47 protein-coding genes are annotated in these 50,365 nt (G+C 43.2%); 12 read left to right on the forward strand and 35 right to left on the reverse strand.

Annotated elements, in window-relative coordinates; all coding sequences use genetic code 11:
- Positions 1 to 253: 253 nt before the first annotated feature.
- Entirely contained in the window at positions 254 to 517 is a 264-nt protein-coding gene (gene rpsT / locus QZV86_RS03990) for a 30S ribosomal protein S20 (protein WP_295624266.1), read from the reverse strand.
- Positions 518 to 1,173: 656 nt separating this feature from the next.
- Between rpsT and QZV86_RS03995 the strand changes: the two genes are divergently transcribed.
- Positions 1,174 to 1,638: a hypothetical protein gene (locus QZV86_RS03995; RefSeq protein WP_295624268.1), complete on the forward strand. Its 465-nt coding sequence runs from the start codon at positions 1,174 to 1,176 to the stop codon at positions 1,636 to 1,638.
- Positions 1,639 to 1,650: 12 nt separating this feature from the next.
- Here the strand turns inward: QZV86_RS03995 and QZV86_RS04000 are convergent, their stop codons facing one another.
- The 10 genes from QZV86_RS04000 to QZV86_RS04045 form a co-directional block, all read right to left on the reverse strand.
- Positions 1,651 to 2,082, reverse strand: a complete 432-nt coding sequence (locus tag QZV86_RS04000) for a GNAT family N-acetyltransferase (RefSeq protein ID WP_366925685.1) — start codon at positions 2,080 to 2,082, stop codon at positions 1,651 to 1,653.
- A gap of 32 nt (positions 2,083 to 2,114) precedes the next feature.
- On the reverse strand, positions 2,115 to 3,419 hold the full coding sequence (locus QZV86_RS04005) for an adenylosuccinate synthase (RefSeq protein WP_295624272.1): 1,305 nt from the start codon (positions 3,417 to 3,419) through the stop codon (positions 2,115 to 2,117).
- A gap of 43 nt (positions 3,420 to 3,462) precedes the next feature.
- A complete protein-coding gene (locus QZV86_RS04010) occupies positions 3,463 to 4,614 on the reverse strand; it encodes an ATP phosphoribosyltransferase regulatory subunit (protein ID WP_295624274.1) in 1,152 nt (383 codons plus the stop codon).
- A 41-nt stretch (positions 4,615 to 4,655) separates the two neighbouring features.
- Complete coding sequence (locus QZV86_RS04015; RefSeq protein WP_295624276.1) at positions 4,656 to 4,841, reverse strand: DUF2065 domain-containing protein; 186 nt, start codon at positions 4,839 to 4,841, stop codon at positions 4,656 to 4,658.
- 238 nt (positions 4,842 to 5,079) lie between these two features.
- On the reverse strand, positions 5,080 to 5,955 hold the full coding sequence (hflC, locus tag QZV86_RS04020) for a protease modulator HflC (RefSeq protein ID WP_293008116.1): 876 nt from the start codon (positions 5,953 to 5,955) through the stop codon (positions 5,080 to 5,082).
- Complete coding sequence (gene hflK, locus QZV86_RS04025; protein WP_295624358.1) at positions 5,956 to 7,134, reverse strand: FtsH protease activity modulator HflK; 1,179 nt, start codon at positions 7,132 to 7,134, stop codon at positions 5,956 to 5,958.
- On the reverse strand, positions 7,121 to 8,326 hold the full coding sequence (gene hflX / locus QZV86_RS04030) for a GTPase HflX (protein WP_295624279.1): 1,206 nt from the start codon (positions 8,324 to 8,326) through the stop codon (positions 7,121 to 7,123). Before hflX ends, hflK begins: the two co-directional genes overlap by 14 nt.
- A gap of 17 nt (positions 8,327 to 8,343) precedes the next feature.
- Positions 8,344 to 8,589 carry an RNA chaperone Hfq gene (hfq, locus tag QZV86_RS04035; RefSeq protein WP_295624281.1) on the reverse strand — a complete coding sequence of 82 codons (246 nt, stop codon included), beginning with the start codon at positions 8,587 to 8,589 and terminating at the stop codon, positions 8,344 to 8,346.
- Positions 8,590 to 8,817: 228 nt separating this feature from the next.
- Positions 8,818 to 9,810: a cytochrome-c peroxidase gene (locus QZV86_RS04040; protein WP_295624283.1), complete on the reverse strand. Its 993-nt coding sequence runs from the start codon at positions 9,808 to 9,810 to the stop codon at positions 8,818 to 8,820.
- 180 nt (positions 9,811 to 9,990) lie between these two features.
- Positions 9,991 to 10,551, reverse strand: a complete 561-nt coding sequence (locus tag QZV86_RS04045; RefSeq protein WP_295624286.1) for an RNA pyrophosphohydrolase — start codon at positions 10,549 to 10,551, stop codon at positions 9,991 to 9,993.
- Between the two features lie 206 nt (positions 10,552 to 10,757).
- Between QZV86_RS04045 and QZV86_RS04050 the strand changes: the two genes are divergently transcribed.
- Positions 10,758 to 12,467, forward strand: a complete 1,710-nt coding sequence (locus QZV86_RS04050) for a proline--tRNA ligase (RefSeq protein WP_295624288.1) — start codon at positions 10,758 to 10,760, stop codon at positions 12,465 to 12,467.
- Positions 12,455 to 13,045, forward strand: a complete 591-nt coding sequence (locus QZV86_RS04055; RefSeq protein WP_295624290.1) for a lytic transglycosylase domain-containing protein — start codon at positions 12,455 to 12,457, stop codon at positions 13,043 to 13,045. Before QZV86_RS04050 ends, QZV86_RS04055 begins: the two co-directional genes overlap by 13 nt.
- Positions 13,046 to 13,108: 63 nt before the next feature.
- Here QZV86_RS04055 and QZV86_RS04060 read toward each other — a convergent pair whose 3' ends face one another.
- From QZV86_RS04060 to QZV86_RS04100, 9 genes are all read right to left on the reverse strand, one after another.
- On the reverse strand, positions 13,109 to 13,585 hold the full coding sequence (locus QZV86_RS04060) for a TlpA disulfide reductase family protein (RefSeq protein ID WP_295624292.1): 477 nt from the start codon (positions 13,583 to 13,585) through the stop codon (positions 13,109 to 13,111).
- A 44-nt stretch (positions 13,586 to 13,629) separates the two neighbouring features.
- A complete protein-coding gene (locus QZV86_RS04065; protein ID WP_295624294.1) occupies positions 13,630 to 15,162 on the reverse strand; it encodes a 2-isopropylmalate synthase in 1,533 nt (510 codons plus the stop codon).
- A 228-nt stretch (positions 15,163 to 15,390) separates the two neighbouring features.
- Positions 15,391 to 16,164, reverse strand: a complete 774-nt coding sequence (gene pssA, locus QZV86_RS04070; protein WP_295624296.1) for a CDP-diacylglycerol--serine O-phosphatidyltransferase — start codon at positions 16,162 to 16,164, stop codon at positions 15,391 to 15,393.
- A 156-nt stretch (positions 16,165 to 16,320) separates the two neighbouring features.
- Positions 16,321 to 16,971, reverse strand: coding sequence for a phosphatidylserine decarboxylase (locus QZV86_RS04075; protein ID WP_295624298.1), 651 nt, complete (start codon positions 16,969 to 16,971; stop codon positions 16,321 to 16,323).
- 64 nt (positions 16,972 to 17,035) lie between these two features.
- Positions 17,036 to 18,052 carry a ketol-acid reductoisomerase gene (ilvC, locus tag QZV86_RS04080; RefSeq protein ID WP_295624300.1) on the reverse strand — a complete coding sequence of 339 codons (1,017 nt, stop codon included), beginning with the start codon at positions 18,050 to 18,052 and terminating at the stop codon, positions 17,036 to 17,038.
- A 118-nt stretch (positions 18,053 to 18,170) separates the two neighbouring features.
- A complete protein-coding gene (ilvN, locus tag QZV86_RS04085) occupies positions 18,171 to 18,662 on the reverse strand; it encodes an acetolactate synthase small subunit (protein ID WP_295624302.1) in 492 nt (163 codons plus the stop codon).
- An 8-nt stretch (positions 18,663 to 18,670) separates the two neighbouring features.
- Entirely contained in the window at positions 18,671 to 20,374 is a 1,704-nt protein-coding gene (locus QZV86_RS04090; RefSeq protein ID WP_295624305.1) for an acetolactate synthase 3 catalytic subunit, read from the reverse strand.
- A gap of 62 nt (positions 20,375 to 20,436) precedes the next feature.
- The gene (tldD, locus tag QZV86_RS04095; protein ID WP_295624307.1) at positions 20,437 to 21,909 is read right to left on the reverse strand and encodes a metalloprotease TldD; all 1,473 of its coding nucleotides are present in this window, start codon (positions 21,907 to 21,909) and stop codon (positions 20,437 to 20,439) included.
- Positions 21,910 to 21,981: 72 nt separating this feature from the next.
- Positions 21,982 to 22,812, reverse strand: coding sequence for a carbon-nitrogen hydrolase family protein (locus tag QZV86_RS04100; protein WP_295624309.1), 831 nt, complete (start codon positions 22,810 to 22,812; stop codon positions 21,982 to 21,984).
- A gap of 272 nt (positions 22,813 to 23,084) precedes the next feature.
- Here QZV86_RS04100 and glnE point away from each other — a divergent pair, with 272 nt between their 5' ends.
- The 3 genes from glnE to QZV86_RS04115 all read left to right on the forward strand — a co-directional run bounded on the left by glnE (position 23,085) and on the right by QZV86_RS04115 (position 27,043).
- Entirely contained in the window at positions 23,085 to 25,874 is a 2,790-nt protein-coding gene (gene glnE, locus QZV86_RS04105) for a bifunctional [glutamate--ammonia ligase]-adenylyl-L-tyrosine phosphorylase/[glutamate--ammonia-ligase] adenylyltransferase (protein WP_295624311.1), read from the forward strand.
- Between the two features lie 147 nt (positions 25,875 to 26,021).
- The gene (locus QZV86_RS04110; protein ID WP_295624313.1) at positions 26,022 to 26,480 is read left to right on the forward strand and encodes a prepilin-type N-terminal cleavage/methylation domain-containing protein; all 459 of its coding nucleotides are present in this window, start codon (positions 26,022 to 26,024) and stop codon (positions 26,478 to 26,480) included.
- A 302-nt stretch (positions 26,481 to 26,782) separates the two neighbouring features.
- Entirely contained in the window at positions 26,783 to 27,043 is a 261-nt protein-coding gene (locus tag QZV86_RS04115; protein WP_295624315.1) for a hypothetical protein, read from the forward strand.
- A 23-nt stretch (positions 27,044 to 27,066) separates the two neighbouring features.
- Here QZV86_RS04115 and QZV86_RS04120 read toward each other — a convergent pair whose 3' ends face one another.
- From QZV86_RS04120 to QZV86_RS04145, 6 genes are read right to left on the reverse strand one after another with little or no spacing between them, the layout of a single operon-like run.
- A complete protein-coding gene (locus QZV86_RS04120; RefSeq protein WP_295624317.1) occupies positions 27,067 to 29,448 on the reverse strand; it encodes a GspE/PulE family protein in 2,382 nt (793 codons plus the stop codon).
- An 11-nt stretch (positions 29,449 to 29,459) separates the two neighbouring features.
- On the reverse strand, positions 29,460 to 30,224 hold the full coding sequence (locus tag QZV86_RS04125; protein ID WP_295624319.1) for a 3',5'-cyclic-nucleotide phosphodiesterase: 765 nt from the start codon (positions 30,222 to 30,224) through the stop codon (positions 29,460 to 29,462).
- A gap of 20 nt (positions 30,225 to 30,244) precedes the next feature.
- A complete protein-coding gene (locus QZV86_RS04130; RefSeq protein ID WP_295624321.1) occupies positions 30,245 to 30,670 on the reverse strand; it encodes a universal stress protein in 426 nt (141 codons plus the stop codon).
- 30 nt (positions 30,671 to 30,700) lie between these two features.
- Positions 30,701 to 31,423 (reverse strand): TerC family protein, encoded by a 723-nt coding sequence (locus tag QZV86_RS04135; RefSeq protein WP_295624323.1) that lies wholly within the window; start codon positions 31,421 to 31,423, stop codon positions 30,701 to 30,703.
- A 43-nt stretch (positions 31,424 to 31,466) separates the two neighbouring features.
- Positions 31,467 to 32,651, reverse strand: a complete 1,185-nt coding sequence (locus tag QZV86_RS04140; protein ID WP_295624325.1) for a patatin-like phospholipase family protein — start codon at positions 32,649 to 32,651, stop codon at positions 31,467 to 31,469.
- The gene (locus QZV86_RS04145) at positions 32,644 to 32,901 is read right to left on the reverse strand and encodes a hypothetical protein (protein ID WP_295624327.1); all 258 of its coding nucleotides are present in this window, start codon (positions 32,899 to 32,901) and stop codon (positions 32,644 to 32,646) included. The genes QZV86_RS04140 and QZV86_RS04145 overlap by 8 nt, the downstream gene beginning before the upstream one ends.
- A gap of 160 nt (positions 32,902 to 33,061) precedes the next feature.
- Here QZV86_RS04145 and pip point away from each other — a divergent pair, with 160 nt between their 5' ends.
- On the forward strand, positions 33,062 to 34,024 hold the full coding sequence (pip, locus tag QZV86_RS04150; RefSeq protein WP_295624330.1) for a prolyl aminopeptidase: 963 nt from the start codon (positions 33,062 to 33,064) through the stop codon (positions 34,022 to 34,024).
- 44 nt (positions 34,025 to 34,068) lie between these two features.
- Here the strand turns inward: pip and QZV86_RS04155 are convergent, their stop codons facing one another.
- Positions 34,069 to 34,785: a phosphoadenylyl-sulfate reductase gene (locus QZV86_RS04155; protein ID WP_295624332.1), complete on the reverse strand. Its 717-nt coding sequence runs from the start codon at positions 34,783 to 34,785 to the stop codon at positions 34,069 to 34,071.
- Positions 34,786 to 35,201: 416 nt separating this feature from the next.
- Here QZV86_RS04155 and QZV86_RS04160 point away from each other — a divergent pair, with 416 nt between their 5' ends.
- The 4 genes from QZV86_RS04160 (at position 35,202) to QZV86_RS04175 (ending at position 37,689) form a co-directional block, all read left to right on the forward strand.
- On the forward strand, positions 35,202 to 35,717 hold the full coding sequence (locus QZV86_RS04160; RefSeq protein ID WP_295624333.1) for a hypothetical protein: 516 nt from the start codon (positions 35,202 to 35,204) through the stop codon (positions 35,715 to 35,717).
- Positions 35,718 to 36,073: 356 nt separating this feature from the next.
- Positions 36,074 to 36,619, forward strand: coding sequence for a RimK/LysX family protein (locus QZV86_RS04165; RefSeq protein ID WP_295624336.1), 546 nt, complete (start codon positions 36,074 to 36,076; stop codon positions 36,617 to 36,619).
- Between the two features lie 300 nt (positions 36,620 to 36,919).
- Positions 36,920 to 37,468: a transcription elongation factor GreB gene (greB, locus tag QZV86_RS04170; protein ID WP_295624338.1), complete on the forward strand. Its 549-nt coding sequence runs from the start codon at positions 36,920 to 36,922 to the stop codon at positions 37,466 to 37,468.
- Complete coding sequence (locus tag QZV86_RS04175) at positions 37,465 to 37,689, forward strand: hypothetical protein (RefSeq protein ID WP_295624340.1); 225 nt, start codon at positions 37,465 to 37,467, stop codon at positions 37,687 to 37,689. The genes greB and QZV86_RS04175 overlap by 4 nt, the downstream gene beginning before the upstream one ends.
- Here the strand turns inward: QZV86_RS04175 and pstB are convergent.
- The 8 genes from pstB to QZV86_RS04215 all read right to left on the reverse strand — a co-directional run bounded on the left by pstB (position 37,670) and on the right by QZV86_RS04215 (position 47,978).
- On the reverse strand, positions 37,670 to 38,449 hold the full coding sequence (gene pstB, locus QZV86_RS04180; RefSeq protein ID WP_295624360.1) for a phosphate ABC transporter ATP-binding protein PstB: 780 nt from the start codon (positions 38,447 to 38,449) through the stop codon (positions 37,670 to 37,672). The two genes, QZV86_RS04175 and pstB, sit on opposite strands and share 20 nt — an antisense overlap.
- Before the next feature lie 162 nt (positions 38,450 to 38,611).
- The gene (gene pstA / locus QZV86_RS04185; RefSeq protein ID WP_295624342.1) at positions 38,612 to 39,457 is read right to left on the reverse strand and encodes a phosphate ABC transporter permease PstA; all 846 of its coding nucleotides are present in this window, start codon (positions 39,455 to 39,457) and stop codon (positions 38,612 to 38,614) included.
- 8 nt (positions 39,458 to 39,465) lie between these two features.
- Complete coding sequence (gene pstC, locus QZV86_RS04190; protein ID WP_295624344.1) at positions 39,466 to 40,428, reverse strand: phosphate ABC transporter permease subunit PstC; 963 nt, start codon at positions 40,426 to 40,428, stop codon at positions 39,466 to 39,468.
- A 49-nt stretch (positions 40,429 to 40,477) separates the two neighbouring features.
- On the reverse strand, positions 40,478 to 41,530 hold the full coding sequence (gene pstS / locus QZV86_RS04195; protein ID WP_295624346.1) for a phosphate ABC transporter substrate-binding protein PstS: 1,053 nt from the start codon (positions 41,528 to 41,530) through the stop codon (positions 40,478 to 40,480).
- A gap of 310 nt (positions 41,531 to 41,840) precedes the next feature.
- On the reverse strand, positions 41,841 to 42,104 hold the full coding sequence (locus QZV86_RS04200) for a hypothetical protein (protein WP_295624348.1): 264 nt from the start codon (positions 42,102 to 42,104) through the stop codon (positions 41,841 to 41,843).
- A 31-nt stretch (positions 42,105 to 42,135) separates the two neighbouring features.
- A complete protein-coding gene (locus QZV86_RS04205; RefSeq protein ID WP_295624350.1) occupies positions 42,136 to 43,461 on the reverse strand; it encodes an alkaline phosphatase PhoX in 1,326 nt (441 codons plus the stop codon).
- A gap of 338 nt (positions 43,462 to 43,799) precedes the next feature.
- Positions 43,800 to 45,413 (reverse strand): hypothetical protein, encoded by a 1,614-nt coding sequence (locus tag QZV86_RS04210; protein ID WP_295624352.1) that lies wholly within the window; start codon positions 45,411 to 45,413, stop codon positions 43,800 to 43,802.
- A 282-nt stretch (positions 45,414 to 45,695) separates the two neighbouring features.
- Complete coding sequence (locus tag QZV86_RS04215) at positions 45,696 to 47,978, reverse strand: esterase-like activity of phytase family protein (RefSeq protein ID WP_295624354.1); 2,283 nt, start codon at positions 47,976 to 47,978, stop codon at positions 45,696 to 45,698.
- Positions 47,979 to 48,332: 354 nt separating this feature from the next.
- Here QZV86_RS04215 and QZV86_RS04220 point away from each other — a divergent pair.
- On the forward strand, positions 48,333 to 50,365 hold a 2,033-nt coding region (locus QZV86_RS04220; RefSeq protein WP_295624356.1), incomplete at its 3' end, for a PhoX family phosphatase.

Consider the following 50,365-nt stretch of genomic DNA (forward strand, 5'->3'; position numbering starts at 1 on the left):
ATTATCCCAGCCCATCCCTTGGCTCTCATCTCTCTCTCCTTTGATTTTCCATAATCGTTCCCACCTCTCTCTTATACTTCCTTATTCTTATTCTCTCCTTCAGAATTATTCTTCGTAATCCCTCAGACAGCTCTTCTTATAGCCTCAACCACCAACTCAACTTCTCAATCTTCCATAGACTACTGAGTCCATTTCTTACTGTCAAGCTGTTCGCTTTTTCTTTTTTTATGAAAAAATGAATTTTTGATACCAGCTAATTCATCATTTTAATTGCGGAAGATAATCGACTTTTATAACGCGCAGCCTTATTTTTGTGAATAATACCTTTTCCAGTAATTGAATCAATAGTACCTAAAGAACTGCTAAATGCATTGTGAGCCAGATTTTTGTCTCCCGCCTCTATCGCTTTTCTTACAAATTTAATAGCAGTACGCAATTTAGACCGCAAACTAACATTATATTCCCTGCGCTTGACAGCTTGCCTTGCACGCTTTCTTGCTTGTGCACTATTAGCCATAAGAACCCTTAGCTCCTTCAAAGAAAAAAGGACTAGATACTACTTTCTTTTTTTTTATATTGCAACTCACAATTTCTTTTATTTGCTTATTTGGTATTGGATATTGGCGGCTTACAATAAAACCTAGATGGGAATTCCGAATTCCGCTGTGTATTCCTTATAACATCCCCACCTTCGTTGACACATACCATAATCGACATATCCAAATTGGGAAAATATTCATTAGATCCAGGTTGCGCCGAAGTTGGTGGTACTTTTTCTCTTATCCTAGCGCATAACTCAGGTCCATCCGGCTTTAGCAAATCATCCTGCATTGCAGGTAATGGGCAAAGATTACAAGGATCTCCCGGGCACAAGCATCCAGTACAACTAGCAAACACCGTTGGTGCCAAAAAACTCAATCCAAGAGTACAAGTAAGAATCACACCAATTTTTAATGCTGAAAACATGATTATCTTTATTCTCCCGCTTAATTAGTACTTTAATTCACAAACCAATTCTGACAAAGTAAAAATCTTATCAAATTGAAATAACTAGATAGCAGATCCGGTAAAATATGAAAATATAAAATTTATTTCAAAACCTCAAGAAAATGATTTTACAGCCATTTATATAGAAAAAGGTTCGATAACTCTAATGGCAATAACAAAAAAGAATTGTCACTTCCTGATATACTTCACTATAAAGCACTTCACTACAAGTTGCGAGAAATTGAATTTGAGCGATTAATTACCTTGAAAGCCATGAAAATTAACTCAAACCTAAAAATATCTAATCTATTGGGCAAATGTACTATTCTCTTGTTCATATTTACTCTCTACACCTCAGTCTCCTCATATGCCAAAGCAGAAAATATTGAAAGCCTGCAAAAGAATGCAAGCGTTACCTATGAAAAAATGATGAAAGCAAAACAAGATGCTGATACTTCCACTAAAGATTTAGCTTTTGCTGAAAAAAAATTGACTGCAGCAAAGCAAAAATTAGCGGAAGCCGAACGAGTGACTGAATCGGCAAGGAAAAAATTGGAGCAAACTGAAATTTCAATGGAGCAAGCAGTCAATCAGTGGAAACAAGCTTCGGATGCGTTAGCGAATGAGTGGGGCAAAACTGAAGTAAGATAGGAAGAGGTAATTTTACTCTAAAAAAGAAATCATTTTAACATGAGGAATCCCAGCTTCAATAAATGCTTCCCCAGAAACTTGAAACCCAAACTTTTCATAAAATTTTACCGCAGTAATTTGCGCATTAAGCATTGCTTTTTGTATATGATGATTTCTTAATTCATCTAATATTCTTTTCAGAATCGCACTACCGTATCCTTTCCCTCGCCATTCTTTCAATACAGCCATTCTCCCGATATGTCCATCTGGCAGTAACCTTGCAGTTCCTACCGGCTTTCCCTGCATATTAAACACAAGCAAGTGCATACTGGTGACATCAAACTCATCCCATTCTAACTCTACTGGAACCCGCTGTTCATGAATAAAAACTGTTGTTCGAATACTTCGCACAGCAGGAGCCTCTTCCTCCCAATTTACAATGCGTACATGATAATCTTGGCACATAATTTCATTTTGATACGATTGAAAAGAAATTTTCAAGAGGTCAATTCAAATGGATGCCGCAATAAAATAGTATCCTCTCTATCAGGTCCAGTAGAAATCATATCAATAGGCGTCTCACACACCTCTTCCAATCTTTTTAAATAATTCTGTGCGGCTTTAGGTAGCTGATGAAATTCCTTAATGCCAGCTGTATTTTCTGCCCAGCCGGGCATTTCCTCATAAACCGGCTCGCAAGAATCTAAATCATCCGCGCCAATTGGAAGAATATTACTTTTGTTACCATCGCTCAGTCTGTATCCGATACCTAAATTAAGGCTTTCCACCCCATCCAAAACGTCAAGCTTAGTAATGCATAACCCCGTGACTCCGTTTATTTGAATAGAGCGCTTTAGCGCAACTGCATCAAACCAGCCACAACGACGCGGGCGACCTGTTGTTGATCCAAACTCATGGCCACGTGTAGCCAAATGCTTGCCTATTTCGTCATCCAATTCAGTTGGAAAAGGGCCAGATCCAACTCTTGTTGTATAGGCCTTAGTAATACCCAGTACGTACTGCAACATTTGTGGTCCAACCCCGCTACCCGGACCCGCCGCACCCGCCACGCAGTTACTCGATGTTACAAATGGATATGTGCCATGATCGATATCTAATAATGTACCTTGTGCGCCCTCAAATAATAGATTATCACCAGCTTGATGTGCTTCAAACAAAAGTTGAGGAACATCCGCTATCATTGGCTTAATTCGTTCTGATTGTGCTAATGCATCATCCATTATTCTTTGAAAGTCGATAACCGATGCGTGAAAGTAATTTTTTAGCACAAAATTATGATAATCCAGCATCTCTCCCAATTTAGCTGCAAAGCGTTCTCGATGAAACAAATCTTGTAATCGAATTGCACGGCGAGCAATTTTATCTTCGTAAGCAGGTCCGATACCACGACCCGTAGTACCAATTTTTCCCACACCTCTAGCGGCTTCACGCGCATTATCTAGCGCTATGTGACAAGGTAAAATGAGTGGACAAGCCTCACTAATCCGCAGACGCTCGGTAACATCAATACCGTTTTGCTCTAGCATATCGATCTCACTCAACAATGCTTCTGGTGAAATTACCACGCCATTTCCAATATAACAAACAACATCATCTCGCAGAATACCCGAAGGAATCAAATGCAATACAGTTTTACAATTACCTATAACTAATGTATGACCAGCATTATGTCCGCCTTGGAAGCGCACAACACCCTGCGCATGGTCCGTTAACCAGTCAACAATCTTGCCTTTTCCTTCATCTCCCCACTGAGTCCCAATGACAACCACATTTTTACTCATTTTTCATATTCTCTAAAATATCCATGGAGTTAAGTTTAATGAATTAAATCTCTTTAACTATCCATTTTCCATCATGCAGCACTAATTGTCTGTCGCAAGCCAGAAATTCATTCTTTTGTCCTGGCAACTCCATGACAACAATATGCCCTGCTTTACGTAATTGCTGAATCATATCTTCCAATTCCTTATTCTTCTTTTCAGAAGGCGCCCGTATCCCTTTTGGATATTTTTTAGGTTTCACTAATCTAGATAATTCTCTTAGATCCATACTAAAACCCGTCGCCGGTCGTGCTCGCCCAAAAATTTTCCCTATCTCATCATAGCGCCCACCAAGTGCGATAGCGTTTGAACATCCTTTCGCGTATGCAGCAAATACCATTCCGGTATGATAGTGATATCCGCGCAAATCAGCCAAATCGAATGCAACTCTATCTACCACTAGCTTCAGCTCTTTCTCAACTGCACTAAGTTCATTCAGTGCAGTCCTAATTATCGGATAATCTGGCAACCACTTCATCGCATCGGTCAAAATATTTTTATCACCATAAAGCTCAGGTAAGAGTAGCAACGCGTCGCGAGTATTTTTTTTCAGCTTTATACACAATTCCTGTAAAGTTGAAATATCTTTTGCTTGTAGAACCGAGAATAATTCGTTCTCAAGTTCTCGCGATATTCCAGCGCCTTTTATTAGTCCACGAAAAACTGCCACATGTCCAAGATCCAGGTGAATTTCACTGATACTGGAAACTGACAAACATTGCAGCATAAGGCATTGGACTTCTAAATCACTTTCCAATCCTGAATGACCGTATAGCTCAGCACCAATTTGCAAGGGCTCACGCGTTTGTGTTATTCCAGAGGGGATCGTATGCAGCACACTATTGACATAACATAGACGTGCTATGCCGTCAAAATTCAATAAATGCGCATCAATTCTTGCCACTTGAGGTGTCATATCAGCACGCAACCCCATCATTCGTCCACTCAGCTGGTCGACAACTTTGAACATTTGTAAATCCATATCGCTGCCGCTGCCAGACAATAATGACTCTACATATTCTAATAAAGGTGGCATAACCTGTTGGTAACCATGCGTCAACAGTAGATCAAGGATCTGCCGACGCGTTACTTCGATATGTAACGCCTCTACCGGTAATATATCTTCAACATATTCAGGAAGCAACCAATTATGCATGTTTAGACTGACGAAGCGCCAGCGGGAAATAAAAAATGATGTTAGGTTATGATAATAAGCAGTATTAATCCGATTAACATCGAAGTTAAACCTATGAAGCGCACCTGATTATCATTAATTTCAGTAAGTCTCCTGAATGCTTCTCTCCAGGTATTCGGAGATAAAAAAGGCAACATCCCTTCCAGAATTAGCATTAATGCAACTGCATTCAGAAAATTTTCCCACATCTACGATAACTCCTGCTTAATCAGGTATTCACATTGTCTTAGATAAAAGTACAAAAAATTAAGAGGTTCTGTCGTAAAATCGAGCATGAAAAACAACTTCGATTTTCAGAACCTCTCCATAAGCATCCACAATATTAAATCGCACAACATCATTCGATAAGAATATGCGCTGGGATACTAATTATTGCGCTTGTCAATGATAAAATAGAGCGTTAATTCATATCAGGCGCAGATATGATTACTTATTAACTGCAGGATTTTTAAGATACTTAAAGAACTCAGAAGTAGGCTCAAGAACCATCATATCTCCCTTATTCTTGAATGACTGCTTATAGGCATCAATACTACGCCAGAAAGCATAAAATTCCGAATCTTTCTGAAACGCATCAGCATAGATTGCTGCTGCCTGACTATCGCCATCACCCATTGTTTTCTGTGCCTCCCGATAAGCCTCAGCCAATATAATTTCTCGTTGTTTATCCGCGTCAGCACGTATCTTTTCCGATTCAGCAGCACCGGTTGAACGTAATTCGTTTGCCACACGTTTTCGTTCCGCCTCCATTCGTCTGTATACCGACTCACTAACTTCTTGCGGTAGATCCACACGTTTCAAACGCACATCAACAACTTCTACTCCAATAGACCTAGCATCATGGTCTGCTTTCTGACGCATAATTTCCATAATCACATCACGTTCACCTGAAACTACATCATGAACCGTGCGATTACCAAATTCGTCACGCAAACTTGCGTTGATAGTTTGAGCTAGCCGTGTCTGAGCTAATCCTTCATCCCCTCTCACGCTGATATAATACTGTTTCACATCCACAATACGCCATTTCACAAACAAATCCACCAAAACATTCTTTTTCTCAGAAGTAATAAAACGCTCCGGTTCTTCGGTATCCATTGTTAGTATACGTTTCTCAAAGAAGCGTACATTTTGCGCAATAGGAATTTTGAAATATAAGCCTGGCTCAGTTTTAACATCGATCACTTCCCCAAGTTGAAATAAGATGGCCTGTTGGCGTTCATCAACAATATAAATTGCTGAACTACCCAGAAAAAAAATTGCAATAATAATGCCTGAAAATACTGATGTAAAACTTTTCATCTATCTTATCTCCCGTTCGCGACTACGAAAAGATTCTCGTGCCCGTAAACTACTATCAGATGTTGTTTCTTGCGCCATTTGTGGCACTGGCACTGGTGAAACTGAAGTTGATCCACTCATATTAATGAGTTTATCGAGCGGCAAATACAAAAGATTGTTACCGTTCTTTTGATCAACAATAATCTTACTTGTATTAGATAATACCTGCTGCATCATATCCAGATATAAACGTTCGCGTGTTACATTTGGTGCCTTACTATATTCAGCAAGAATTTGCTCAAAACGACTAGCATCACCCTCAGAGCTTACAATTACACGTTGCTTATAACCTTCCGATTCTTGAATTAATCGAGCTGCATTACCTGCTGCCCTTGGTATGACATCATTCGCATACGCCTGTCCTTCGTTTTTTTGTCGTTCTCTATCTTGACCCGCTTTTACCGCATCATCAAATGCTGCTTGAACCTGTTCCGGCGGTTGTGCATTTTGCATTGTCACTCTACTAATCAAAATACCAATTTCATATCGATCAAGAATTCTTTGCATCAATTGTGTTGCATTAGCTGCCACTTGCTCACGTCCCTCATAAAGGACAAAATCCATTTTACTTTTACCTATGACTTCCCTGATTGCAGTTTCGGCTGCTTGAAGTACCGCTTCTTCTGGCCCTCTATTATTAAATAGAAACTTCTCCGGATCATTTAATATGTACTGCACTGCAAACTGAATATCGATGATATTTTCATCGTCGGTTAGCATTAATGCCTCGCGAAGCACCTTGCTTCTTACATTGTTCCGATAGCCAATTTCAACCGTCCGAACTTGACTAACATTCACAACTTCCACTTTCTCAACTGGATAGGGCAAATGCCAGCGCAACCCTGCCTGTGATGTATCAACATATTGACCAAATCGTAGTACAACACCTCTATGGCCTTCATCTACTATATAAAAACCACTACCCAGCCAAACCACAATCAACAAACCAAGAATCAATACAATGCTCCCACTACTTTGTGGCTTAGGCCCTTGAGCGCGTGATCCATCATCACCTCCCCCACCTTTTTTTTGTCCAAACATATTATTGATTTTTTTATTGAAATTCCGCAACACATCATCCAAGTCTGGTGGACCAGAATCGCCTTTATTTTTTCCCCATTGTGGATCATTTAATCCCATAATCATTCCTGTTTGTTCGTTCAAAAAAATCTTGCACTGAAGCACAATCTCGAAACTCATTAGTTATTTCCGTTGATTCTTCATTCATTTTTTTGTAGCTTTCCAAGATTACTTCTGCCAACGCCTGCCTTACAAACTTTAATCCCTCACCTGTTTTTGCGCTTAAACGAATGCGTGATATTCTACCATATTCATCACGCACGCAACCTGCACTGCGCGTAGTCGTGTCAATTAAATCAATTTTGTTGAGAATCAAGATTTGCGGAATAGTATCCGCATCAATTTCTTTTAATATTTTGTTAACTTCGTTAATTTGCTCATCACGATTGGAATTACTGGCATCTATCACATGAAGCAGTAAATCAGCCTGCACAGTTTCTTCAAGTGTTGCACGAAATGCGGCCACAAGCGTATGCGGCAATTCTCGAATGAACCCTACCGTATCTGAAATGACTACTGCACTACCTTCTTTAATAAATAATTTGCGCGTTGTTGTATCTAGTGTAGCGAATAGCTGATCAGCAGCATACGATTGCGCGCGAGTCAATTTGTTAAAGAAAGTTGATTTACCTGCATTGGTATAACCAACAATAGATATTGCCAACGACTTTGCTCGTTGCCTAGATCGTCTTTGAACATTTCGTTGACGCTGCAGATCCGAAAGTTTCCCTTTAAGTAATTTAACCCGTTTTTTAATTAATCTCCGATCCGTTTCCAACTGAGTCTCTCCTGGTCCACGCAAACCAATACCACCTTTTTGCCTTTCAAGGTGAGTCCAACCACGTACAAGACGTGTTACAAGATATTCGAGCTGAGCTAATTCAACTTGTAACTTTCCTTCATGACTTTGTGCACGCTGTGCAAAAATATCAAGAATCAGATTAGTACGATCAATAACATTACAATTTAAACGCAAAGATAGGTTTCGTTGCTGAGCTGGAGACAAATCATGATTAAATATCACCAATTCAGCCCCTGTCTGAAGCATCACTTGTATGATTTCTTCGACTTTACCTCTTCCGATATATGTTGTGGAATCAGGACGGGAACGTCTTCCCTCCACGACCGCCAGAACATCGAGATTATCACTGGCGGCTAACTGCTGTAACTCTTGCAAGCTATCTTGATGAGTACCACTACCAAAATCGACACCAACCAGAATTGCTGTATTAGATGTTATTAATTTATTCATGCCCAATAGGCATAATATCAGGCATCACGTGTTTCCGCCTTTTCAACAGGAATAGTAACAGCTCTTGCAGGTACCACTGTAGAGATTGCATGTTTGTACACCATTTGCGTAACCGAGTTTTTCAACAGCACTACATATTGATCGAATGAATCAATTTGTCCTTGTAACTTAATACCATTCACTAAATATATTGACACTGGAATATGCTCTTTTCGCAATATATTTAAAAATGGATCTTGCAGTAACTGTCCCTTGTTACCCATAGGTAACTCCCTCTTCTAATTATTCGTTATCGGAATAGTAACTCTACTTTATTTTTAAATGTAAATCTATATCAGATTATACTCACTCAGTATTCAGTAGAAACGTTATATCAAATTAATCGCCAACCAGAAACTTCTATTCCACATTGAAGTCATTCAGATTATTGTCATAATCTGAATGACAAGCCCGCTTTTAACCCGTAACGGTAACACAGAAGATTTCAACAATTAAAACGGTACAGGTCTGGGTGTACTATTATTTGATGGTGGAAGGATAGGCAATTTAATATCAGGTTGCTCACCCGTTAGTGTTTTCAAGAAGGCAACGATATTATCAATTTCTTTCTTATTAAGGTCTCGATCTAATTGCACTTTACCCATTATCTTTACCGCATCTTCTAATGTATTTACAGCACCATCATGAAAGTAAGGATAAGTTAATTCTATATTACGCAAAATTGGCACTTTATAAACATTCAAATCAGTATCTTTTCCAGTAACTGCTTTTCGGCCTTCCGCCTTACTTTTTGTTTCATAAGGGTGATGAACACCAAACTTCTGATACAGTGCGCCTCCTACAGCTTTCCCGTTGTGACAACCAACACAACCACTACTCTTGAATAACGCATATCCCTCAAGCTCTTGCTGATTTAAGGCTTCCTTGTCTCCTTCCAGCCATTTATCAAAACGGGATCCCGGGGTAACCAGCGTATCTTCAAAAGCCGCAATTGCCGTGGTTATTCGATCAATATCAACCTGATCTGATCCAAATGCTTTCTTGAAATAAGTACGATATTGAGGAATAGATTGTATTACATCAACAGCTATTTTATGAGTCGAGCCCATTTCTCCCGGATTAGCAATTGGACCACCAGCTTGCTCTTTCAAATCTTTAGCCCGCCCATCCCAAAACTGTGCCAAATTCATACTAGAATTTAATACAGTTGGCGCATTAATTGGTCCTTGATGCCACTTATGACCGATAGAACTCGGAAGATTATCTGTTCCACCCATACTTAAATTATGACAAGAGTTGCAAGAAATAAATCCAGACATAGATAAACGTGGATCAAAAAATAACATTTTCCCCAGCTCAACCATATTAGCATTCTCAATTTTTGCAGGTTTAATGGGCTGGATAGGCTCATTGGCTGAAGTATTAATCGAAACGGCAAGCATGCCCATCGATAAAAGTGATGCAACCAGCGTATGCATCTTCATCGGTACTCTCCCTAATTTAATTAATAATAAGCGACTGTAGTGGCGCAGTCGATTACGCCTGATAAAACACTCAAAAATGGGAAATTTATTAGAATAATGAAAAAAACCATTCACTTATATTCTCTCAACTTCATAAGAAATAAGAGTTAATGTCTCCAAACATACTTAATAAGCTTATTCTTATTCGTTTATTTCCAGTTGATCAGTCAGAGCTTTCTCTCCTGCTCCAGCTAAAGTATTCACATCATAATCAACATGTTGACAAGGATCTGTTTTTAGTAAACGCGACAACTCTGTCAATGCCCGTTTATAAACTTTACGCTTAAATTCCACAACCGAGTCTAATTCAACCCAATATTGATTCCAACGCCATGCATCAAATTCCGGATGAGTACTTCGTCGTAATGAAACATCACTATCACGCCCGACCAAACGCAGCAGATACCAAATTTGCTTCTGTCCCTTATAGTTGCCACGCCATTCACGCCTAATCCATCGATCAGGCACTTCATATCTCAACCAATCACGCGTACGTCCAACAATTTCAACATGATTTGGACGCAATCCTATTTCTTCGGTCAACTCACGATACATAGCCTGCTCCGGACTCTCTCCCGATTTAATGCCTCCCTGTGGGAATTGCCAAGAATTCTGCCTAATACGCTTACCCCAAAAAACCTCGTTTCTGGAATTCAAGAGAATAATACCAACGTTGGGGCGATATCCATTACGGTCAATCATATGAATTGTTCATTTGACCCATCAAATAGGTAGATTTTTTCATACTTTACGATAGATTGAAAGTACTCCTAAAATAAAAATTCATGTCCTTTCATGTCTCTGCTTACATAAAATAGATCGCACCGCCATAATCTATGGACCGCACCACACTATGAACAAGTATTTCAAGGTAAAATTATTATTTTATTATCATAATGGAATAGCACATGCGCGTCTCGCAATTTTTTATTTCAACACTCAAAGAAGCACCCGCGGAGGCCGAGCTAATTAGCCACAAACTTATGTTACGTGCCGGACTCATTAAGCGCCTTGGTAGTGGCCTATACACATGGATGCCTCTAGGTTTAAGAGTATTAAGAAAAATCGAAAACGTTGTACGTGAAGAAATGAATAACAGTGGTGCCGTAGAAGTTCTAATGCCTGCTATACAACCTGCAGAATTATGGCAAGAAACCGGAAGATGGGATGTGTTCGGACCACAAATGCTAAAAATCAAAGATCGTCATGAACACGATTTCTGCTTTGGCCCAACACACGAAGAAATCATCACCGATATTGTGCGTAGGGAAATCAAAAGCTATCGCCAACTACCACTCAATTTCTATCAGATACAAACCAAATTTCGTGATGAAATTAGGCCCCGCTTTGGGGTAATGCGCGCACGCGAGTTTGTCATGAAAGATGCATACTCATTTCATACGAATGAAGATAGCCTAATGCAAGCCTACCAGCTCATGCATGAAACTTACAGTCGTATTTTTACTCGTCTTGGATTGCAATTTCGCGCAGTCTCAGCTGACACGGGCGCTATAGGTGGTAGCGGTTCACATGAGTTTCACGTTTTAGCGGATTCTGGCGAGGATGCAATTGCATTCTGTCCTGACTCAGATTATGCCGCCAATATTGAATTAGCTAGCTCACCAACACTCCACCAAAATCGCAACGAACCCGATGGCAGCATGCAAAAAATTGCAACACCAGCCAAAAGAACTTGCATCGAAGTTGCAGATTTTTTAAAAATTCCATTGAACAAAACCATAAAAACACTTGCTGTAAGAGCTAATGACCGAATATTTTTATTATTATTACGTGGCGATCACCAACTAAACGAATTAAAAGTAAGGAAAATACCCTTTTTATCTGAATTTCAGTTTGCGAGTGAAGAAGATATCCTTAATGAAACTGGCACGGTACCCGGATATATTGGCCCAGTCGGGTTAAATACTTGCGTGATTGCAGATCAAGCAGTCATGAATATGAGTAATTTTGTTTGCGGCGCAAATGAAGAAGGCTTTCATCTGATGCATGTCAATTTTGATCGCGATCTCAAGCTACCAGAACATGTCTTTGATATTAGGAGCGTAATTTCTGGTGACGCATCTCCTGATGGAAAAGGCATCTTAGAAATTTGCCGAGGAATCGAGGTAGGGCATATTTTCCAATTACGTACGAAATATTCTAAAATTATGAAAGCAAGTTATTTAGATGAATCTGGATGTTCTCAATATATGGAGATGGGTTGTTATGGCATTGGCATCTCTCGTATCGTTGCTGCAGCCATTGAGCAAAATCATGATGAGCGCGGTATTATTTTTCCGACGGCAATGGCCCCATTTCAGTTAGCGATAATTCCGATTGGTTTGCAGAAAATCCCTTCCGTAAAAGAAATTGCAGAGAAACTTCATCAACAATTTACTGATGCACACATAGAAACACTTCTAGACGATCGAGATGAACGTCCTGGTGTTATGTTCGCTGATATGGAACTAATGGGTATTCCGCACCGGATTGTGATTGGAGAACGCGGACTCAAACAATCCACTATTGAGTATCAAGGCCGCAAAGACCAATCGTCCCAAGCAATTCCTATTGATAAAATTTTCTCATTCATCACTACAAAACTATGCACAGATTAGCCTTTGCAATACTCTTATTACTCTTTTCCAGTTTCACTTATGCCAATAATTCACGTTATGCGCAGCTCGCTGCTAGTACGCAGACAATCATTCTGCACGAAACGAGTGATCAAGCTGCTTCATACACAGAATATGCCGCTATAGCTGAAAATGTTGTCTGGCTCTTCAATATGAGTCGTCGCTTAGAAAAACACATACCTGATCTAATCGAACGAGAGGATTTTTTAAGAACAGTTTATTATGAAGCAACACGAGCGGGACTGGATCCCCAACTTGTACTAAGCGTCATTCAAGTTGAAAGTGGTTTTAAAAAATACGCCATTTCTCATGCAGGCGCGCGCGGCTATATGCAAATCATGCCATTTTGGATCGGCGTCATCGGTCGTCAAGATCACAACCTTTTTCATTTACGTATGAATTTACGCTACGGATGCACCATTCTTCGCCATTACCTGGATAAAGAGAACGGAGATTATTTTCGCGCACTCGGAAGATATAACGGCAGTTTAGGTCAAGCTTCTTACCCACAACTGGTATTTAATAAATGGCAGACTACTTGGCATTACACATCGTCGTAATCGAATAATTTATTAATCGACAAAACTATCAGCAATGAAAGAACAATTTCCCTCCCCCCAGAATCAGTTCGGATACGTATTATTTTTTTCTGTTGATTTTGACTCAATAAATTTTTCGATGCTCTCGCGTGAAATAATGCCCAGCTGCCGTGCAGCGGGATTACCGTCAGGATCATAAAAATACGTGCTGGGCAATAATGAAATCTCATCCAACTGCGAAGCAATTTCCCGATCGCCCAATACAATGGGATAGTTAATTGACAGTGAGCGCACAAAATTCATGATTTCTTGCGGGTCACTATCCATCGCAACGCCGATCACCATGATATCTTTGCGATCCTCGTAAAGTGAGATCAAATCAGGGATTTCTTTAAGACAGGGCGGACACCAGGTTGCCCAAAAATTAACCAGCACCCAGCGTCCCTTATAGTCTTCAAGCTTATGAAGCTCACCTGCTGCATCTTTAAATTGAAATGCCTGTACCTGAAAACTTAACAATAATACTACTGTACAAACTGATATCCTTTGTTTATATCTCATCGTATAGAAAAGTTTCCATTCAAGTTATCGTCAACCCTGCGCAACTAAACCTGAGGATGCGCCCGCTCCAGTTTGCTGCATAGTTTATTTAATGCACTCAGATATGCTTTAGCAGAAGCCACAACAATATCGGTATCTGCGCCATGCCCATTAACAATACGGTCGGATTTTTGTAACCGCACGGTTACCTCGCCTTGTGCATCGGTACCGCTGGTAATATTGTTAACGGAGTACAACTGCAGCTTTGCCTCACTCGAAAGCAATTTTTCAATCGCACGAAAAGTGGCATCTACGGGACCGCTTCCTTCAGAATCAGCGCTCATTTCATTTCCATTATCAGAAATTACCACACGTGCGTAAGGAATTTCACCCGTTTCACTATGTACAATCAATGAGATTAACCGGAAGCATTCATGCAGCACTAACTCTTCATCTGAAACCAATGCATGCAGATCCTCATCGAATATCTCATGTTTCTTATCCGCCAATTCCTTGAAGCGCATAAAAGTATTGTTGAGCATTTCTTCAGACTCCAATTCAATACCGAGTTCCATCAATCGATTTCGAAAAGCATTACGTCCCGAATGTTTTCCCAGCAATAATTTGTTTGCACCCCAGCCTACATCTTCCGCACGCATGATTTCATAGGTTTCGCGGTGTTTCAATACGCCATCCTGATGAATACCCGACTCATGTGCAAAAGCATTTGCACCCACTATCGCTTTATTGGGTTGCACCGGAAAACCGGTAATACCGGAAACCAGTTTACTTGCCGAAACAATATGTGTTGTATCGATTCTTGTATCACAAGGAAAATAATCCTGGCGAGTACGGACAGCCATCACGATTTCTTCTAAAGCGGCATTACCTGCTCTTTCTCCTAACCCATTGATAGTACATTCAACTTGGCGCGCACCATTCATCACCGCTGTCAATGAATTAGCCACAGCCATTCCTAGATCATTGTGACAATGAACCGAGAAAATTGCCTTATCTGAATTCGGAATGCGTTCACGCAAATTTCGAATAAGCGTACCGAATTGATCCGGCATGGTATAACCAACCGTATCAGGGATATTCAATGTGGTTGCTCCTGCGTCAATCACAGCTTCAAGTATATGACACAGAAAGTCTAGCTCTGAGCGACCAGCATCTTCCGGAGAGAATTCAACATTATCGGTATACTGGCGCGCCCATTTCACAGCTTTCACGGCTTGAGCAATTACCTGATCAGGTGACATTCGCAACTTTTTCTTCATATGAACCGGAGATGTTGCAATAAAAGTATGAATACGCGCTGATTGAGCACCTTTTAGCGCCTCACCCGTGCGCTGAATATCAGTTTCAATTGCACGCGCTAACCCACACACCACACTCTCCTTGACTGAATCAGCCACTGCTTTGACAGCTTCAAAATCTCCATTTGATGCTGCCGGAAAACCAGCTTCGATAACATCCACACCCATGCGCTCCAATTGCCAAGCAATACGCACCTTCTCCTCTTTAGTCATGGATGCACCCGGACTTTGTTCACCATCACGCAACGTCGTGTCAAAAATAATCAAATGCTCTTGCATTATGCTCTCCACATGAAGAAGAAATCTTAAAATAAGATAAAATTCGTTTTTCGAATTTTATAGTGAAGAAAGGAAAGTAGGGATAGAAAGTTTTAGCGCGCAGGGCGCAGTAATAAGTCCGATAGCATCATCGGGATTACCAGTAGAGACAATATATGATTATATTTTTTTTCAAGCATTATGATCAGGAATATAATTAGTTTTCCTTTTCGATGCAAGAGGAAAACTTCAGGAATTAATTGTTTCACTACCTCTTTTGCTTTTACCAAACCGCCATAACTTAATAAAATATCCCGAAAACGCATACGCCGCAAACAAAAAAAACAAAACCAGAGGCGGATGACTAGGTATCAATACAAAGAAGAACAAAACTAATAACAGCACTGTGAAAAAAGGTACCCGTCGACGTAGATTTATCTCTTTCCCGCTATAATACGGGATATTACTCACCATGGTTAATGCGGCAAACAGTGTAACGATACTTGCTAGCCATTTAACATCACTGCCTTGTATCTGAAAATTAAGCGTCACCCAAACAAACCCCGCTATCAGCGCAGCAGCAGCAGGACTGGGAAGGCCTTGAAAAAAACGCTTATCAACCACTTCTATATTAGTATTGAATCGCGCGAGCCGTAAAGCTGCACATGCACAGTATATAAATGCGACAATCCAGCCCCACTGGTCCATTTCTTTCAAGGCCCATTCGTATACTATCAATGCAGGTGCAACGCCAAATGAAACCATGTCCGACATACTATCGTATTCGGCACCAAACTCACTTTGAGTTCCAGTAAGACGTGCCACTCGACCATCCAGCCCATCAAGAACCATTGCGATGAAAACAGCAATGGCAGAATATTCAAAATTTCCATTCATTGCTTGCACAATGGCATAGAATCCAGCGAACAATGCAGCCGTTGTGAATAAATTCGGTAATAAATAGATGCCGCGCCTGCGCAATCGAGACTTGGGTACAGTACGTTCTGGTATGGAATCTGGCATTATTAGTTAATAAAAGAAAATGCTGATAATGGCAAGAATATAATTAATAGATCAGTAACCCAAAAGTACAATATAAAAACAGTATAAACACCGACTTTTGACAAGAAAATCCTACTAAAAAGTAGAAAGAGCCACTTATTAGCTTACCGTTCCAGCTTATTCTTCACGAAACTCTGCCAGAACTGTCAATGTTGCTGACACTTTATCGCCTATATTGACATTAATTTTAGTGTTTAGTGGTAAATATACATCCACTCGCGAACCAAAGCGTATAAACCCGAAACGTTGCCCACGTGCCAGATGGTCTCCTGGCGATACTTGACAAAGAATCCGCTTCGCAATAAGCCCTGCCACTTGGACGCAAGTCACATCAGCACCATTATCAGCTTTAATCCATAACGCATTTCGCTCATTTTCTAGGGATGCCTTGGGTAAATCCGCATTTACGAATTTACCTGGAAAATACCATTTATCGCGTATCTCACCGTCGATAGGGCTCCGATTGGAATGCACATTAAATACATTCATGAACACACTGATTTTGATAGCTTCCCGCTCTAAATAAGGATCCTGAGTTTTCTCAACTGCAACGATCCTGCCATCTGCCGGTGCCAATATGGCATTGCGATTAGATGGCACCTCCCTAGGGGGATCGCGGAAAAACTGCAAAACGAAAAAAACAATTACCCAGAATGGTATTGACCAGAGCCAACCAACTAAAAATACTGCACCCAATGCAGCTGAAAACGCTATCGCAATATGTAACCAACCTTCGCGAGCGATAATGGGATGAGGATAATAAGCCATAGATAAATTACTACAATAGCTCCATAAATGGAGAAATCAAAGTTATGATGATAAAAATAAGGAATTAATTTTTCCCTTGATCAACGAGTTTATTTTTCTTGATCCACGGCATCATATCACGCAACTTGGCGCCCACTTGCTCAATAGGATGCTCGGATGCAATGCGACGGCTTGATTTAAGCAAAGGCGCCCCGGCCTGATTCTCGAGAATAAATTCCCGAGCATATTCACCGGTTTGAATCTGATGCAAAATTTTCCGCATTTCGGCGCGCGTTTCGTCGGTAATAATACGCGGTCCGCGCGACACATCGCCATACTCGGCGTTATTGGAAATGGAATAGCGCATATTTGCAATTCCACCTTCATAAATCAGATCGACAATCAACTTAACTTCATGCAAACATTCGAAATAAGCCATTTCCGGAGCATATCCAGCTTCTACCAAGGTTTCAAAACCAGCTTGTATCAACGCAGTCAAACCGCCGCACAATACAACTTGCTCTCCAAACAAATCCGTTTCTGTTTCCTCTCGGAAATTTGTCTCTATCACGCCACCGCGAGTACCTCCATTAGCAGCCGCATAAGATAATGCCAAGTCGCGAGCTTTACCCGATTTGTTCTGATGTACCGCTATCAGTGTCGGTACACCACCACCCTGCAAATAAGTAGAGCGCACCAAGTGACCAGGCCCCTTTGGCGCAATCATAATGACATCGAGATCTTCACGTGGCGTTACCTGTCCATAATGAACATTAAAACCATGGGCAAAAGCCAGTGTTGCGTTTTTCTTTAACCCCGGCTCAATCTCCTTTTTATATACCGACCCAATTTCTTCATCGGGCAATAAAACCATCACAACATCAGCATTTTTAACCGCCTCAGCAACTTCCTTAACCTTCAAGCCTGCTTTTTCCGCCTTACCCCAGGACCCCCCATCTTTACGCAAACCTACGGTAACCTTAACACCCGATTCACTCAGATTATTGGCATGTGCATGTCCCTGTGAACCATAGCCCAATATAGTTACCTTTTTCTCTTTTATGAGAGATAAGTCTGCGTCTTTATCGTAATAAACTTTCATTATTTTCCTTTTAAACAAAATTGAGGTAAAACAGGAGAGCAATAGAGAGAAAACTTTCTGACGAATTGAATACTCTGGATTACTAACCTTGAGATCCGGACAAACTGGCAAATATGAATTATACCTTCAAAATCCATTCTCCGCGCCCAATACCAGAAGCACCAGTTCGCACGGTTTCGAGTACTGCGTTACTTTCAGTAGCTTCAAGAAATGCATCCAATTTCTCGCTGGTACCCGTTAGTTCGATGGTATAAGATTTATCTGTAACATCGATAATAGAACCACGAAAAATTTCAGCTAGCCGCTTAATCTCCTCGCGTTCCGCACCAACAGCACGCATCTTCACCAACATCAATTCACGTTCGATATGATTCCCATCACTCAGATCTATAATTTTCACCACTTCAATCAGCTTATTCAATTGCTTGGTTACTTGTTCCACGACTTCATCTGATCCGACGGTTACCAGTGTCATTCGTGACAAAGTTGGATCTTCAGTAGGCGCGACTGAAAGTGATTCAATATTATAACCACGCGCTGAAAACAGACCTGCTACACGAGACAAAGCACCTGCCTCATTTTCCATTAATATTGAGATAATATGTCGCATTTATTTTTCTATACCAGAATCATTTCAGAGAGTCCCTTACCACCCGGCACCATAGGAAAAACATTTTCGGACTGATCCGTAATAAAATCCATAAATACCAATTGATCTTTAAGCTTAAATGCCTCTTTTAAGGCATCTCCGACATCCTCCGGTTTTTCAATTTTGATTCCGATATGCCCGTAACTTTCGGCCAGTTTTACAAAATCAGGCAGCGCATTCATATACGACTCTGCATAACGATTTCCGTGAAAAAACTCTTGCCATTGCCTGACCATTCCCATGTAGCGATTATTCAGATTAATAATTTTCAACGGCAATTTATACTGCTTACAGGTTGATAATTCTTGAATACACATCTGGATACTCGCTTCGCCAGTAATACAAGCCACTTTCCCATTCGGGTTTGCCAATTGCACTCCCATTGCGGCAGGCATACCAAATCCCATCGTACCGAGCCCACCGGAATTGATCCAACGCCGAGGCCTATCAAACTTATAAAACTGCGCCGCCCACATTTGATGCTGACCCACATCGGAAGTAATAAACGCATCACCTTTAGTAATCTCGAACAGTTTCTCGATCACCATCTGCGGCTTGATAATTTTGCTCTTACGATCAAATTTAAGACAATCTCGTTCTCGCCACAAATCAATCTGTTTCCACCATTCCTTCAGCGCAACATGATCCGGTTTATCTTTCTCAGTTTTAAGCAACTTGATTAATTCCTTGAGCACATCCAAAACATCACCCACGATAGGTATGTCTACCCTTACGCGCTTTGAAATGGATGATGGATCAATATCAATATGAATAATTTTTCTATTCTCATTAAAAAAATGCTTGGGATTACCAATGACACGGTCATCAAATCGAGCACCTACAGCAATCAAAACATCACAATATTGCATTGCCATATTCGCTTCATAGGTACCATGCATACCTAACATACCCAATGACTGTTTATCAGTCGATGGATATCCCCCCAATCCCATTAGCGTATTGGTGCAAGGAAAATTCAGCGTTTGCACCAATTCAGTCAATTGCGGTGCAGCATCACTCAGTATTACCCCGCCACCCGCATAAACCACTGGACGCTTAGCACTGAGAATCAGTTCGAGCGCTTTTTTAATTTGCTTGGCGTGTCCTTTCGTCACGGGATTATAGGAACGCATCGTTACCTTGTCGGGATAAACAAATTTGGTCTTTTGCTGCGAAACATCCTTCGGAATATCCACCAGCACAGGACCTGGACGGCCAGTGGACGCGATGTAAAAAGCTTTTTTAATCGTGTGCGCCAGCTCTGTGATATCCTTCACCAGAAAATTATGTTTGACACAAGGCCGTGTTATCCCCACGGTATCAACTTCCTGAAATGCATCCAAACCAATAGCATTAGTCGGCACCTGCCCGCTAATCACTACCATCGGGATCGAATCCATATAAGCCGTGGCAATACCTGTCACAGCATTGGTCACACCAGGGCCAGAAGTCACCAGCGCCACCCCCACTTTATTACTGGAACGTGCATAGCCATCCGCCGCATGTACTGCCGCCTGCTCGTGGCGCACCAGAATATGCCGCACCTTATCTTGTTTAAACAATTCATCATAAATAAATAACACAGCCCCGCCAGGATAGCCGAAAATGCAATTTACGCCTTCTTCCTGCAAACACCGTATGGTAATTTCAGCACCGGTTAATTCCGCACTCATGCTTTTTACATTCCAATTCAATACGTTAAAAATATTTCAACAGCAAGATTTCTCGCGTGCCGTCAAACACCTGTACCACCTACAGTCAGTCCATCAATCCGCAATGTCGGTTGCCCAACACCCACCGGCACGCTTTGACCTTCTTTACCACAGGTTCCCACTCCTGGATCCAACAACATATCGTTACCAATCATAGAAACTCTGGTCAACACATCAGGCCCATTACCGATCAAGGTGGCGCCTTTAACCGGATAAGTGATTTTTCCGTCTTCAATCATATAAGCTTCCGCAGCAGAAAAAACAAATTTTCCGCTGGTGATATCCACCTGTCCGCCACCAAAATTCGCGGCATAAAGACCGCGTTTCACTGAAGCAATAATTTCCGCCGGATCTTTGTCGCCATTCAGCATATATGTGTTCGTCATGCGTGGCATGGGGATATGGGCAAAAGACTCACGCCGACCATTGCCTGTCACTGAAGAATCCATCAACCGAGCATTCAAACTATCCTGCAGATAGCCTTTCAGTATGCCATCTTCTATCAATACAGTACATTGGGTTGGATTGCCCTCATCATCAATATTTAACGATCCTCGCCTGCGTGGAATTGTTCCATCATCGACTACCGTAACACCTGGAGCTGCTACACGCTCACCAATGCGTCCTGAGAAAGCGGAACTGCCTTTACGGTTAAAGTCTCCTTCCAAACCATGACCAATCGCCTCATGCAGCAATATCCCTGGCCAACCACTGCCCAAGACAACCGTCATAGTGCCGGCAGGCGCCGGACGAGCATCCAGATTCACAATTGCCTGATGCACAGCTTTTTGTGCATAGTCCTGCAAAATCTCATCGGTAAAATAAGCATAACTGAAGCGCCCACCGCCGCCAGCGACACCTTGCTCACGACGACCGTTTTCTTCAGCAATCACCTGCAACGACAATCTGACCAATGGCCTCACATCAGCGGCAAGTAATCCGTCACTCCGGGTAACCAATATGACCTCATATTCACCTGCGAGTGATGCCACCACCTGAGTAATCCTGCTATCAAGTTTCCGGGTATAGCGCTCAATTTTCTCCAACAATGCTACTTTGTCAGCATCTTTAAGGCTCGCTATCGGATCCTCAGGCAAATACAGGTGAGTTTTCTGATCTACATCGTTGCGCTTCGCCACCTGTACTGAGTGCATGGCACCTTGATTGGCAATGGCCCGTGTTGCCTGAGCCGCCGATACCAGTGCAGGCATACTGATATCATCGGAATAAGCGAATCCGGTTTTTTCTCCGCTGATAGCGCGAACTCCAACACCTTGTTCAATGTTGAAACTACCTGACTTGACGATACCTTCTTCCAGCATCCAACCTTCCGAGCGGCTATATTGAAAGTAAAGATCCGCATAATCGATTTTATGCGTGAGTATTTGATCCATCACTCGCTGCAATTCGGCAGCATCAATATCGTATGGCGTCAACAAGCAACGGTCTGCAATTGCAATAAAATCTCTGGGTTCTGTCATACACTCTATGGTCATTATATTCTGTCGCTGTTCAATAGATCGCGCACCAGCCGAGTAGAGCTGATTCAGTGCACGAAATACTTTGATTTAACAAGATTGTAAAGTTCGATGATTCAACGCAGGCAAATTTGCCCGCAAACTAGTCTGGTAATCCGGATCAATGGTTGCCACCACGGCTCCGGAACCACGTGGCAGACGTTCCATTACCACCCCCCAGGGATCAACAATCATGCTATCCCCGTTTGTTTCACGCCCGTTCACATGATATCCGCCCTGTCCAGGTGCAATCACATAGGCCATATTTTCAACCGCACGTGCACGCACCAATACTTCCCAATGCGCTTTCCCGGTAATTGCGGTAAATGCCGCAGGCGCAAGGATAATATCAACATTTTTCATGAGACGAAACAGTTCCGGAAATCGCAAATCGTAACATATCGATAAACCGATACGGCCAAATGGTGAATCCACAGTCACTACTTTATCCCCGGCTTTAATGGTCTTTTCCTCGGCATAATATTCATGTCCCAATTGCAACCCGAACAAGTGAATTTTGTCGTAACGCGCAACCTGCTCCCCATTATCCGCATAGACCAAGCAACTGTTATAAATTTTATCCGGATCTGGCGATGCCAATGGCACCGACCCCCCCACCAGCCACACCCCTAAACGTTTTGCCGTATCACTCAGAAATTTCTGGATTTGTCCATCGCCGGGCTGCTCCCGAGCTGTCAATTTATCCGTATCCTTCATCCCCATGATACAAAAATACTCAGGCAACACGATCAGCTTAGCCTGTTGCGAAACTGCATCTTCTATCAGACGTGCCGCCTCCTCCAGATTTGCAGTTACGCTTGGGCCCGAAGCCATTTGAATTGCGGCCACACGAAATCCCTGGTGTTTCCCATTTTTCTTCATAGATCGTTGTCAGTCATGCTCTCTTGTGTGGTAAATCGCTTTGATTATTTGAATCCGCAGCAATCAACCAAGTATCAGCAAATTGCTATTGGGCTCTCGTTTTTATCAAGCACCTTTTCTTTTTTGTTAATTATTCCATATAAAATCATGGATTCATATTATTATGCGAAATTCTAACATTTACTCTAATAATAACGTTCTATTTTGATTTTGTTTAACCTGGTATCAGCAAATCCTCAACTGGTTTATAGCAAAGAATTAATCGTTTGATAATGGACACACCCGATCACTCTCCAGATGCTGCGCTGATAGTGGCATTACCATTCAGCCGCTATGCACAACGTCTGCTAGAAAGCGAACCCGCACGCAAGGATGCGCTGCTGAAAGCTCTTCAACTTCCTCTCCGAAAAGTCGAAATGCAGGCATTCCTCATCTCTCACGCCAAACATATCACGGATGAAGAAACCTTACACGGGGTACTGCGCAATTTACGCAAACAAGTCATGCTTCATCTATTTGTTCGTGACATCAATGACCAAGCAGATTTATACGAAGTCATGTCATGCATGACAGAACTTGCCGAGGTCACGATAAATTTCGCGCTTCAACACCATGAAAGCTGGCTGGCACAACCTAATCGCTTTGGCTTACCGCGAGGTGAGCATAGCCATAACATTCAGCATCTGTTGGTCGTCGCCATGGGCAAGCTGGGTGGTGGCGAGCTCAACGTATCATCCGATGTTGATCTAATCTTCGTCTATCCAGAAGAGGGTGAAACCGATGGCGCCAAACCAATTTCAAACCATGAATTCTTCGCTCGTCTTGGACGTAAATTAATTGCTAGTCTTAATGATTTTACTGTAGACGGTTATGTATTCCGGGTCGACATGCGCTTGCGCCCGCATGGTGAGAACAGTCCGTTAGCCATCAGCTTCCCAATGTTGGAAGAATATTTCATCAAGCAGGGAAGAGAGTGGGAACGTCACGCCTGGATCAAGAGCCGGGTAATCACAGATCGATCCGACACAGAAGCCAGATCGGCGCTCATGGAAAAAATAGTCAGGCCTTTTGTGTTCCGGAAATATCTGGATTTTAATGCGTATCAATCAATGCGCAATCTACATGCGCAATTACGCAAGGAAGTCGAGCGCCGTGAAATGCACGACAATATCAAACTCGGTCCTGGCGGCATTCGTGAAATAGAATTTATCACACAAGTTTTTCAACTAATTCGCGGCGGTCGCGATGTCGATCTGTGTATTCGGCCGACACTCGGCGCTCTGCAACGCCTGAAAAACAAGCAACAATTGCCGGAACAAGCTATCACAGAACTCATCGATGCCTATCACTTCCTGCGCAAACTGGAGCACCGCCTGCAATATCTGGACGATCAGCAAACGCAAACATTGCCCTTGAATCCGGGCGACCAACAATTGATTGCAAGCGCCATGGGGTTCGAGTGCTATGCCGACTTTATGCGTCAATTGGATATTCATCGTAGAGACGTAACGCGTCACTTTGAGCTCATTTTTGCCGCCCCCAAGAAATCACGCACGCACGACACGCTGGCTTATCTGTGGCAGACTAAAACACAGAATGTTTCACAAACCGAAGCTGCCGCATCACAATTGAGCACGATGGGATTCACCGAACCGGAAAAAATATCCGAACGGCTCCGGCTGTTTTATCAAAGCACTTTCTATCAGCGATTGCCAGAAGCTAGTCGGCAGCAAATTAATACCTTGGTTCCTCTGCTAATTGAAGCGGTGGCCAAACGCCCGCCGGTTGAAACCACACTGGAGCGCATGTTGCAGCTACTTGAGAAGATCAGCGAGCAAGCATCTTATTTAGCGCTGTTATTGGAACATCCCCACACCCTGCAACGGGTCGCGAAACTGGTTAGTATCAGCCAGTGGGCCAGCGACTATCTGGGGCGGCACCCCATATTATTAGATGAAATATTGCGTCACGATGCGCCGCACCCGACTCCTGATTGGACGGCCCTCAACCACGAGCTCAATTACCAATTGAACCACGCTAACAACCCCAAAAATGACGTGATCGAATGGAAAATGGATGTGTTACGACATTTTCAGCATGCACAGGTATTTCGATTATTAGTCACCGACCTGGAAGGTTCTCTGCTGCTTGAAACGCTCAGCGACCACCTGACTGCGCTGGCTGATTTGATCTTGAAAAGTGTATTGAATCTCGCCTGGTCTGGCTTAAAAAAACGCCACCGGGAACAGCCTGCCTTTGCCATTATCGGCTATGGCAAACTGGGCGGAAAAGAACTGGGCTATGCCTCGGACCTCGACTTGGTCTTCCTGTATCAAGACGACCATCCCGATGCCACGGAGATCTATACCAAGCTGGGACAAAGCATTAATTCCTGGCTTACCCGCCACACTTCGGCCGGTTTACTGTACGAAACCGACTTGCGACTGCGCCCGAATGGTGAGACCAGTTTGCTGGTCAGCCCGATAGAAGCTTTCGCGCAATATCAGCATGAACAAGCTTGGGTATGGGAACATCAGGCATTAACTCGGGCACGTTTCGTGGCGGGTGATTCACACGTTGGGGAAGTTTTCGAAAATACTCGCAAGGAGATCTTGTGCAATCAGCGCAATGTGGCCGAACTGAAACAAGAGATTCTGAAAATGCGCGAAAAAATGCTGGGCGCTCACCCCAATCCGACCGCCCTGTTTGATATCAAGCACGACCGTGGCGGCATCATTGACGTTGAATTCATGGTGCAATATTTGGTCTTAGGCTATGCTTGCCAATATCCGCAACTCACTGGCAATATCGGCAACATCGCGTTATTAAAACTAGCGGGGGAACTTGGACTGATTTCTGTCAATACGGCTGAGAAAGCACGCTCAGCGTACCGCGAGTTTCGCCGCATCCAGCATCGCCAGCGATTAAATGGCGATACGGATATAACAGCGCGCACGACTGGCGATGGGAAAACACAAAAATTTACCCGGATCAACGACAATCATTTAAAAAATGATCGTAATAGTGTACTGATCCTGTGGGAAGAAGTTTTTGGTGATTGATAAACACTGCAGCAAAACAGTACCACCCAACCCGGCAAACCACTTTTATTTAACGGCAATTATCTTGCAAAAATATTCTGGCACGATTCATGCTTATGAAGCTTCACACACTGAGTGTGTCCCAATCAACCTAAAGGAGAACAACAAATGCAACACACACAAAAAGGTTTCACATTGATTGAATTAATGATCGTTGTCGCTATTATTGGCATTTTGGCTGCGGTGGCTATTCCTGCCTATCAAAACTATACGATAAAAGCAAGATTCACCGAGGTTATTAATCAAACCGCCCCATATAAGACCGCTGTAGAATTGTGTATCCAAACTGGTAATTGCAATAACGCTGGTGCTGTTCAAGTTGCCGCAACTGGTGCACGTGGAGCTATTGAGGTTCCAAATGACATGGCGACAGTTACTGGGATAGTAACTTCCATCTCAGTTGGTGCTGCCGGCGTAATTACGGCAACTCCCGTTGCTGGCCAAGGCATCTCAGCAGCAGATACTTACGTCATCACTCCGACCATTGTTGCTGGTTCAGGCGGTGTAACTTGGGCTGTTACTGGCGGATGCCTTGCTGCTGCTGGTGGCGCTGGTAAAATTTGCTAACCGCACAAATTTAATAGGGTGAGCCCTCAATAGAATAGCAGTTGTAAATGTTCTAACAAAAAACCGCCTTTCACAAAAAAGGCGGTTTTTTACGAGCTTGCATACACTCATACCATAACATCAAGCATTCCTAACTACCCAAGAATATACAATTCCTTACCGAAAATCACTGACTAACTGTCAACTCGAGCATTACGAGAAGAAAAGGCTAAACAACAAATCTACAAAGATTCCCACTCCATTCGGAATGAACCCATGCGGCACCCAATCCTCACTGATGCTTCCCGTACGGAGCAGAATAATTGGCGTCTGATTGGAACAGGACACGGAATAAACGGGGACACCACGACGAAGACATCAGTGCAGAAGGATTGCCGACAAGTAAATTTCAGTCGAAAATCAGATATCTAATAAAGCACCGCGCCGCAAGCAGCGAGGAATTAAACCCGGAAGAGATTAAAGAATGGCTGAAAAACAGATCATCCCGCTCTGTACAAAATCACAATTTTGTTGTCGATTCGCTTACAGTTCCGGGCACAGCAACACATTACGCCAAAATGTGACCATTTACGTCACATTCAATCGGTTACTTGATACACACTATCCGTACTTGATGGATATCCGTCACGCCTTGCAGAACCTTTTCAATACCATCCTGCTTCAGCGTGCGCATCCCCTCACTTAGCGCCGTTACCAGCATTTCCGCCACGCGCGCGCGTTCCTGGACATTCTTTTTCAGCGCATCGCTGGCGGTCATCAGTTCATGCAATCCCACCCGGCCGGAAAAACCGCTGTTATTGCAATGATCACAACCGACCGGTTTATGCAGCGTAATTTGGCCGCTTTCATCGCCGTAACGTTCGACCCATTGCTGGCGGATTTCTTGGATGGCTGCCTCGGGATTGGCTTTGAAATGGTCAATATTTCTGAGTTCCTCACAGTATTCGTTTAATAGTGCGTTGATCTCCCGTTCGTCGGCCACATACGATTCCTTGCATTTGCACAAGCGCTTAGTCAGCCGTTGCGCCAGAACGCCCAGCAACGCATCAGAAAAGTTAAACGGATCCATCCCCATATCTAGCAAACGAATCACCGATTCCGGCGCGCTATTGGTATGCAATGTGGCTAAAACCAAATGCCCTGTGAGTGAAGCTTCAATACCGATGCTGGTCGTTTCCTTGTCGCGCATCTCGCCCACCATGATGATATCGGGATCCGCGCGCAGAAACGAGCGCATGATCGCTGGAAAAGTCAATCCGGCCTTGACGTTAATCTGTACCTGCCGCAACCCCTTCTGGGTAATCTCGACCGGGTCTTCCGCGGTCCATATTTTGGTATCATTGCGATTGAGATATTTCAGAACTGAATGCAGGGTGGTTGTCTTACCCGAACCTGTGGGGCCACACACAAAAAATAATCCATAGGGCTTACTGACAATTTTTTTCAGTTCCCCCAGGTTACGCTCAGTGAATCCCATTTTATCCAGCGGTATCGGCTCCCCGGCGGCCAGAATACGCATTACGACATCTTCCATCCCGCCTGCGGAAGGAATGGTGGCAACCCGCAGCTCAATATCCAGATGTGAAAACTTTCTGAATTTAATCTTGCCATCCTGAGGCCTACGCTTCTCTGAAATATCCAGGTCACACATGATTTTGAGCCGCGTCACTAGCGGATTGCGATAGCTGGCTGGAATTTCAATATAAGGCATCAGCGAGCCATCCTTGCGGAAACGGATTTTGGTTTTTTCCTTGCCCGGGAAAGGCTCGATATGAATGTCTGACACCCCCATCTTATGGGCATCAATGATGATTTTATTCACCAGCTTGACTAATTCATTGTCCGATGCCGCTGAAGATTCCTCTATTTCGTTAGCACTATCTTCAACGTGCTCATCCCCAAGATTAAAGAGCATTTCATTGATATCACCACTTCCAGTCTCGTCCTGACTGCCGCCATAAAACTGTTCCACCGTCGCCGTGAATTCACGTTTGGTAGTCACCGCATAAATAATCTTGTACTTGGGAAAAATCGTGTTCGCAATGCGTTGCGACTTGATCTGCTCCGGATCGAGCGTTAAAACTACCAGCCCATCCTTGGTTTCATCAATCGGCAGCAAGGCATTACTTTCAACATAATCTTTTTTAATATTCCTGAGTAAATCCATAGGTTTGATTCGATCAGCTCTAAAAGGCTCGTATTTAGCTCCGAAGAACAAAGCCAGCGCCTTACCGATGAGCGGCAAACCAATCTGAAATTCATCCACCAGCACATCTTCCAAATCACAACCTTTTTTACGTGCCGAACGGGTTGCAAGATCAAGCTCCGCAGATGAGATCAGGGCATCAAGAATCAGATAATCATATTTGGATTTAATCAACTGCTCCGGTTGTTGCCGCTGATTAAATGCAACTGCCAGGGTTTGACAAACCTCCGTTACGCCCTTTACTGTCGCCGCAGGGAAAAGCTCATTACTGTGGCTGTTAATAACCTGCACCACGCCGAGCAGCTCTTGATTATTCGGGTTCAAGATCGGCACCGCCAACATTTGTTTGGTTCGATAACCAGTACGCTTGTCGACATCATTGGAAAAAGTAAGCGATGCGCTAATTTTTTTTAACTCGGATTTATTGTAAACATCCTCAATATTAACAACTTTCTTGTGTAAGCCGGCAAAACCAACAATACTCTTCTCCGTTACCGGCATTTGCAAATCCTGAAATGAATCAAGCCCTGTTTTAACCCGTGATACAAAACATGATTTGTCTGCGTTCAATGAATAGATCGTTAGTCGATCCGCATTAAATAATGCACAAATATCCTTACTGACTTCCGCCATGATTTCGTCTAAATTATTGGCAGCATTTATCTTACTGATAACTTGCTGGAAATTCACAATTGCACTTGCCCCTCCAGAGATATTAGAAGCATCTTTTGGCTTATGAGGCGTTAGTATCATTGCATTCATGGCATCACATCCTAAAATTCAAGTAATAGATTGTTCTCAAGCTGGCGAGGGCGATAATTTCCAATACATTCATTTACTTGCTGCATCGTTATTTCAGCTTCGCCTGGTTTTAAGTGCGTGATAAATATCTCCGCTGTTCGTTCTAGTTTTTTCAGATCTTCCGCCAACAAGCTTGGACAATAGTGCCGGGATCTTTGCGCGATGTCCCGCTTCTGATTACAGAAGGCCGATTCAATAATTAAATATTTCAGATTCTCAATTTTATTAACGGCCATCCATAGCGCATCATTAGTTGTAGTGTCACCGGTGAATACGAGGCTGGCTTGTCCGGAATCGAGCTGATAGCCCACAGCCGGGATAGTATGATTCACAGGTAAGGGTGTTATTTTGCGTTGCTTGAGGCAAATTGTTTGATCCAGTACCAAAGCCCCATAGCGCATATAAGGTGTTACGACATCGGGAATTTTTGTAAAATCCGGCCAGAGATACCAATTAAACAAGTGTTTTTGCAATATCTCCAGTGTCGCTGGTATGGCATGAATGGTTATCGGCCTGGCACGCATGGAACCGACCGTATCCACCAGAAAAGGAATAAAAGCCACATGATCCAGGTGTGCGTGTGTCACTAAGATATGATCAATCTTGACCATTTCCTCGATGGTCAAATTTCCCACACCGGTTCCTGCATCAATCAGCACATCATCGTCCAATAACATAGCCGTGGTCTGCGCACCGCTTCCTATTCCTCCGCTACATCCCAACACCCTGAGCTTCATACATTGGCCTCAGAGAGACATCATCTAACCAACAATACGGGGAGACTTGATAGCTGCATCACTTTGTTAGTCACCGACCCCAGCAGTATACCTTGTATGCTGCCTTTACCACGCGGACCCATGACAATCTGATGGTATTGCTTTTCAACCGCAAAACGAACAATCATTTGAGCCGGATCCCCGACAGTGATGTGATGTTGATAGGAAATTCCCGCTTGATCGAGTAAATCGCGAGCAGATTGCAGGCTTTTTAATCCTTCTTCCTGATGATATTGTTTGATATCCGCTTGAGTAAAAAATAATGAGACATTGCCATCCAGAGAATATTGCACGTTCAATAGATGCAATTCCGGTTTTTCCTTATACCAATCCAGTAATTGAATAAACGCATTAACTGTTTTATTGGAATGATCAGAGCCATCAACAGGTAGCAGGATTTTTAGCATAATCAATCTCTTTATTTTTAATCATAGAAATTATTGTTTGGATTTTTTCTCATCAACCAGATCAATGACAGGACCGATCGCAACTTGATGCCGGGCAGCCAGCGTTTTACCCAGCATAATCACCAGCAAAGCCATTGCCGCCGGAGCAATCCAATGTAAATATTTTGCCTGCATGCTGACCCAATCTTTGGTAACCACATCGGTAACCGCCATATCACCTGCGATCCATCCCAACAGCCCGGCACCGATCACAATCGTTATCGGATAGCGATCCATGACTTTCATCACCAATTGACTGCCCCATACGATAATTGGCACACTGATGACCAAACCAAAAATTACCAGACTCATACTATCTTTGGCTGCGCCCGCGATAGCAATCACATTGTCGAGACTCATTACGGCATCGGCCACAATGATCGTTCTAATCGCACCGAATAAAGTTGTACTGGCGCCAACTTCGCGCACTTCTATGGATTCCGGTTGCAGTAGTTTGATACCGATCCATACCAATAAAACCGCGCCAACGATCTTCAGGTAAGGGATGGCAAGCAAACTTAATGCAAAAAAGATCAGCACAACGCGTAATCCAATGGCGCCTACAACACCCCACATAATGCCTAGCTTGCGCTGATGTTCCGGCAGACGCCGACAGGCAAGCGCGATGACAACCGCGTTGTCGCCCCCAAGTACGATATCAATCGCAATGATTTGCATAACAGTAATCCAGAATTGCGGACTATCAAAAGCCATTTAATCCTTCCCGACTAAAATTCAAATCAAAATCACAAGAAACTCAATTGCTATTTTTCTCTACCTTATCTTGAACACCAATAAACTTCAGCAGTTCGTCTTTTTGCTGCAAAGTATCGTTATGACCTAACTCAATTAAATGCCGACAAAAAGGCACTTCAAATAACACATAACTCAATAAAGTCGATCCATTGGGCCCCATGGCACCAATAACACGATATAGAGAACGCATGATCCATGGCAGAGTAAAAGCATATTTCTGCGCAATCACGTTGATGCCTTCGCTGGGCGCAATCATCATCGCTTCAACCGGGCGCAGTGAAATATTTTTTTCTTTAAACACTTCATGAGGGATCAATTTCAGCGTTTCGTTGATGCGCAGCAAACGCTCCAGATCAACATCCAGGCTATCGACAAAAATACTGTTCAATGCATGTCCCGCAATCTGGGCAAAAGGTGGATAGCTGGTGGTACTAGTACGCTTAGGCTCATCGGTTACTGGTTTACGCACACCAATAATCAGCACTTTATCAGCGCCCAGATGAAGTGCCGGACTAATCGGCGCCATCTGACGCATAGAACCGTCACCAAAAAACTCACGATTTAATTTTACCGCTGGGAAAATAAACGGTATCGATGAAGAAGCCATTAAATGCTCAACTCCGATTTCAACCGGGACACCCAACCGCTGCGCCCTCTTCCAAGGCCTGACCTCTCTTGCTGCTTGATAAAAAGTAACCGACTGCCCTGAGGTATAACCCCATGCGGTCAATCCTAAGGCATGCAACGAACCGGAACGAATACAATGTTGAATAGCGCGAAAAGGAAAGCGGCTACTTAACAATGCTTCCAAAGGAGCATTATCCAGCAAGGAAATTGGATTATGCTGACCGTACTCACTCGACACTAACGATAACATACACCGCAAGGTGTTATGCATCACGCCGACCAGATCCGAGCGATGAATCTGATTTACATGAAAGTTTGACCAAACATCCTCTAACTGCGCTACGCCCTCAGCAAAATTGTTGGCAGCAACGGCGATGCTGGCAGCGTTAATGGCGCCTGCTGATGTTCCACAAATAACAGGAAACGGATTGCGCGACTTGTCCGGCAGCATCTCCGCAATAGCACGCAATACGCCCACTTGATAGGCTGCACGTGCCCCCCCTCCGGTCAGCACAAGCCCGACCTTTGGTGCAACTAGATCTTTCTTTTTTTCATGCACGGACAGCAGACACTAACTTCACTCTTTCCAACGCATCCCGCAAGGTCTCCTCGGGTAAGTTATTAAGTGAATTGGATAAAATTTCAGCCGCCCGGCAAGCCGATTCCGGCAATACTGTACTGTCCAATTTGGCCACAAACATAGCCGCAGCCCCTGTGGCATCCAGCAAACATTGACGCTCATTCATTAAAATCTCCATCTCTTCCCGTAACATGGAAACTTCCAGTCCCTTCAGTATAGTATTGGACATATATTATTCCTTAAAACATTGATACAGTATGTAACCTATGCAATCTTTCAAGCAATATATCAGAACTATAATTCATTTAAGCTTTAAACTCTGTGCGGTTTATCACGCTATTCTTTCAATTTCATGATTCATTAATCAGAAACCATTATTCGCTCACACTATGAACAATCATTTAGCTGCTGAACTATACCCCGAAATCGAGCCCCATAACCAAGGAAAATTACCCTTAGACGAAATTCATACCATGTATTGGGAAGAATCCGGAAACCCTGCCGGAATCCCTGTAATATTTCTGCATGGCGGCCCCGGGGCCGGATCAACCCCAGTGCACCGGCGTTTCTTTGATCCAGACTACTATCGCATTGTCATTTATGATCAAAGAGGCGCAGGCCGCTCGACCCCACTCGGTGAAATTCGAGAAAATACAACTCCCCATTTGATTCGCGACCTGGAATTACTCAGACGACATCTGGAAATTGATCGATGGCTGGTATTTGGAGGCTCTTGGGGCAGCACGTTAGCAATTGCCTACGGCGAAGCACATCCTGAACATTGCCTGGGCTTTATACTGCGGGGAATTTTTCTTTGCCGCAAACAGGAAATTGATTGGTTTCTTTACGGGCTACGCAATTTATTTCCCGAAGCTTGGCATGTTTTAGTCGCCCCACTCTCAACGGAAGAACGCAACAATATTCTTGCGGCTTATTATCAGCGCTTGATGAACCCTGATCCAGCCATACATTTGCCCGCCGCGCGCACTTGGAGTACCTACGAAGGCTCCTGCTCTACACTGTTGCCGAGTCCAGCCACGATCAGTTATTTTGCCAGTGATACCGTCGCGCTGGGCTTAGCACGTATGGAAGCGCACTACTTTAGTCACAACATTTTCCTACCGGAAAACTCTTTACTGAGAAACGTGCACAAACTCCACAACATTCCCGCCACCATTGTGCAAGGACGCTATGATGCAGTCTGCCCGATTGTCAGTGCCGATGATCTGCACCAGGCCTGGCCGCAAGCTGAATACATCATTATTGATGACGCCGGTCATTCGGCTTGGGAGCCCGGTATAAAATCGGCCCTGGTCAAAGCCACCGATCGGTTTAAAACTATCATCAAATAGCTAACAAATAAGCTCACAAGGACAGCTGTATACCAGTTAGAGATTTAAAGATGCAAGCCACACTCGGTCTTAGGTTTTCCAGCCCAACGCCCACAGCGACCATTACCTTTCACTGTGCAATGCGTACAACCTATCGAGGAATATCCCTCTGCCACAAGCGGGTGGAAAGGTAATTTATGTTCGAGAATATAGGCGTCACGTTCTTCACGAGTCACATCAATCATCGGATTAAATTTGATAATTCCGCGACGTTCTTCAAAAATACTTAAACTTGCGCGATGATCCGTCTGCCAACTCATCAAACTTGACACCCAAACATCGTAGTTGGGTTTGATTTCATCTAAGGGGCCGATTTTATTGATCGTGCAGCAAAAATCCGGATCCACCACATATAACTTTTCTTTTTCACTGTACCAATGCTGATATTCATCAGCTCTCAGATCCTTGACTTTAAGATGGTACAACCCAATCAAATAATCCCGATATAACAAGGTTTCTGGAAAATGGAAGCCCGTATCTACAAAAAATATAACCTGCTCCGGACGAATGCGGGAAATAATGTGCAAAAAATAGGCAGAGGTTGCTGCAAAAGAAGATGTCACCATTACTCTCTCAGGATGAAAATCCAAATAAAGATTGCGCAAGCGCTCCTCAAAATTGAGCGGACGATAACGATCATTCAATTCACTAATAGCTTGTGCACTTAGGCCTGCACTATTATGGGTATCATTTTTCTGGGTTACAGTTGTCACTTTAGACATAAAAATTCTCTTTATTAATAAATACAATACCAATATTGTGCATTTAGGATTTCATCACAACCCTGCCAGGGAAAATATTTTTCGTGTTAACGCACAAGTATGAAACCATACAGCCATTTTAGCTGCAATCTAGCGAGTATTCATTAGGACATCAAACATTACGAATTTTTCCGAAGAAATGTTTTTATAGACAAATTACTCAACCTCCAACGCCATAGCTCTACTAATTCTCTAAAATTTAATGCTACTGCAATATGGATGACATCAGCATGTCACGATCGATTGTTAGCATGCTCCTCGCATACATTACCTGTGTGATGAAAGTGATGTATGCGCATACGGATGATGCATTATTGAACACATTCAGTGCTCACAATGGGTCTGGCAATACTTAAAAAATATATCGGAGATTTCACATGAAAATGCAAAAAATGTCTTTATTATCTTTAGTTGCTGCATTGTTATTTGTTAGTTTCAACGCAATGGCCGCATGCGGAGACCAAGTTTTGGCTAAATTATCCACACCTGCCTATGCTAATCTGGATGCATTATTGACACCGGCACAAGTAACAAAATTCAAAAACAAACTCAATGCAGTTAAAGACAATCCTACTTACAATTCACTGCGCAACGAAGCCAATACAGTGGCAGCACTATTAGCCAATGGTCGTGTTCTGATCACACTCCCAGACGGTACCGTAGTGGTTGATACGTCAAAAGGCACAGACAATACCTACGCCAATTATCAGGCTAAAGCAATCAATGAAAACCACAACTCACGCATCGCAATCTTAGATGCTCAACTGTGGGCTTGCGGCGTTGGTTTGGAAACTAAGACCAGCACATCGACAGGCGCCGTGGAAGTTTATTTAGCAAAACGCCTCGGCACTTATCTGAATAGCGCTGGAACCGTAAGACTCTCACATAAATAGTCCTCTTTAAGAACTCAGCTCGCAATGGTGGATTGCAAACGGGTAATCCACCATTTCTCACCACTAAGCCAGCCTTTCCCCTGCAGATTCTTCTTGATAGAAAAATAATATCAATAGGTTACACCTCTAATTGCCAAGCTGATATAAATTACATGCATTTCTGATCACTAATTAACATGTTTGACACATCATCCAGTTTTCGGTATTTTTAAAAGAGCGATGATGTATCCTTTACGCTGATTCATCACAATCCACATCACAATATAGTTAAATAACTAATTAAGTTTCAGTTCAAAATATGAGTTCGCATTACGCTCATATAACAATAAACTTCTATATATAAAAATATACTTGTTATGAAATTACACAAAAAAACCTACTCATTTTATTCCGTCTTTCTGCTGCTTTTATGTAGCATGGTCTTTTTTCTTATTTCAACGCCTGTTATAGCAAATAAATCGGTTTATGGTTATCTTGAGCCCGTAACGCTAACATCAGACAAGATTACACTGACGGCAAAGCTGGATACTGGTGCGGAAACTGCTTCAATATCCGCACAAGACATTCAATTATATGAAAAAGAAGGTGAAGAGTATGTGAAGTTTAAGGTCTCTCACCCCAAGCTGGAGAAAACGCTCCATTATAATTTACCTATTGTTCGTTATTCAAAAATAAAAAGACGCGCTATCGATAGCGCTCAACCTCAAAAATACCATTCACGCCCTGTCGTAAATTTACAAATTCATTTTGATGGAAAACCCTACAAAATCATGGTTAATTTAATTGACCGATCTAGTTTCTCGACACCTATGCTTTTAGGCAGAAAAGCATTAGAAAAAGTTGATGCCATTGTTGACAGTACCGTCGCAAATACGCTTCTAGCAAAAAACAGAAACTATTAAAATAAAAAGATTATCTGTGACACCTTGGGATCTAAGGTGTTGGGGCTTTCATTACAGCAAGATGTCTCGTTCTTCCATTCACCGAAAAATTGAGGGATAGCCTTGGGGTAGTTTCGTCTATGAGAAGGAGAAGCAGTCGCTCCGAGTGATTGCGAGCAGATTAGATACTAAAGCAGTTTGACAAGCAGTCGGAATAATTTTCTCATTACACTACAATCAACCAAGTTTTTAACAAGACTGAAAATGACAAATATTATATTGCAAGATTCGATATCTTTTTTCTAATGTAGATTTGCAAATATGAGTAAGGCGTTTACCAAAGAAAATGAAAACGACGATGATCTGGACGATACGCCGAAATTACCGCAAAGCGTCAGAAACTATATTACGCCCAGCGGTTATCAGCGATTAAGAAATGAATTCGACCAGTTATGGAAAGTGGAGCGCCCAGAATTGGTAAAAACCATTACCTGGGCAGCCTCCAATGGTGATCGCTCAGAAAATGGTGATTACATATACGGCAAAAAACGCTTACGTGAAATTGATCGCCGTCTGCGCTTTTTATCCAAACGACTAGATAATGCGGAAATAGTTGATCCCTCGCAGCGTGGTGAATGCGACCAGGTTTTTTTTGGCGCCACCGTGATGATCTGCAATGACCAAGGCGAAAAGCAAATTTACAGTATTGTCGGCATGGACGAGGCAGACCCCGGATGTGGTCGTATCAGTTGGATTTCACCGCTAGCTAAAGCTTTGCTCAAGGCACGTGAAGGTGATGTTGTAACGCTGCATACTCCGGGTGGAATGGAAGAACTAGAAGTAATAAAAGTTCATTATCAAGCACTATGAAAAAAGGCCTCATCCTATCTAACGAAGGGCGCGTATTGAGAAATCATCGATCGAAATCAATGAGTAAAGAATCCAAGACGACCATACGTGTTACAGAAATCACCATTGTTTCCAGTCATTCGAACGGAGAAGCAAGGCGCGCTGAGTTAAAAAGAGCAACAAGTCTGTTTCTGTTTGAATATTTGTTCTCAGCACAGCAGGTCAACCAAACTTGCCAGTAATGTAATCCTCGGTAGCTTTCTCTTTGGGTCTGGTAAAAATTGTATTTGTTTCACCAAACTCGACTAATTTCCCCAGATACATATAGGCGGTAAAATCGGAAACTCGTGCTGCCTGCTGCATATTATGAGTGACAATAACGATGGTGTAATCTTGCTTAAGTTGAAAAATAAGCTCTTCAATATGTGCGGTAGAAATCGGGTCCAGCGCTGAAGTTGGTTCGTCAAGTAGCACGACTTCAGGCCTCACTGCAATGGTGCGGGCAATGCACAGGCGTTGTTGCTGTCCGCCAGAAAGACTCATGCCGCTTTGATTCAGCTTATCCTTAACTTCTTCCCATAATGCGGCTTTCTGTAATGCCCATTCGACTCGTTCCATTAACTCGCAACGGTTTAAACTTTCATACAACTTCACGCCAAATGCCACATTATCAAAAATGGACATTGGAAAAGGCGTCGGCTTTTGAAATACCATGCCCATTTTAGCGCGCAGGATATTAATATCCTGTTTTTTATCAAGAATGTTTGCACCATCCATCATAATTTCGCCCTGAGCCACCTGGCTTGGATACAGTTGATACATTCGGTTAAGCGTACGCAATAACGTAGATTTCCCGCAACCGGATGGACCAATAAATGCGGTAATCTTTTTCTCCAAAATGTTCATGTTGACCGACTTCAGTGCATGGTGTCTGCCATAGTAAAAGTTCAAATTATTGATGATCACTTTGGCATCAGCTCGTTTTCTTTGATTGGTATTCATCGCAGCCTTAAATTCAGACACTTGTTCCTTGAGTTGCGAGTACTCATGCGACCCAAATAATTTACTATAAAACAATATCTGCTGATTTTTCATATTCATGACCTATTGTCTTATTTATCCATTTTCTTCATTAATGATCCGGCAATTGGCGATAAAGTAGTCTTAAGCTAGCAATGTCTGCTTACGCAAAAAAAAGCGTGCGATGATATTGAGTCCCAATACGCTCAATGTTATCAACAATGCCCCAGCCCATGCCAATTCCTGCCATGATTCATACGGACTCATAGCAAACTGAAATATAACTACAGGTAAATTCGCCATAGGTTGATTCATGTCTATAGTCCAAAATTGATTATTCAGTGCTGTGAAAAGTAACGGGGCAGTCTCTCCACTGATACGCGCAATTGCCAGCAGCACACCAGTCAGTATGCCGACTTCGGAAGCGCGCCAGGTCACCAGTGTAACCACTTTCCATGGAGGGGCACCTAAAGCTGCTGCTGCTTCACGTAGACTATCCGGAATCAATCTCAACATATCCTCCGTAGTGCGCACAACAACAGGAATGACGATCATCGAAAGCGCCAGAGCGCCCGCCCAGCCGGAAAAATGGCCAACTCTAGCCACATAGACGGTATAAACAAACAATCCAATGACGATAGACGGTGCAGATAGCAGAATATCGTTAATGAAGCGGGTGGCGGAAGCTAACCAACCGTGTTGGCCAAATTCAGCCAAATATGTGCCTGCCAGAATACCCACAGGTGTCCCGATTAAAGTAGCCAATATCACCATCATCAGGCTGCCAATAATCGCATTGAGCAATCCGCCTGTATTACCTGGCGCTGGCGTCATCTCAGTAAATAACGCAACACTGATGCCATCCAGTCCCTTGCTAATGAGGATGAACAATATCCAAAACAACCAGAACAGACCAAAAATCATTGCTAAGATTGAGAAGGTCAGATGCATTGCATTGATCATGCGTCGTCGGGTATAAATTGGAATCATATAGACCTTTAAGTAGTAGCACCTTCGCGTTTCTTCAGTTGCAACAACAAAATTTTAGAGCAGGCCAATACAACAAAAGTGATAAAGAACAAAATCAAACCTAATTCGATCAAGGCCGAGGTATACAATTCACCATCGGCTTCGGCAAATTCATTGGCCAGCGCCGAAGCAATACTGTTACCTGGCATAAAAAGAGACGCGTGCAACTGATGTGCGTTACCAATCACAAACGTAACAGCCATGGTTTCACCTAAAGCACGCCCAAGGCCGAGCATGATCCCGCCGATAACACCGGTCTTGGCGTAAGGCAAAACCACGTTCCAAATTACTTCCCAAGTGGTAGCACCAAAAGCATAAGCCGATTCTTTCAGCATGGAAGGTACAATCTCGAACACATCACGCATGACGGCAGCAATAAAAGGTATCACCATGATTGCCAGAATAATGCCGGCCGTTAGAACACCTATTCCCATAAACGCACCTTCAAACAGAAATCCAATGCCTGATAATTCCCCAAAGGTATCCCACAACCAAGGCTGTACAGTGCTGGCAAAAAATGGGGCAAAAACAAACAAACCCCACATACCGTAAATGATGCTGGGAATTCCGGCTAACAGCTCTATCGCAGTCCCAAACGGGCGGCGCAGCCACAGCGGAGATAATTCCGTAAGGAACAGCGCGATGCCAAAACTCACCGGAATACCAATCGACAGCGCAATGATAGCGGTAACTAAAGTACCTACAATTGGCACCAATGCACCGAATTTCTCTGTAACAGGGTTCCACTCCGAACTGATGAGGAAGCCAAAACCAAAAGCTTTAATGGTAGGCATGCCACCCACAACAAGCGAACCTATCAGTGTAATCAGCAAAACTAAAACGAGCACGGTAAAAAACCAAGTTATTTTCTGAAATAACTGATCTAGTAGCTGCTGCTTTCTTAGCTTTGCTATCGAAATAATTTTTGACATTGATTTTTGTGCATGCCTGTAATAGCAACGCGTAGGTTATCCTCGTGCACTACTCATTAGCAGTGTATATCGCCCGGCCATCCTTACCTTTGATATTGGCTTCCCAGGAAGCTTTAATCAGGGCAACAAGATTGCCCGGCAGTGGAATGTAATCCAACTCCAACGCCGCATGATTGCCATGAGCATAGACCCACTCAAAAAACTTCAAAACGTGCATCGCATGCACTGGTTTATCTTGGGATTTATGCATTAGAACAAATGTTGCTCCTGTAATCGGCCAACTATCTGGTCCTGGCTTGTTAGTCAGAATTTCATAAAAACCAGAAGCCTCATCCCACTCAGCATTGACTGCAGAAGCTCTGAAACTTTCTTCAGTAGGTAGTACATAATTGCCTGCCAAATTTTGTAATTGCACAAAATTCAGCTTGTTCTGTTTTACGTAAGCTGCCTCGACATAACCAATCGAATTCTTGATTTGCTTTACGAAATTGGCTACGCCTTCATTGCCTTTCCCGCCCGTACCCATCGGCCAAGCCACTGAAGTAGCTGCACCTACTTTAGCTTTCCACTCCGGACTCACTTTACTTAAATAATCAGTAAACAAGAAAGTAGTGCCGGAACCATCTGCGCGATGAACTATCGCGATATTGCTGGTTGGCAAAATAATGCCCTCATTCAACGCAACAATGGACGAATCATTCCAACGCCTGATCTTTCCCAGAAAAATATCGGCCAAAATTTTCCCAGTTAATTTAATCTGACCTGCTTCGATTCCTTCAAGGTTGGTAATCGGCACCACACCACCCAGCACCGTGGGAAATTGTGTCAAACCATCTTTCTCCAGCTCTTCAACTGTCAGAGGCTTGTCAGATGCCCCGAAATCCACCGTGCCAGCCTTGATTTGTTTGATACCGCCACCCGAACCAATGGATTGATAATTTAATCGGATGCCTGTTTCTTTGTTATACATATCCGCCCACTTAGCATAAACCGGGTAAGGAAAAGTAGCCCCAGCGCCGGTAATATTGGCGGCTGTCGCTATCGATGCTGTCCACAGTAGTGCTGCAGTAACTACCAACGCCCGACTGAAGTGCAATTTCATTTGGATTCTCCGAGAACATAGATCTGGAATAAAATGAAATCTTAGTCACTTGATGTGACAGAGTGATGACAAACGGATTGCTTTTGAAAATCCCCTCAGTAACTGCAAGCAGCCAGGAAGCTGAGGGGAAGAATAGTTAGGAAATAATAAAAACATAGAACCCAATTCAACACGCCCACGATCTCCAGGATTGTTGTGACACTTAAACTGCTCAAGTGCTTGGGTTAAGCGGTTATTTTCTAATGCACAGAAAAGGAGGACATAGAAAAATTATTGAGAAGAAATTACTGAACACCATGCCTAGCTGATTTTAATATTCGTAGATTTTATTACGTGATGCTGAGAGCTTATTTTCCTGTGAGAATTTCGTACTAATGTGATGTATTTTATTTCCAGGCCTATTGCAAATAATAGCAAGCAATAAATAGGCTGAATAAAGATAAAGTCCCACGAATAATCCTGAAATACTCCCCCAGTCAACAGTCAGCTCATAAAATGCAATGCCGGCAATGATACTGAGCAACACGAAACACATAGATGCAGCAACACGCACCAATAAATTATTAATTTTCATATAAAACTCCTTATTGAAGATTATTAACTGATTATTCCTCGACCCGACTCAACCGTTTGTTGGTAATGATCATGGTCTTGTCATTTCCGGTACCGGAATGCTGGATGTTTACAAACAACGTATGCGGATCCTTACCAAAATAGATACCGGTACCTTCCGCAGCAGCATCTTTCAATGAAGCGAACAAATACACACCGTCACTAAAACCATCCCCATCTTCATCAGGCAAAGCAACCCAGATATCGCTGTTCTCGTTATCCTCGACAATCCACAATTTGCCGTCCGAACTACTCGTCAAATTATCGGGTCTCATGAATCCGGTTATGCCGGTTGTTGTCTTTGTGGGCCTAACTTCATAAGGAACGTTCACTCCAGGCTGGACGAAATAACTCACCACCGGAGCCGATGTCATCTTGATAGACAATATTGCACCGGGACCGTTGGAATTGGACGGATCGGTAGCGTCCTCACAGGTCAATGCTGCAAACAAAGTATGCTTAATACGCTCCAAATCCTCCGGACGGCAAAAAGACGTAGCGCCGACGGCTTGGGCAGCAATCCTGGCATTGGTCTGCACTTGATTCATATCCAGCGCAACCCATTCAGCCACACCCGTTTTGATGCCATTTTTTACCCGTAAGGCATATAACTGGCCACTGCTCAAGTCGCCATAAACATCCGGCACGAACTTGTAGATCGAACCCGTTTCAGTTTCATCGATAACGTAGACATTGCCTTCATCGTCGATTTCAATGCCTTCGTGAGAGAGAGATCCCAACATGGGGCGAACTTTGATTGCTGCTACGGTGGCCGGATCATCCTGGACAAATATCATTTCGTACAACATGCCACTCTCTGCATTCGGTGCATCAGGATCTGGGAGTACGGCCGCAATCATTTCTTCAGCGAAAAGAAGTGTTTGCCAAGGCGTCCATACTAAACCATCCAGAGCTTCCCAATCAGCGCGTTGTGCCAAAACACTAGCTTTACCGGTTTCCAAATCCACAATGGAAACAGCACCACCGGCATAAGAACCAAGACCTGGTCGCACTTCATGTGTGCGATACAAATAACGACCCGCATATTTTCCAGTCTCGTTGACGGTATTCATGTCGGGCAAATCATTCGCACCCGGATAAATATCCAAATGTCGTTCGTCTGAAATAATATGTTGTGTAAAACCCTTGGGTATGACCCAAGGCTCGCTATTAAGAATGAACGGATCGGTTGTTGTTTGCTCATAAGCTGAAGCTGTGATAGGTTTGAAACTCATAAGGCCATCCACCAGCACCGCCTCCGCATAAACCCAGGTGGTCAACACGGCACAAACCGGTAGTGCCCAAGTTGATTTATTCATGAATTCTCTCCTAAGCTAAGAATTGAGTTATTTTCGATTCACTACAGAGCAAACACTTATTGTTGTCTATGCACGCAACTTTATAGATCTAATATGAAATGCTGATGTCAGACAAATGAATTTTTGATGAATACTTGGTGTCACTGATACTCAGCAATCAGTAGCACAAGAAAACTCGCACCGCTCAGATTAAGCGCTTCGAATATTTTTAAATAAAAAATCGCTGGTTCCCCGGAAGGAAAATCCAGCGATCTCTTCTGAACAAACAAGCTGAGTAATTTTGATCGAAAACTTCAGCCTGGATACAACGGAAATAGAACTTTTAAAGCTGGCACAAATTAATTGAGATTAAATGTCCATTCTCTCGTCCAATCATCGTTTTCATCCCTGAATGCACCCACATAATCAACCACGCTAAAGAAAGGATCATTCACTGCAGCACCACCCAGTGTCAATGGTGAACCTGAGGCTGGCAAATAACCATTCAACAAAGGATCTCCCGTTTGATTCTCAGATTGAGATAAGAACCAATCCGAGGTTGTAAACGCAGCACCTTCACCATCCGCGAAATTGCTGGCACAATTGACAAATGAATTTTGGATGGTTAAACCACCACTCAAACTGCCAGGAGCGCCTGCATTAGCAAAGGTTCTCTCGCCATCGATCATTAAGCATGTAGGACTGCCGGTAATAACGGAATTCCAAATATTGGCACCTGTCCCACGACGCAACAACACGCCTTGTGTAGCCGAATCACCTGTACGACCTATAATCGTCAAATTGGAAAGAATAGGCTGAGCACGAGGAAGGCTATCTTGGTCTCTCTCGTTATTGTCAGCTTCAATGCCGCGATCGCCAATAGTTGCTGCTTGTTTTATTAAAGCAAACTGTACACGACCTTGCCAGCCATTTGACCAATCCAAAGAATCATCCTGGGCGTTAGTTATTACCAGATGCTTCATTTGCGCGGTGCCGCCAAAAAGCTCTATCCCATCATCCAAACCTTCGTGAACCTGCACATAATCAATAAGCGTCCCTGAACCAACACCGTTGAGCGTAAAGCCATTGAGCTCTTCATCTGGGCGTACTGCAGTCCCTGCAAAACGAATTTGTGTGTACTTAATAACGCCACTATTATCAGCTGGATTGTTGCCGCCATAGAGCTCACTAACAATCGCCTCAAATGGAACTTCACAGACAGGCACACCTTCGTTACAACCATTGACCGGTGCGTTGCCGGAAATCAGCAAGCCACCCCATTCTCCAGCCGCCACCTCATTCGGGCCAGTCATGACAATCGGATTGTCGGGTGTGCCTTCAGCCATAATTCTAGAACCACGTCTGATCCACAGATACGCCGCCTGATCGCCCTGACCTCCTATGCCAATAATTCTTGTTCCAGGGTTGATAGTAAGTGTGGCACTCAGCGCATTGTCACCTCCGATAAAAACAGGACCCTGCAATAACCACGCAATGTTTTTGGTCAAAGTAATATTTGAAGTAATCTCGCCACTCAGAATACAAGAATTTTCTGTTGGGCCTTGTTGCGCAAAACCTGGGCAACCTTGAAACGTATTTGTAGTCAGTTGATCAACCGTGAAGCTCATTGGATTTGATCCGGGCACTAGCTTTAACTTAGCATAAAAACTATCTGTTCCAACCGTCACTGAAGCCACATGAACTGAACTCGTATCGGAGTCAAACACGTTACGCTGCCCCGTTGTAGCTGCAATAGAATTGGCCGAAATCAGTTGCAATTCGTTTCCAATAAGCTGTAACTGAGCATTGTAGAATGCCGACGTTCCGCCGCTTAAAACCTCGACAACGGGAAGATCAACAATACCTGATGCTGGATCGTATGTGGCCGTAGCCTGTACATTCAACGCAGCTGCGCTCAATAGCACTGCTGATGCAGTCATTAATTTTTCTTTTATATATTTTAATTCGAACATGATTTACCCACCTCCAAGTTTTTTATAGGGTAAGCAAATCTAGCAGGCCAACATGACAGGGATATTACATTCTCATGTAAATTAAAATAACCGAGGTATCGAGAACAAATATCTTCTTTGCTTTCTTGACATAGAAAATTAAATTAGTAAAAACGATATTGGCAATTATCAGATACTGCTACAAAACGCAAGTTTGCAAAAACTAATTTACTCTGTTTTATAGAAAGAGAAAGGTGCCACATGCATATAAACCGGCGTGGCACCTTATTGATATCCTAAAAATTAATTCAGGGCTTTACCTAGATTCAGAAATTGCGTTTCGCCAGTGGAATTGTCAACCCCGTCATTGTCGGTAACGACATAAACTGTTCCGTCCGTTGTTCTTGCCAATCCTTCCAATTTGTCGTGAACCCAGCCCTTACTAGCCTGCATCACGGGTAATACATCAACAGCCAGTGTTTTATTAAGTATTGGAAAATTACCTTCTGTCTGTGTTTTGGGCGTAACGCCACTGATATCTATACGATAAACACGTTTGATGCGTGCATCCGGTCCAGCCTGATTATCACGCTCGATGATCGCAAACTTACCATGACCCAATGCGGTAATTTCCGATAATCCCACAAAACCGCCCGCAGGAGACTCCACCGGATCAAGAGGATAGTAAAAGAATTTCCATCCACCTTCATCGACGGAGGGATCTAAATCCAAAGCCGGTGTATATTGCGCAATTCGTACCATGCCAACTGGATCATTTTTCCATTCCCGCTGAAACGCCACGTAAACCTGCTCATTAACACCCACTTTACCGGTTACGGCAACACCTTCAAAACCGTTGCTTTGCTGTAATTCTTCAACTGCGACGGGCAAGCGAATCTCACGCACTACTGTGCCATCACTGCGAGCCTCAATTAATAAATTACGCGTTGTGGATGTACCTGCACCTTCAGATACAAGCCAGAAACTACCATTACTGCGTTGCGCAATTCCCTCAAGATCATAATTAACGCTTGCACCATCCTTTAACAATGGTATTGCGCTAGTAATTATTGCCGGATGATCGCTGATATCTATACTATAAATGCGACTTTCGTTATAGAAACTATCATGGACAGTATAAAGTCGATCTGCATCATACTTATCGGAAGATAACGCTGATAATGCGCCCCAAGCGATCGGTTTGCCATCTGGCTGTCGTATGGATTTGATTTGAGGATAAGCCGCTGGTTTATGTTCTAGACGAAAGATATTGATTTGAGAACGCACGGGAGAATCAACCTCGGTCGATGCAACAAAAAGTTTGCGGCTGGGAATGGCAAGCAAGCCTTCCGGACCGGCACCAGTGGGCAACATCTGTTTATATTTTAGTTTGCTGCCATCAGCTTTATATACGCCGACAAAATTTCCCCGTTCGGATCCGACAAAAATAAAAGTTTCATTTTTATAGCGACCGGTTGTGATTCCTTCTGGCTCAGTGCCTTTGTTATCAGAACGCTTTTCCGGATAATGACCTGCTGCTGCGGCCAAATACTCAAATTTTGTACCGGAATCATACAGTACTTTGCCATTACGATTGAACATACTGAAGCCACGACTGCCACCAAAAAGATCTCCTTCATTAGCAGTAACTATTTTATTATTATCCAACCAGGCAATACCATCGGGCTCGCGCGCAACATCTGTTAAAGTGCTGGTGAAGTCAATTAATTTATTATCAGCGATATCAATACCGTCGAGCGTCACGGCTCCGGCGTTGAAATGCTGAAGCACTTTGCCGTTAACAAGATTAACAAACACAATATGATTGTTTTCCTGCATAGTGACAGCGGCAATGTTGCGCTGATTGATGCTGACAAACTCTGGTTCCGGATCATCACTGCCATAAAACGCCAAACCAGTTAGATCAACTCGGCGCACGCCCCAATTTTCGGGTGCACCAACCAGATCAATAATATTCAGATAACCTGCTGGCGGTTGGGGCAAGCCACCTTCCACATCAGATACCGTGATATCCTCATCGCGTTCGTTTTCTATCACAACAGCAGCATATCTGCCATCCGGACTGGTGGCGACCGAATCCGGCTGCCCACCCATATCGATTTCACGAATCGCTGAACAACTAGAAACGTTCGATAGGCATGAAGGTACATGATACACAGCCAGAATGCCTGAAGGTTCCAGAAAACTAGCTGAAGTATTGACGCCAACCAAAGCATAATCGCCAGAAACAGCAACGGATGTTGGTTCTCCGACTGTATCTAATGTGCCCAAGCCGGCTGGATTTTCTGCATCATGAATATCTACAAATCCAATTTTACCGGTTGGACTATCTGTGTAAATTAGAGTATTGCCATCCTTACTTGCTGCCACAATCTCAGCCACCGTTTCGCTGACTCCGTTTTTGTCGCAGCTCGTATTTTCACATACCAAATAAGTGGCGATGCGTTGGAAGTAAGCTGGGCTGGATTCTTTGCTGTCAGCAGAAACCAGGCTTGGAAGCGTTGCGAGTAGTGCAAGACTTAAAGCGCTTTTTGTAAGACAAAGTACTTTTCTGGAAAATTTCATAATAAAAGACCCTTAATTGAATTGCCTAAATGTTAATTTTTCGCTAGGTAATGAAGTTGTATTGGTTAAATCCAAATTCGTTCCCTTTAAGGATGCTAAAGGAAATTTATTACGCGTTTATTGCGGGCACGTGTCAAACAATAGACAAATGATGGGCTCGGTCAGAGCAATGAGCTGACCATTGAAAAAGAAGTTTATTTTGGATATTCACACAGCTGTATTTTGGCGAAGAGTATAGAATGTCATTGAACTTGCAATTTATTTGTCATTGATTCGTCATTTTATTGTTATTGCCCTGTCACTTATTGCGATTAAAGTAATCGATATTTTCAAACCAATAAGAAGGGGCAATTTATGAGCAGCAAACTTCATCCGGATGGAAAGCTCAATCCTAGCGATGTAACCAGTAATGACGGTGGTAACAGCGCGCTGCAAGAAATAATCGAACAGCGCAAACTTACACGTCGCGATTTTCTTATAACTTCTGCGGGTACTACAGCAACCGTCACCGCTTTATCCGTACTCAGTAATGTGGCAATTGGTGAAATATTAAATGGTACTAAAGCGCCACAAAGTATGAATTCTTTGGGAGCAATCGATTTTACCCCGATAAGTGCCAATACTGTGCCTATGACAGATGGTGTGACTGTACCAACAGGATATTCAGCCAGAGTTTTAGTTTCCTGGGGAGATTCCTTGACTCATGAATCTCACTGGGACACGGTAAGTGCTATAGATGAATCAACACAATCGCATTGCTATGGAGCACACACGGATGGGATGCATTATTTTCCTTTTCCGGGCCCGTTTGGCAATAAGCGCGGCCTACTGGTTACTAATAGCGAATATTGTGATCCTCCTCTGGTAAATAACATAGTTCCTGCGGCTAATTACGCGACAACTACGATTACGCTTGATATGGTTCGCGCTCAGCAGGCTGCCCATGGCGTTAATATTGTGACAATTGATAAGAAAAATCAGCAATGGCGGGTTAATCGACATTCACGACTTAATCGCCGCATCACAGGGAATACTCTTTGCAAGATCAGTGGTCCTGCTGCTGGACACAAATTAATGAAAACGGCGGCAGATCCTCGTGGTACCCAGGTACTCGGGACGCTCAACAATTGTGCGCATGGCTATACGCCTTGGGGCACCTACCTTACTTGCGAGGAAAACTGGAATGGTTACTTTTCCAACGAAACCGACGATGTGGCAGGAGAGTCCAACCCAGATCGTAAACTTAAAACTATTCAGAATCAGCTCCGATATGGTGTGGTCAAAGGTGGTTTCGGCTATCGCTGGCACGAAGTTGACGAACGTTTCCGTGCTGATTTGCATCCTAATGAATCGAATCGTTTTGGGTGGATAGTGGAAATTGATCCCTGGGATCCAAAAGATACTCCGATTAAACGCACAGCCATGGGTAGAATGAAGCATGAAGGCGCGCAGGTTGTGATTGATCATAAGGATCAAGTTGCTTTCTATATGGGCGACGACGAAAGAAATGAATATATTTATAAGTTTGTTTGCGACAAGAAATTTAATCGAAAAGACCATGATAAGAACCGGCACATGCTGGATCACGGTAAATTATACGTGGCTAAATTTAACGCAGATGGTAGCGGCCAATGGTTGCCCTTGATATGGGGCAAGAATGGGCTGACGCGAGAGAATGGTTTTGCCGATCAGGCAGAAGTACTCATCAAGACACGCCAAGCAGCCGATCGCTTGGGTGCCACCATGATGGATCGTCCCGAATGGGGAGCTGTTCATCCCCTGACCGGTGAGATTTACATGACACTTACTAATAATAATCGTCGTGGCAATTTGCCTGCTTCAAGTAATAATATTGACGGAACCACTGTTGCTGGTAGCGCGAATCCATCGATCGATGCAGCCAATCCACGTCCTGATAACGATTTCGGTCAAATTATTCGTTGGCAAGAACAAAAAGGACGTGTGAATGCCACTAGCTTCAAATGGGATATATTTGTGCAATGTGGGGATAAGGCTAACGCCAAAAGTTTGGGGAGTAGCTACAATACCGCTGGTCACGATGGATATCAAGGTAATATCAATGGTGATGACTATGGTTCACCTGATGGGCTGTGGTTTGACCGTGAGGGTCGTTTGTGGATTCAGACTGATCAGATTGGTGATGGCAGCGGAGATTGGATCAACATTGGCGGTAATGTGATGATGTGCGCAGATTCTGCTACTGGCGAGACCAAACGTTTTCTAACCAGCCCACCTAATTGTGAAGTGACCGGAGTTATTACTACACCTGATAGCAGAACAATGTTTGTAGGCATTCAGCATCCAGGCGAAGATAGAAGCGGCCTCGCAAATTCGGACAGTCCGATAAGTGGTAATCTTGCTCAACC

This window comes from uncultured Nitrosomonas sp. (genome assembly GCF_902826915.1).
Lineage (GTDB): Bacteria > Pseudomonadota > Gammaproteobacteria > Burkholderiales > Nitrosomonadaceae > Nitrosomonas.

Bases quoted from the DNA above. Each gene is read 5' to 3' on its own strand.
- rpsT (WP_295624266.1), bottom strand. From the start codon at position 517: ATGGCTAATAGTGCACAAGCAAGAAAGCGTGCAAGGCAAGCTGTCAAG.
- QZV86_RS04000 (WP_366925685.1), bottom strand. From the start codon at position 2,082: ATGTGCCAAGATTATCATGTACGCATTGTAAATTGGGAGGAAGAGGCT.
- QZV86_RS04005 (WP_295624272.1), bottom strand. From the start codon at position 3,419: ATGAGTAAAAATGTGGTTGTCATTGGGACTCAGTGGGGAGATGAAGGA.
- QZV86_RS04010 (WP_295624274.1), bottom strand. From the start codon at position 4,614: ATGCATAATTGGTTGCTTCCTGAATATGTTGAAGATATATTACCGGTA.
- QZV86_RS04015 (WP_295624276.1), bottom strand. From the start codon at position 4,841: ATGTGGGAAAATTTTCTGAATGCAGTTGCATTAATGCTAATTCTGGAA.
- hflC (WP_293008116.1), bottom strand. From the start codon at position 5,955: ATGAAAAGTTTTACATCAGTATTTTCAGGCATTATTATTGCAATTTTT.
- hflK (WP_295624358.1), bottom strand. From the start codon at position 7,134: ATGGGATTAAATGATCCACAATGGGGAAAAAATAAAGGCGATTCTGGT.
- hflX (WP_295624279.1), bottom strand. From the start codon at position 8,326: ATGAATAAATTAATAACATCTAATACAGCAATTCTGGTTGGTGTCGAT.
- hfq (WP_295624281.1), bottom strand. From the start codon at position 8,589: ATGGGTAACAAGGGACAGTTACTGCAAGATCCATTTTTAAATATATTG.
- QZV86_RS04040 (WP_295624283.1), bottom strand. From the start codon at position 9,810: ATGAAGATGCATACGCTGGTTGCATCACTTTTATCGATGGGCATGCTT.
- QZV86_RS04045 (WP_295624286.1), bottom strand. From the start codon at position 10,551: ATGATTGACCGTAATGGATATCGCCCCAACGTTGGTATTATTCTCTTG.
- QZV86_RS04050 (WP_295624288.1), top strand. From the start codon at position 10,758: ATGCGCGTCTCGCAATTTTTTATTTCAACACTCAAAGAAGCACCCGCG.
- QZV86_RS04055 (WP_295624290.1), top strand. From the start codon at position 12,455: ATGCACAGATTAGCCTTTGCAATACTCTTATTACTCTTTTCCAGTTTC.
- QZV86_RS04060 (WP_295624292.1), bottom strand. From the start codon at position 13,585: ATGAGATATAAACAAAGGATATCAGTTTGTACAGTAGTATTATTGTTA.
- QZV86_RS04065 (WP_295624294.1), bottom strand. From the start codon at position 15,162: ATGCAAGAGCATTTGATTATTTTTGACACGACGTTGCGTGATGGTGAA.
- pssA (WP_295624296.1), bottom strand. From the start codon at position 16,164: ATGCCAGATTCCATACCAGAACGTACTGTACCCAAGTCTCGATTGCGC.
- QZV86_RS04075 (WP_295624298.1), bottom strand. From the start codon at position 16,971: ATGGCTTATTATCCTCATCCCATTATCGCTCGCGAAGGTTGGTTACAT.
- ilvC (WP_295624300.1), bottom strand. From the start codon at position 18,052: ATGAAAGTTTATTACGATAAAGACGCAGACTTATCTCTCATAAAAGAG.
- ilvN (WP_295624302.1), bottom strand. From the start codon at position 18,662: ATGCGACATATTATCTCAATATTAATGGAAAATGAGGCAGGTGCTTTG.
- QZV86_RS04090 (WP_295624305.1), bottom strand. From the start codon at position 20,374: ATGAGTGCGGAATTAACCGGTGCTGAAATTACCATACGGTGTTTGCAG.
- tldD (WP_295624307.1), bottom strand. From the start codon at position 21,909: ATGACCATAGAGTGTATGACAGAACCCAGAGATTTTATTGCAATTGCA.
- QZV86_RS04100 (WP_295624309.1), bottom strand. From the start codon at position 22,812: ATGAAGAAAAATGGGAAACACCAGGGATTTCGTGTGGCCGCAATTCAA.
- glnE (WP_295624311.1), top strand. From the start codon at position 23,085: ATGGACACACCCGATCACTCTCCAGATGCTGCGCTGATAGTGGCATTA.
- QZV86_RS04110 (WP_295624313.1), top strand. From the start codon at position 26,022: ATGCAACACACACAAAAAGGTTTCACATTGATTGAATTAATGATCGTT.
- QZV86_RS04120 (WP_295624317.1), bottom strand. From the start codon at position 29,448: ATGAATGCAATGATACTAACGCCTCATAAGCCAAAAGATGCTTCTAAT.
- QZV86_RS04125 (WP_295624319.1), bottom strand. From the start codon at position 30,224: ATGAAGCTCAGGGTGTTGGGATGTAGCGGAGGAATAGGAAGCGGTGCG.
- QZV86_RS04130 (WP_295624321.1), bottom strand. From the start codon at position 30,670: ATGCTAAAAATCCTGCTACCTGTTGATGGCTCTGATCATTCCAATAAA.
- QZV86_RS04135 (WP_295624323.1), bottom strand. From the start codon at position 31,423: ATGGCTTTTGATAGTCCGCAATTCTGGATTACTGTTATGCAAATCATT.
- QZV86_RS04145 (WP_295624327.1), bottom strand. From the start codon at position 32,901: ATGTCCAATACTATACTGAAGGGACTGGAAGTTTCCATGTTACGGGAA.
- pip (WP_295624330.1), top strand. From the start codon at position 33,062: ATGAACAATCATTTAGCTGCTGAACTATACCCCGAAATCGAGCCCCAT.
- QZV86_RS04155 (WP_295624332.1), bottom strand. From the start codon at position 34,785: ATGTCTAAAGTGACAACTGTAACCCAGAAAAATGATACCCATAATAGT.
- QZV86_RS04160 (WP_295624333.1), top strand. From the start codon at position 35,202: ATGAAAATGCAAAAAATGTCTTTATTATCTTTAGTTGCTGCATTGTTA.
- QZV86_RS04165 (WP_295624336.1), top strand. From the start codon at position 36,074: ATGAAATTACACAAAAAAACCTACTCATTTTATTCCGTCTTTCTGCTG.
- greB (WP_295624338.1), top strand. From the start codon at position 36,920: ATGAGTAAGGCGTTTACCAAAGAAAATGAAAACGACGATGATCTGGAC.
- QZV86_RS04175 (WP_295624340.1), top strand. From the start codon at position 37,465: ATGAAAAAAGGCCTCATCCTATCTAACGAAGGGCGCGTATTGAGAAAT.
- pstB (WP_295624360.1), bottom strand. From the start codon at position 38,449: ATGAATACCAATCAAAGAAAACGAGCTGATGCCAAAGTGATCATCAAT.
- pstA (WP_295624342.1), bottom strand. From the start codon at position 39,457: ATGATTCCAATTTATACCCGACGACGCATGATCAATGCAATGCATCTG.
- pstC (WP_295624344.1), bottom strand. From the start codon at position 40,428: ATGTCAAAAATTATTTCGATAGCAAAGCTAAGAAAGCAGCAGCTACTA.
- pstS (WP_295624346.1), bottom strand. From the start codon at position 41,530: ATGAAATTGCACTTCAGTCGGGCGTTGGTAGTTACTGCAGCACTACTG.
- QZV86_RS04200 (WP_295624348.1), bottom strand. From the start codon at position 42,104: ATGAAAATTAATAATTTATTGGTGCGTGTTGCTGCATCTATGTGTTTC.
- QZV86_RS04205 (WP_295624350.1), bottom strand. From the start codon at position 43,461: ATGAATAAATCAACTTGGGCACTACCGGTTTGTGCCGTGTTGACCACC.
- QZV86_RS04210 (WP_295624352.1), bottom strand. From the start codon at position 45,413: ATGTTCGAATTAAAATATATAAAAGAAAAATTAATGACTGCATCAGCA.
- QZV86_RS04215 (WP_295624354.1), bottom strand. From the start codon at position 47,978: ATGAAATTTTCCAGAAAAGTACTTTGTCTTACAAAAAGCGCTTTAAGT.